Source organism: Pseudomonas mosselii, from assembly GCF_005796105.1.
In the GTDB taxonomy this organism is placed as follows: Bacteria; Pseudomonadota; Gammaproteobacteria; order Pseudomonadales; family Pseudomonadaceae; genus Aquipseudomonas; species Aquipseudomonas mosselii_C.
The window spans coordinates 1-51135 of sequence record NZ_VAUO01000018.1; the positions used below are offsets into that span (position 1 = coordinate 1).

Here is a 51135-nt window from a genome sequence, read left to right on the forward strand (position 1 = left end):
AAACAAAGCGGGGAGGCCTGTCGGCCTCCCCGCTTTATATAGAGAGAAGCGTCAGAGCACACCCGCCCCACGCAGCCGCTGCACAGCCTCGGCACTCAGCCCCAGCACTTCGCCGAGCACCGCCTCGGTGTGCTCGCCCAGTAACGGCGGCGCCTGCCGATACTCCACCGGCGTCTGCGATAGCCTGATCGGGCTAGCCACCTGCGGGACGCTCCCGGCGAGCGGGTGGGGAATATTCACCGCCAACCCACGGGCGAGCACCTGCGGATCCTGGAACATCTGCGCCAGATCGTTGATCGGACCACAAGGCACACCAGCCTGCTCCAACGCACTCACCCATTCGGCCGTGGTCTTGAACACTGTCGCCTGGCGAATCAATGGGATGAGCTCAGCACGGTGCGCCACTCGCTGCTTATTGGTCGCGAAGCGCGGATCATCCGCCCACTGCGGCTGACCGGCCACCTCGGCGAACTTTCGGAACTGCCCATCATTACCAACGGTGAGGATGAAATCCCCATCCGCCGTGGGAAAGTCCTGATAAGGCACGATGTTGGGATGCGCATTCCCCAGGCGACGAGGCGAGACTCCTGTGGTGAGGTAGTTCATCGCCTGATTGGCGAGGCATGCCACCTGAACATCCAGCAACGCCATGTCGATGTGTTGGCCAATCCCCGCCTGGTCACGGTGGGCGAGGGCAGCCAGTATCGCCACCGTGGAATAAAGGCCCGTCAGGATGTCGGTCAATGCGACACCTACCTTCACAGGTCCTGCACCGTCTTCACCCTCCGGGCGTCCAGTCAGGCTCATCAGCCCACCCAGCCCCTGGATCATGAAGTCGTACCCCGCCCGCTTGGCATATGGCCCGGTCTGACCGAAGCCGGTAATCGAGCAGTACACAAGCTTCGGGTTCATCGCCTTCAGGCTTTCATAGTCCAGCCCATAGCCCGCCAAGCCACCTACCTTGAAGTTCTCGATCACCACATCCGACTTGGCCGCTAGCTCACGCACAAGGCGCTGCCCCTCGGGCTGGGTGAAATCGATGGTCACCGAACGCTTGTTGCGATTGGCCGACAGGTAATAAGCCGCCTCACTGGTATTTTCCCCCGCGGCGTCCTTGAGGAAGGGCGGCCCCCAAGCGCGGGTATCATCCCCCGAGCCTGGACGCTCGACCTTGATCACGTCCGCCCCAAGATCAGCGAGGATCTGCCCCGACCACGGCCCGGCCAGCACCCGTGAAAGATCCAGCACCCGCAGATGGGAAAGCGCACCCATGGCCTGGCTCCTCTATTAATAGAACGCCTGGATGCCGGTCTGCGCACGCCCAAGGATCAGCGCATGCACGTCATGGGTGCCTTCATAAGTGTTGACCACTTCAAGGTTGACCAAGTGACGCGCCACGCCGAATTCGTCGGAGATGCCATTGCCACCGAGCATGTCACGCGCCATGCGAGCGATATCCAGGGCCTTGCCGCACGAATTGCGCTTCATGATGGAGGTGATCTCAACGGCAGCGGTGCCTTCATCCTTCATCCGCCCGAGGCGCAGGCAACCCTGCAAGCCCAAGGTGATTTCGGTCTGCATGTCAGCGAGCTTCTTCTGAATCAGCTGGTTGGCTGCCAACGGCCGGCCAAACTGCTGGCGATCCAACGTGTACTGGCGAGCCGTGTGCCAGCAGGCTTCGGCCGCCCCCAACGCACCCCAGGAAATGCCGTAGCGGGCGGAGTTGAGGCAAGTGAACGGCCCCTTGAGGCCACGCACCTGCGGGAAGATGTTCTCTTCGGGCACGAATACGTTGTCCATGACGATTTCGCCGGTGATCGAGGCGCGCAGGCCAACCTTGCCGTGAATCGCCGGGGCGCTGAGCCCTTGCCAGCCTTTTTCCAGGATGAAGCCGCGAATATCGCCTGCGTCATCCTTGGCCCAGACCACGAACACATCGGCGATCGGACTGTTGGTGATCCACATCTTGGCGCCCGTCAGGCGATAGCCACCCTCGACCTTGCGCGCACGGGTAATCATCGAACCTGGATCGGAACCGTGGTTGGGCTCGGTCAAGCCGAAGCAACCAATCCACTCCCCGGTGGCCAGCTTGGGCAGATACTTCTGCTTCTGTGCTTCGCTGCCGAATGTGTTGATCGGCACCATCACCAATGAAGACTGCACGCTCATCATCGAGCGGTAGCCCGAGTCGATGCGCTCCACCTCGCGCGCAATCAGCCCGTAGCACACATAGTTCAAGCCACTACCGCCGTACTGCTCGGGGATGGTCGCACCCAACAGACCCACTTCGCCCATTTCGCGGAAGATCGCAGGGTCGGTCTGCTCATGACGGAACGCCTCCAGCACACGCGGAGCCAGCTTGTCCTGGGCGAATTGGAAAGCGCTGTCACGCACCATGCGCTCCTCTTCAGTGAGCTGCTGGTCGAGCAGCAGGGGATCGATCCAGTTGAAGCTTGCTTTACCGGCCATGTGCAGAAACCTCGAAGTCGGGCAGGGAAGGGTGGCGTTGGATTGATCCTAGGCCCGAACCGTCGGCACGACAAACGAGGATTGCGCACGCTTTAGTGATATTTTCTCACTTCGTAATCAGCCAAACGCCAAGTCTGCTGACTAACTAGTGAGGTCGACGTACATGCGCCGTAAGATCCCGAGCACCACAGCCCTGGTTTGCTTCGAAGCGGCGGCACGCCACGAGAGCTTCACCAAGGCTGCCCATGAACTGGCCCTTACCCAAGGCGCGGTCTGTCGGCAGATCGGTGGCCTGGAAGCGTTCCTCAACGTGGAACTGTTCCGGCGCTCGCGCCGTGGCGTGAAGCTGACCGAAGCGGGCCTGTCCTATAGCCGCCAGGTCTCGGCGCAGCTCGATGCCGTGGAGCGCGACACGCTGTCGGTCATGCGCCAGCAGGGCGCGAACGTGATAGAGCTGGCGGTAGTGCCAACCTTCGGCACTCAATGGCTTTTGCCCAGGCTCAAGGACTTCCAGCGGCGCCACCCGGAGGTCACGGTCAACCTCACCAACCGCACGCGACCTTTCCTGTTCGCCGATACTCCGTTCGATGCCGCCATCTACTTCGGCGATGCCGACTGGTCGGGCACCCAGGCCCATCGCCTGATGGGCGAGAACCCGCTGCCGGTGTGCAGCCCAGCCTTGCTGGGCGGCCAAGATAGACTTGAGGCCAAGCGGATTGCCGAGTTGCCGTTACTGCAGCAGACCACACGCCCTTACGCCTGGCGACAATGGTTCGGCGGGCAGGGCATGAGCGTCGAGCGCGATTTGACCGGCCCTCGCTACGAACTGTTTTCAATGCTGGCCCAAGCGGCCATGCACGAGATGGGCATAGCACTGATCCCACCGTTCCTGATCCAGCGCGAGTTGGAAGAGGGCAGGCTGGTGGTCGCAAACAGGCATGCCCTGTCCAGCGACAAGGCCTACCATCTGATGATTCCCGAGCGGAAGGTGGAATCCGCCTCGCTGCGGGCCTTCCGAGACTGGCTGGTGGCACAGGCGCAACAGTACACGGCGCTTGAAAAACGACAGAGCTGACCCGGTAGTCAATTATTCTAAACACCTACAGATATACGTATTTGTCGCCAATTCGTAATCTGTACCAATGACACGAAAAACTCGATCAACCCTAGCAGCCGCGCGGTTTTGCAGCGTATTTTGCGACATTCACCACGCTACTAACGATCATCGGCAAAAAATTTTCAAAATTCCTCCTAACCTCGAAATAGCGCGTCCTTGAAGGGTTTCTAGCCGTCAGTTGCGACATACGGTCACAGGATGACTTGTAGTTTTGAGTTCGTATCGCTTCAGAACCGGTTGAAGGCCCTTGGGTTCGTCTGCAAAATGCCTCCCCCGGCCGGGATCCGGCGGGGTCGTGCTCTACGACCGCCCAGCTGCACCTTCCGAAGTGCGCGGGTTTTTATAAAGACAAAAGGTCACCGCAGGAGACAAAGTCGTGCACATTGGTGTTCCTCTCGAGACGCAGACCGGTGAGACAAGGGTCGCCGCGACCCCGGAAACCCTCAAGAAACTGATAGGCCAGGGCCATCAGGTCACCGTGCAACGGGGCGCTGGGCTCAATGCCAGCATCCCGGACACGGCCTTCGAAGCCGTTGGCGCGAAACTGGGCGAAGCGGCCGATGCCTTCGGCGCGCAGTTGGTGCTCAAGGTGGTCGCGCCCAACGATCAGGAGCTTGCCCTTATCAACCGCGGCAGCCTGCTGGTGGGCATGCTCAACCCGTTCAACAGCGAACTGATCGGCAAGATGGCCGAGCGAGGTATCACTGCCTTCGCCCTGGAGGCCGCGCCACGTACATCGCGGGCCCAAAGCCTCGACGTGCTGTCGTCCCAGGCCAACATTGCCGGCTATAAAGCCGTGCTGCTGGCGGCCCATCACTATCCGCGCTTCATGCCCATGCTGATGACCGCTGCCGGCACGGTGAAGGCAGCCCGCGTGCTGATTCTGGGCGCCGGTGTCGCTGGCCTGCAGGCCATCGCCACGGCGAAGCGCCTGGGCGCGGTGATCGAAGCGTCGGATGTACGCCCGGCGGTGAAGGAGCAGATCGAGTCCCTAGGCGCCAAGTTCATCGATGTGCCCTACGAGACCGATGAAGAACGCGCCTGCGCCGAAGGGGTGGGCGGCTATGCCCGGCCGATGCCGGCCAGCTGGATGCAGCGTCAAGCGCAGGCCGTGCACGAGCGCGCCAAGCAGGCCGACATTGTCATCACCACCGCACTGATCCCAGGACGCAAGGCCCCCACTTTGCTCAGCGCCGAAACCGTCGCACAGATGAAGCCCGGTTCGGTGGTCATCGATCTGGCTGCTGCCCAAGGCGGCAACTGCCCGCTGACCGTCGCCGACCAGGTGGTTCAAACCAATGGCGTGATCATCGTAGGACCGACCAACCTGCCCGCCCAGGTGAGTGCCGATGCATCGGCGCTGTACGCACGCAACCTGCTGGACTTCATGAAGCTGCTGTTCGACAAGGACGGCGCACTGACCATCAACCTCGAAGACGACATTGTCGCCGCGTGCCTGATGTGCCGCGACGGCCAAGTCGTGCGCAAAAACGGCTGAGGAGCACGACAATGGAAGACATGCTGATTTCCCACGGCATCTATAACCTGATCATCTTCGTGCTCGCCATCTATGTCGGCTACCACGTGGTATGGAACGTCACCCCGGCCCTGCACACCCCGCTGATGGCCGTGACCAACGCCATCTCGGCGATCGTCATCGTCGGCGCCATGCTGGCGGCCGCGCTGACCGTCACCCCGGCAGGCAAGCTGATGGGCACCCTGGCCGTGGCACTGGCCGCAGTCAATGTGTTCGGTGGCTTCCTGGTCACCCGCCGCATGCTTGAGATGTTCAAGAAGAAAACCAAGAACGAGGCGCAGAAGTCAGCATGAGCATGAATCTGGTAACACTTCTGTACCTGGTCGCTTCGGTCTGCTTCATCCAGGCGCTCAAGGGCCTGTCGCACCCGACCACCTCGCGGCGCGGCAACCTGTTCGGCATGCTTGGCATGGGGATCGCCATCCTCACCACGGTAGGCCTGATCTACAAACTCGGGGCTGAGCTGGCGACCGCCGGCATCGGCTACGTGATCGTCGGCCTGCTGGTCGGCGGTACTGCCGGCTCGATCATGGCCAAGCGTGTCGAGATGACCAAGATGCCCGAGCTGGTCGCATTCATGCACAGCATGATCGGCCTGGCGGCGGTATTCATCGCCATCGCGGCGGTGCTAGAGCCACAGTCGATGGGCATCGTGGCCACCATCAGCGATCCGATCCCGACCGGTAACCGTCTGGAGCTGTTCCTCGGCGCGGCGATTGGTGCCATTACCTTCTCCGGCTCGGTGATCGCGTTCGGCAAGCTGTCGGGCAAGTACAAGTTCCGCCTGTTCCAGGGCGCACCGGTACAGTTCGTCGGTCAGCACAAACTGAATCTGATCCTGGGCTTGGCCACCATCGCCCTGGGGCTGCTGTTCACCTTCACTGGCCACTACAGCGCGTTCACCCTGATGCTGGTGCTGGCCTTCATCATGGGCGTACTGATCATCATCCCAATCGGCGGCGCCGACATGCCGGTGGTGGTCTCCATGCTCAACAGCTACTCGGGCTGGGCAGCGGCCGGTATCGGCTTCTCGCTGAACAACTCGATGCTGATCATCGCAGGTTCGTTGGTCGGTTCGTCCGGTGCGATCCTCTCGTACATTATGTGCAAGGCGATGAACCGCTCGTTCTTCAACGTGATCCTCGGCGGCTTTGGTGGCGATACCGATACTGGCACAACACAAGGTACGAAAGAGCAGCGCCCAGTGAAGTCCGGCTCAGCCGACGATGCCACCTTCCTGTTGAGCAACGCCGACAGCGTAATCATCGTCCCCGGTTACGGCTTGGCGGTGGCACGCGCCCAGCATGCACTCAAGGAATTGACCGAGAAGCTGACCCACAACGGCGTGACCGTGAAGTACGCGATCCATCCGGTGGCGGGGCGCATGCCTGGGCACATGAACGTGCTGCTGGCCGAAGCCGAGGTGCCGTACGACCAGGTGTTCGAGATGGAAGACATCAACGCCGAGTTCGGCCAGGCCGATGTGGTACTGGTCCTGGGTGCCAACGACGTCGTCAACCCGGCAGCCAAGAACGATCCCAAATCGCCGATCGCCGGCATGCCGATCCTCGAAGCGTTCAAGGCCAAGACCATCATCGTCAACAAGCGCTCCATGGCCAGTGGCTATGCGGGCCTGGATAACGAGCTGTTCTACCTGGACAAGACCATGATGGTGTTCGGCGACGCGAAAAAAGTCATCGAAGACATGGTCAAGGCCGTGGAATAACACCACCCCTATATAAAGAAGCGCATAAGGCCCCCGAGGAGTTATTCCGCGGGGGCCTTTTGATTGGCTTGATCCAGATCAACGGCTCTACTTCCGGCCCTGGCATACGACCATGGTCGCGGGACGGCATCGGGCGAAATCTCTAGACTGCGCTCCCAGTAGCCTCAGTAGCCCGAGATAACAATCCATGTACCGTGATCGTATCCGCTTGTCCTCCCTGCACAGCAAGGTAATGAGTGCGGCTGATGCCGCTGGACTGATCCAGGACGGCATGACCGTCGGCATGAGCGGTTTCACCCGCGCCGGCGAAGCCAAGGCCGTGCCACACGCACTGGCCGAGCGTGCTAAACAGTCGCCGCTGAAGATCAGCCTGATGACCGGCGCCAGCCTGGGCAACGATCTGGACAAGCAACTGACCGAGGCCGGCGTACTGGCCCGCCGCATGCCGTTCCAGGTCGACAGCACCCTGCGCAAGGCCATCAACGATGGCCAGGTGATGTTCATCGACCAGCACCTGTCGGAAACCGTCGAGCAGTTGCGCAACAAACAGCTCACCCTGCCGGACATCGCGGTGATCGAAGCGGTGGCCATTACCGAGCAAGGCCATATCGTGCCGACCACCTCGGTCGGCAACTCGGCCAGTTTCGCGATCTTCGCCAAGCAGGTCATCGTCGAAATCAACCTGTCGCACAACACCAACCTCGAAGGCCTGCACGACATCTATATCCCGACCTACCGCCCGACCCGTACGCCAATCCCGCTGGTTAAGGTGGACGATCGCATCGGCAGCACTGCCATCCCGATCGATCCGGCCAAGATCGTCGGCATCGTCATCAGCGACCAGCCGGACTCGCCGTCCACCGTGCTGCCGCCTGACCACGAAACCCAAGGCATTGCCGACCACCTGATCGCCTTCTTCAAGCGCGAAGTGGAGGCCGGGCGCATGACCAACAAGCTCGGCCCACTGCAAGCCGGTATCGGCAGCATCGCCAACGCGGTGATGTGCGGTCTGATCGAGTCACCGTTCGAAGACCTGACCATGTACTCCGAAGTGCTGCAGGACTCGACCTTCGACCTGATTGACGCGGGCAAACTGAGCTTCGCCTCGGGCAGCTCGATCACCCTGTCGAGCCGGCGCAACGCCGATGTGTTCGGCAACCTGGAGCGCTACAAAGACAAGCTGGTACTGCGCCCGCAGGAAATCTCCAACCACCCTGAAGTGGTACGTCGCCTGGGTATCATCGGCATCAACACCGCACTGGAGTTCGACATTTATGGCAACGTCAACTCCACACACGTCTGCGGTACCAGGATGATGAACGGCATCGGCGGCTCGGGCGACTTCGCCCGCAACGCGCACTTGGCCATCTTCGTCACCAAGTCGATCGCCAAGGGCGGTGCGATTTCCAGCGTGGTGCCGATGGTCAGTCACGTGGACCACACCGAACACGATGTCGACATCCTGGTGACCGAGGTGGGCCTGGCCGACCTGCGCGGGCTGGCACCGCGGGAACGCGCGCGGGTAATCATCGACAACTGTGTACACCCGGACTATCGCGCGGCCCTCAACGACTACTTCGAGCGTGCCTGCCAGCGCGGCGGCCACACTCCGCACATCTTGCGCGAGGCCTTGAGCTGGCACGAGAACCTGGAAGAAAGCGGGCGCATGTTGGCCAGCTGATCCTTGTAAGCGACTCAATCGCGGGGCAGACCCGCTCCCACAAGACCCCTACCAGGTCATGTGAGAGCGGGTCTGCCCCGCGATGCGTTTGGACCGACACACCAAGATCAAATAACTGTTCTACTGTACTGGTAAGTCCTCGCCCTACCGAACAGGGCGAAGGAGCCTTCACGTCAAAATGCACACTATTGGTGCAGACCAGTACAGTTTAGCCAATTTTGAGTGCAACAGCGGCATTACACAGTTAACTGAGTGAGCGTATTACTGTTGAACTGTATCTACTGTTATGGACAGCGGAGGAGGAAGATGGGCACCAGTTAAATCACTACCTAATCCCGCCATAAGCGGAAGGATGTCAATCATGGAACGTACCCTCAGTTCCGGTCTGGTTTTCGAAAGCAACGCCCAAGCTTCCAACGCCTCGCTGCCGCTGCGCGCCCTGTCGACCCTGCTGCTGTGGCAGCGCCGCATGGCCAGCCGTCGTCAACTGGCCCGTCTGGACGCCCGCCTGCTGGCTGACGCCGGTATCAGCGAGTCGCAGCGTTACGAAGAGCTGAGCAAGCCTTTCTGGCGCTAAGCACCGGTCTGCGGCCCAGGCCGCAACCGCGAATTCACAAGAACCCGTCGCAGGTGACTGCGACGGGTTTTTTGTTTGTATGCCGCACAATAGAGCGGTCCAGGCCGCGACAATTACAGTTTTGTAAATCTATTAAATGACAGCAACAGTTACGTTTTGTCATCCCTGCTCACTGCAGAGGGGCGAACCGGCACGTGTTACGCTTGTCATACACGCCTGGCCACGCCCATCCGTACCGAGCCCGTAACACACAGACACAGACCTGCGCAGGAGTTCCAACCATGTCCCATAATCATCTGCTTGGCGCCGCGTTGCTGCTGTCGCTGACCGGCGCGGCTCACGCCACCAGCTTCGTGGTCACCACCGACGCCGTGGTCGGTGCGCTTGCCGCGACCACTGACGCCACCTCGGACGTGACCTCGTCGTTGCGCGACGACAAGATCGTCCAGGCCGCTCGCGACGATGCCGCCAGCTTCGTTGGCAGCGAAGGCGCCATTCGCGGTGCCAAACTGGAAAGTGCCTTCGTGCACATTCGCCAGCAACTGCCCGACCTGCAAGCCAGCGACACGCAACTGGCACGCGCTATCCTGACGCTCTAACACAAGCCTCGCGCCCGGATTCACTAGCCCTGGCCCGTGCATCCGGGGTAGCCTTCGCCGCCCGAAACCACGACCACCCGAGAGCCTATGCGTTATTTACCGCCTTTGCTGTTCGCCTTGGCCGGTGTTGGGAGCGCCCATGCCATGGATGTCACCACCCAGAGCCTCGTTGTCACTGGCTACGTCACCAGCCAGGTGACCACCGCGCCATTCGATCGCAAGGTCGTCGCCGCCGCCCGTGACGATGCTGCCGCGTTCGTCGCCACCGATGGCATGATTCGGGGTGCACGCCTGCAAGCGGCGCTGATTTCGCTGCGTGAACAGCGCGCCTGTCATGCTGTCGGCGATCTTGAACTGGCCGAGGCAATTCTCGTCCAATGAATACCTCTGACTCCTTCGTATCTTTTGGAGATGCTCCATGCGTAAACCGCTGATCGCCGCCACCCTCGGCATGTTGCTGTTGGCTGACTTGGCTCAGGCACACACCTTGGTGGCCACCAGCAACATCATCGTCCGTGCCTTTGGCCGTTCGATCGATTTCACCTCCGACACCACCACCTCGATCCGCGACTCGAAAGTGGTACGCGAGGCCCACGATGACGCCGCCAGCTTCGTTGCCAGCGACGGTGACATCCGTGGCGCGCAGCTCGAAGCCGCGTTCGACACCCTGCGCGCCCGCGTACCCGAGGCCCGTGACGCCAGCGACCAGGTGCTGGCCGAAGCCATTCTCGCTCTGTGAAGCGCGTGCGTGCCTGGCTGCTAGGCTGCGTCCTGACGCTGCTTGGCACGCCCGCCCTGGCCGACCTGCAGCTGACGCTGCAGGCCGACAGCCTCGACCCTGCGCAACGACAAGCCACCCAAGTATTGCTCGATGAAGCCATGGCCAAGCTGCCACCACGCTTCAAGCAGGCCCTCGACCGCCAGGTGCTGGTCAGCTGGTCCGCGCACATGCCCGAGGATGCCTACGGACAGGCGACCCCTGTCTCGACCCTGGACCTCAATCGCCGCTTGCTACCCAGCCTGGTCGATGGCAGTGCTGCCCGCGAAAAGACCGGCCGCCCCCACGGCACAGTGCGCGAGGAACTGCTGGCCACGGTCCTGCATGAACTGACCCATATCTACGACCGTGCCCGCCTGTGGCCGAGCGCCGAGCGCCAACTGATCAGCCGCTGCAAGCGCCAGCAGGACACCCTAGGCAAGGTAGGCCTGCCTCAGGACTGTCGAGGCGAGGCCGAGCGCCGCTTCACCCTGAGCGACGATCCGCGTCTGCTCGACCTTGCCGGCTGGCCGCAGTACGTGGGCCGCCGCGGCGAGCGCGAACAGCACAACGGCCAAAGGGTGCGCAGCCCCGACGCCTACGAGTTGAGCAGCCCGAAGGAATTCATCGCGGTCAACATGGAGTATTTCCTCCTCGACCCGAGCTACGCCTGCCGCCGACCGGCGCTCAATCAATACCTACGTGACCACTTCGGCTGGGCGCCGCAACAGGATACGTGCGCCAAGGGCTTGCCGTTTCTCAACGCCGGCAACGACTTCGCCCGCCAACCGCTGGGCGAAATCGACCCCGAGCGCGTCTACCAAGTTGACTACTTGCTGGCCGAAGCCAACCAGAACTGGGTCAGCCGCTGGGGCCACAGCATGCTGCGCCTGGTCATCTGCGCCCCCGGCCGCCCGCGGGGCCCAGACTGCCGCCTGGACCTGGACCAAAGCCTGGTGCTGTCGTACCGCGCCTTCGTCAACGACGTACAGCTGTCCAGCTGGGACGGCCTCACCGGCGCCTACCCATCGCGGCTGTTCGTGTTGCCACTGGGGCAGGTGATCGACGAATACACCAAGACCGAACTGCGTAGCCTGGCCTCGGTGCCCCTCAAGCTCAGCCGCAGCGAGATCGAGAACCTGGTACGCCAAGCAGCCGAGATGCACTGGAGCTACGACGGCAACTACTACTTCCTGTCCAACAACTGCGCGGTGGAATCGCTCAAGTTACTGCGCAGTGGCAGCGCTAACCCGCGCCTGAACGACCTCGACGCGATCATGCCCAATGGTCTGCTGGAAGTGCTCAAAGGTCGCGGCCTGGCCGACACCAGCGTGCTGGATGACCCGCGCGAAGCACTGCGCCTGGGCTATCGCTTCGACTCGTACCGCGACCGCTACCAAGCCATGTTCGAGGTGCTGAAAAAGCAGCTCCCGGTCAAGCAGAGCGCCGTTGAGGACTGGCTGGCCCAGGACGCCGAGGCGCGCCGCCCATGGTTCGAGCGCGCCGACCTGCGTACCAGCGCGGCGTTGTTGCTGCTCGAACAGGCCGCACTGCGCCGCCAGCTGCTGCTCGCCCAGGACGAGGTGAAACAGCGCTACCTGAATGAGCGGGCGCTCAAGGATGGCAGCTTCGACAAAGCCAACGAAACCTTGCAGGCGATGCTGGCCAACAGTGGCTTCCTCAGCCGTCCGGCTGAGCTGCTGGGGGCGGGTGGCTATGGCCTGCCGCAGCCGGATGAGCGCAAGCAACTGGAGCAGGTGAGCAGTGAGCGTCAGGCGCAGTTGCTGCAATTGAGCACCACCCTCGACCAGCAGGTGAGGGCGCTGCTGGGACCGGAGCGGGGCAGGGAGATCAAGGCGGTCGAGGCCAATATCAAGCAGGTGGGCGAACACCTGAGGGCGCTGCACAAGGCGGCGGGCGGATTGCAGTTGCCCTGACCACACGGTTCTAAACGCCATCCTGTAGAAGCGGCCTTGCCGGCGCGCCGGACCGGCCAGAACGGGCTGCGCTGGATTCGGGATTCACGCAACCCTGTGGAAGCGGGTTTACCCGCGAATGGCTCCGGCTACAGGCGTTCCTCATCCTCCTGCGGCAAGCCCTCGTCCACCCGCATCCACGGCAAACGGCTGCCGACCCAGATATGCCGCTTGGGCACCGCCCGCTGCGGCTGATCCAGCGTCGCCACTGTCACGTCGATGGTCTGCGGGCTGTGAGTGGTCACCAGCGCCACATGCGCCCCACAGCCGCCACAGAAATAGCGGCTGCAACTGTCCGGCGCCACGTACCGCTGGGGCGACCCGCAGAGCCATTCGAAATCGTTCAGCGCCAGCGTCACCCAGGTCACCAACGTGCCGCCGCTGACCCGCCGACAGATCGAGCAATGACAATGCGCGACGTCACCCAAATCGCCGCGCAACCTATACCGTAGAGCGCCGCAATGGCACCCACCCTCGACCACTTCAAGCATTGATACGACCTCCCGTCGCCTTGCGCAGGACGAAAGCTGGCTGAAAGCTTGCCCGCATAGGATAGCGCCACTACCGGCGTAAGACCGGTCGCCAGGGCATCTGGAATTTTCCGAGCCCGGCCCATCCAACAACAACAATGGTGATACCGATGTTTTCCTGTGCCCGTGTTTGCGTTATCCCCCTCCGCTTACTCCTCGTGCAGCGCTCGACGCGCTGACCCTCGCCCGAATACTTCTTCTTTTCGCCGCGCCACGCCTGGAGTACCGCCATGCTGACCTTCCTCGGCTTTGCCATGGTCATCACCTTCATGTACCTGATCATGACCAAGCGCCTGTCGGCCTTGATCGCGCTGATCCTGGTTCCAATCCTGTTCGCCCTGTTCGGGGGCTTCTACAGCGACATCGGTCCGATGATGCTGCAAGGCATCAGCAAGCTCGCGCCCACCGGCGTGATGCTGATGTTCGCCATTCTCTACTTCGCCCTGATGATCGACTCCGGCCTGTTCGACCCGGCCGTGCGCAAGATCCTCAAGCTGGTCAAGGGCGATCCGTTGAAAGTCTCGGTAGGCACCGCCGCGCTGGCCTTGGTAGTGTCCATGGACGGTGACGGCGCCACCACCTACATGATCTGCTGCGCGGCCATGCTGCCGCTGTACAGCCGCCTGGGTATGAGCCCACGGATCATGGCCGGCCTGATTATCCTGGCCGGCGGCGTCATGAACATGACCCCGTGGGGCGGTCCGACCGCACGCGCCGCCAGTGCCCTGCACGTGGACCCATCGGACATCTTCGTGCCGATGATTCCGGCCATGGCCTTCGGTGTGCTGGCGATCCTGGCCATCGCCTACTGGTATGGCAAGCGCGAACGCGCCCGTCTGGGCGAGCTGCACCTGCCCACCGACGACATCGACCACAGCGAAATCAGCGTCTCGCAGTTCCCCGAAGCGCGCCGTCCCAAGCTGATCTGGTTCAACGGCGCACTGACCGCCGCCCTGATGGTCGCGCTGATCGCCGGCGTGTTGCCGCTGCCGGTGCTGTTCATGATCGCCTTCAGTATCGCCATGATCGTCAACTACCCCTGCCTGCAACAGCAGAAGGATCGTATCGCGGCCCACGCGTCCAGCGTGCTGGCAGTAAGCGGGCTGATCTTCGCGGCGGGCATCTTCACCGGCATCCTGTCCGGCACCGGCATGGTCGAGGCCATGTCCAAAAGCCTGCTGGCGGTCATCCCTGAGGCGTTCGGCCCGTACATGGCCGTCATCACCGCCATCGTCAGCATGCCGTTCACCTTCTTCATGTCCAACGACGCCTTCTACTACGGCGTACTGCCGGTGCTATCGGACTTCGCCAGCCACTACGGCGTGACCCCGGTGGAAATGGCTCGAGCCTCGATCGTCGGCCAACCAGTACACCTGCTCAGCCCGCTGGTACCCTCCACCTACCTGCTGGTGGCGCTGGCCGGGATCGAGTTCGGCGATCACCAGCGCTTCACCCTCAAGTGGGCAGTGCTGGTATGCCTGTGCATAATGTTCGCCGCATTGGCGCTGGGCACCTTCCCGCTGTTCAGCAGTCTTTGATACAAGCGCATCACCCCAACCGCCCGACCCCCTCCACGTGGGTGTCGGGCCTTTACCGCTCGAAGGAATACACATGGAATGGCTGACCAGCCCGGAAATCTGGGTTGCCTTTTTCACCCTCACGGCCCTTGAGATCGTGCTCGGGATCGACAACATCATCATGATCTCGATCCTGGTCAGCCGCATGCCCAAGCACATGCAGCCTCGCACCCGGATCTTCGGCCTGGCCCTGGCCATGGTCACGCGGATCATGCTGTTGCTGTCGATCACCTGGGTCATGCGCCTGACCGACGACCTCTTTGAGGTGCTCGGCCAAGGTATCTCCGGCCGCGATCTGATCCTGTTCTTCGGCGGCCTGTTCCTGCTGTGGAAAAGCTCGCAAGAGATCTACCACGGCCTGGAAGGCGAAGACGAAAGCAGTGACGCGCCCAAGGGCGCAGGCGGCAAATTCCTCTACACCATCATCCAGATCGCGATCATCGACATCGTGTTCTCCCTGGACTCGGTGATCACCGCCGTGGGCATGGTGTCGCACGTACCGGTGATGATTGCCGCGATCATCGTCGCCGTCCTGGTGATGATGCTCTGCGCCGGCACCATCAGCGACTTCATCGACAAGCACCCTTCGCTGAAGATGCTCGCCCTTTCGTTCCTGATCGTGGTCGGTACGGTGCTGATCGCTGAATCCTTCGATGTCCATGTACCCAAGGGGTACGTCTATTTCGCAATGGCGTTCTCGCTGGCGGTCGAAGCGATCAACATCCGCATGCGCACCGCCAAGGCGCGCAAACAAGGGCAGGAGCCGGAGGCAGTGAAACTGCGCAAGGACATTCCCGGTCAGTAAACGCTGCAACCGCGGTTAAACACAGGGCCCTTCGGGGCCCTGTGTCGTTTCGGCCCGGCCTGCACCACCCCCGCAGCTGTTTCAAATAGATGTCAGCCATGCCAAGCTGGCGGCAGCTACGCAAAACAACTAAAGCTTGAATGAGCCCTGCACAAAACCGATGCCCACCCCCGGGCCAGGCTCACTGCATTGCCAATTGGCCCCGTGTGGGGCACAAGAACACAGGGGGCCCGACCATGCTGACCTTGCTCAACCTGCTCTCCGCCGTGGCCTTGCTGGTCTGGGGCACGCATATCGTGCGCACCGGCATCCTGCGCGTGTATGGCTCAAACCTGCGCCGGGTGCTGAGCCAGAACATGAACAAACGCCCACTGGCGTTCATCGCTGGCATCGTGGTCACTGCCGTTGTGCAGAGCAGCAACGCCACTGCCATGCTGGTCACCTCATTCGTCGGCCAAGGCCTGATGGCCATGACCCCGGCCTTGGCGATCATGCTCGGAGCGGACGTGGGGACCGCACTGATGGCGCGGGTGCTGACCTTCGACCTGTCCTGGCTGTCGCCACTGCTGGTGTTCGTGGGGGTGATCTTCTTTCTGTCGCGCAAACAGACCCGCCTGGGGCAGATGGGCCGCGTGGCCATCGGCCTGGGGCTGATCATCCTGGCTCTGGAGCTGATCGTGCAGGCCGCTGCCCCGATCACCCACGCACAAGGGGTGAAAGTGCTGTTCGCCTCGCTGACCGGCGACATTCTGCTCGACGCATTGGTCGGCGCACTGTTCGCCATGGTGTCCTATTCAAGCCTAGCCGCCGTGTTGCTCACCGCGACCCTGGCCGGCGCCGAGGTGATCAGCCTGCCAGTAGCCATTGGCCTGGTGGTGGGCGCCAACATCGGCAGCGGCCTGCTGGCGTTCATCAGCACCAGCATGCAGAATGCCGCCGGGCGCCGCGTGGCGCTGGGCAGCCTGCTGTACAAGCTGATCGGCCTGGTGCTGATCATCCCGGCGCTGCACCCGCTGGTGGAGTGGATGGACAGCCTGAGCTTCAGCCCGCAGGAGCTGGTGATCGGCTTCCACCTGCTCTACAACACCCTGCGCTGCCTGCTCATGCTGCCCACCGTGCCCCTCATGGGCCGGCTGTGCAACACACTGCTGCCCGAGCGCGACAACACCACTGGCCCGCTCAAGCCCCGACACCTCGATGCCACCGCCTTGGCAACCCCAAGCCTGGCACTGGCCAACGCCGCACGCGAGACCCTGCGCCTGGGCGATATCGTCGACAGCCTGCTCGAAGCGATGCTCAGCGCCCTGCGCGGCCACACCACGGCCATGCCGCAGCAAGTCCGTGCCCTGAGCGAGGACGCCGAAGCACTGTACAGCGCGATCAAGCTGTATCTGGCGCAGATGCCCCGGGAAGACCTCAGCGAGGCCGACAACCGGCGTTGGGCCGAGATCATCGAACTGGCCATCAATCTCAAGCTGGGCTGCGACCTGATCGAGCGCATGCTGCGCAAGGTGCAACAGCAGAAGACCTCGCAACGCCGAGAGTTCTCGCAGGTGGGCCTGGAGGAACTGACCGGCCTGCAAGAGCAACTGCTGTCCAACCTGCGCCTGGGCCTGACCGTCTTCCTCAGCGCCGACCCCGAGAGCGCACGCCTGCTGCTGCGGGAAAAACGTCGTTTCCGAGCGCATGAGCGGCGCCTGGCCCACGCCCATGTCAGCCGCCTGCAACGCAAAGTGGTGCAGAGCATCGAGACCAGTTCGCTACACTTGGAGCTCATTGCGGACATGAAACGGTTGAACTCTTTGTTCTGTAGCAGTGCCTATGTGGTACTGGGCGGAACCGACACCGGCGGGCTGATGCTCGACAGTGTGCCAGACGAAGCCCGCCAGCCCTGACCCACGCATCCCGGAGACCGTAGCTCGCTTATGCGTTGCCTGATGTTCGTTTGTCTGCTGATCTGCAGCCTGCCCAGCCTCGCCCTGGACCGTTCGCGGGTGGAAGGTTACCTGTTGCCCAATGGCCTGCAAGTGATCCTAAAATCCGGTTACGAGCGCGATCATGTGTCGATTCGCCTGGTCGTCGGCGTGGGCCTGGACGACTTCGACTGCAACCAGCGCGAGTTGCCGCACCTGCTCGAACACCTGCTATTCAGCGGTATCGACGAAACCGGCGAGGGTGGCCTGGAAGAACGCTTGCAAGCACTGGGCGGGGAGTGGAACGCCTTCACCAGCAGCGCCGACACCACCTTCGTAATCGAGGCGCCAGCACGTAACCAGCGCAAGGTCCTCGACCTGTTACTGGCGCTGCTGCGCGACACGCGTATCGATGACAAGGCCCTGGCCACCGCCAAGCGCATCATCGAGCGCGAGGACGGCGGCCACTACGGCCACCTGCAACGCTGGCTCGACCGCCAGCAAGTTGGCCACCCGGCCAGCGACCAGCTGGCGACCGAGCTGGGTCTGAAGTGCAAGGAGCGCTCCGACCTCGACGACATGACCCTTGAACAGGTCCAGCAGTTGCGCGAACGCTGGTATGCAGCCAACAACATGAGCCTGATCGTGGTCGGTGGGCTCGACCGCGTGCTGCCCGCCTACCTGGAGCGCACCTTCGGCACGCTGCCAGCCAGCGAGCCCGAGGAGCGCCGCAACCTCGAAAGCATTACCCAGCAAGCCGAGCACCGCCGTGACCTGACCCGTGGCTGGCTGGGCGACAGCGTCAAACTGCACTGGCTGTTCGTCGAACCCACCCCCGAGGATGGCCAGGAGCAGACCCTCGAGCTGTTGTCACGCTACCTGGATTGGGCCCTGTACGACCAACTGCGCCTGCGCCACGGCCTGTCGTATGGCCCTTCGGTGCAGCGCGAAAGCTTCGGCGACAGCGGCCTGCTGAGCCTCAACGCCGATCTTGAGCGCAACGACCTCGACGCCGCGCTCAACGTGCTCGACCAACTGTTCGAGCACCTGCGCACCCACGGCCTAGACCCGGACACCTTTGCCCGCATCAAGGAAGCAGCAATCGCGCGCGAAAGCTGGACCACACAGGGCAACAGCGCGCTGGCCGACTACTACTGGGGCGCGCTCAACGCCTACGACAATGGCCGCTTCAGCGACCCGGTCCGTCAAATGCGCCTAGTCAGCCTCACACAGGCCAACCAGGCGCTGCACGAACTGCTGAAGCAGCCCGGCTACCTACGCATCGAAAAGCCCTTGCTCAGCTATGACGAGCTGTACGGCTGGGTGGCGTTAGTGTTGGGGCTGATCCTGGCCGCCGCGCTGATCCGCTGGCGGCGCCCAAAGGCCGCCAAGCCCAGCGATGCTACACGGGAGCGGTGAATCGGCGGTATCCTGTACAGCCCTCTTCGCGGGTAAACCCGCTCCCACAGGTATTGCGTGTGCCTCAAGGACTGCGCTAGACCTGTGGGAGCGGGTTTACCCGCGAAGAGGCCGGCACAGCCACCTCATTTTCCTTGTCGTAGACCCATGCCCCCAATCCCCAATTTCGTCCTGCGCGTGATCGAACTGCTCAAGCGCTACCCCGGCATCATCGCGCTCGGCGGTTTCCTCTCTGGTATCGGTAGCTTCATCCTGGTCGACCGCCAGGCCGGACTTGCCAGCTGGATCGCCATCCTCATGCTGGTCAGCTGGGTCTGGCTGATGCTGGAAAACACCCTTACTGGCCTGTTCACGCGTACGTTCAAGCGCGAGATCCCACAGCCGCTGTTGCGCTACGCGACACAGATGATCCACCAGGAAAGCCTGTTCTTCGTCCTACCGTTCTTCTTCATCACCACCACCTGGAACAGCGGCCAACTGGTGTTCACCGGCCTGCTCGGCGCGGCGGGCCTGATCTCGATCATCGACCCGCTGTACTACAAATGGCTGGCCCCCCGGCGCTGGCTATTCCTGGCCCTGCACACCCTGACGCTGTTCGCGGCGATGCTCACCGCGCTGCCGATCATCTTGCACCTGACCACCGCGCAGAGCTTCAAGCTGGCGCTGATCGCGGCCATGGTGCTGTCATTCCCCAGCCTTGCCAGCAGTTTCCCGATCCGCACCTGGCGCCGTGGCGTGGCGCTGGTACTGGTGACCCTGGCGGTCGGCGCTGGTGGCTGGTGGCTGCGCTCGTGGGTGCCGCCCGCTACGTTGTGGCTGACGGATGTGGCGGTCAGTACCGAGGTAATCAACCGTCAGCCAGGCGCGTCGCTGGACGAGGTTCCCGCCAGCCGTGTCCGCAATGGCGGCTTGTACGCCTACACCGCGATCAATGCCCCACGCGGCCTGGACGAGCGCATTTACCACGTGTGGCAGCTGGACGGCAAAGAAGTCGACCGCATCGCCCTGGACATCCACGGTGGGCGTAAAGAAGGCTACCGCGCCTGGACCCGCAAGCAGAACTTCCCGCCCAATCCGGTGGGCAAGTGGCAGGTGCGGGTACTGACCGAGGACGGGCAGGTCATCGGGGTGCTGCGATTCGAGGTGGTGGACGACGCACCGGCGGGTTGAGGCCATTGTCCTGCGCCCAGCGCCCGCTCAGTACGCACGCACCTGAACAGCCTGCGCTTGCCCGGTCCGATACCCGGCTCAGGCAAAGAACCAGTAGCAGACGAAGATCGCCGCGATTACTCCGCACAGCTCGGCCAGCAGGGCGCAACCGACGGCGTGGCGCACCCGCTGGATACCCACCGCGCCGAAGTACACCGCAAGCACGTAGAAGGTAGTTTCGGTACTGCCTTGGATGGTCGCGGCCACCAATGCGGGGAAGCTGTCCACGCCATGGGTCTGCATGGTCTCGATCAACATGGCCCGTGCAGCGCTGCCGGAGAACGGCTTGACCAGCGCCGTGGGCAGGCCTTCAACGAAGCGGGCGTCCAGACCCAGCGCATTCACCGCATGGCGGATGCCGTCCAACGCCAGCTCCAGAGCGCCCGAGGCACGCAGCACGCCCACGGCGACCAGCATCGCCACCAGGTAGGGCAACAGGCCCTTGGCCACATCAAAACCTTCCTTGGCCCCCTCGACGAACGCCTCATACACTTTCACGCGCTTCAAGGCGCCGATCACCAGGAACAGCATGATCACCCCGAACAACGTCAGGTTACCGAGGATCGACGACAGGCTCGCCAACGCGGCAGCCGACAAGGTGCCGAGAAACGCCATGAAACCGCCCAGCAGCAAAGCACCGGGGATTAGATAGGCCAGCACCACCGGGTCCCACAGGCGCAGACGCTGCATCACCGCTACCGACAGCAGGCCGACCAAGGTCGACGCACTGGTAGCCAGCAGGATCGGCAGGAACACCAAGGTCGGGTCGGTGGCTCCTTGCTGGGCGCGGTACATGAAGATGGTCACCGGCAGCAGGGTCAGCGACGAGGCATTGAGTACCAGGAACAGAATCTGCGCGTTGCTGGCCGTAGTGCTGCTGGGGTTGAGTTCCTGCAGGGCACGCATGGCCTTGAGCCCGATGGGTGTGGCGGCGTTGTCCAGGCCCAGGCCGTTGGCGGCGAAGTTCATGGTGATCAGGCCCAAGGCAGGGTGGCCAGGCGGCACTTCGGGCATCAAGCGGGCGAACAGCGGGCCGAGCACCTTGGCCAACCATTCGACGATACCGGCCTTCTCGGCGATCTTCAGAAAACCCAGCCACAGCGTCAGGGTGCCGAACAGCAGGACCATGACCTCCACCGATAGCTTGGCCATGGCGAAGATGCTCTCGACCATCGCGGCGAAGATACCGGCATTACCGCCCACCAGCCATTGGAGCAGGGCGGAGATGGCCGCCACCAGGAAAAAGCCGAGCCACAGACCGTTGAGCATCCGTGAGTTCCCCTGTGAAAAATGCCCGAATGATAGCGCAAGATCGCCTCGAATCATTCGCCTACCGTGGGAGCGCATGGCACTGCAAATGCAGAAAGCCCCGACGAGTCGGGGCTTTCTATTTTCAGCGCAGCCGTCTTATTGGTTGGCGGTCTGGCCGGCGACCGCAGCCGCCTTGTTGCTTTTTGCCAGCGCCAGCGACGCGTAGTAAGCCTCGCCCTTGGCGCTGTCGTACATGCCTTGCCACTTGGCGATGACCACCGCGGCCAAGGCGTTGCCAACCACGTTCAGTGCGGTACGGGCCATGTCCATGATGCGGTCGACACCGGCGATGAACGCCAGGCCTTCCAACGGGATGCCCACGCTGCCCAGGGTAGCCAGCAGGACCACGAACGATACGCCCGGAACCCCGGCGATGCCCTTGGAAGTAACCATCAGGGTCAGTACCAGCATCAACTGCTGGCCAATCGACAGGTCGATGCCGTAAAGCTGGGCAATGAAGATCGCCGCGATGCTCTGGTACAGGGTCGAGCCATCAAGGTTGAACGAGTAACCGGTCGGCACCACGAACGAGCAGATCGACTTCGGCGCGCCGTACTTCTCCATCTTCTCGATCACGCGCGGCAGCACGGTCTCGGAGCTGGAGGTGGAGTAGGCGAGGATCAGCTCGTCCTTCATGATGCGCATGATCTTGATGATCGAGAAGCCGAACACACGTGCCACCAAGCCCAGCACCATGAAGGCGAAGAAGGCGATGGCGAAGTACACCAGCAGCACCAGCTTGGCCAGCGGCAGCAGCGAAGCGAAGCCAAAGTTGGCGACGGTGGCGGCGATCAGGGCGAACACGCCGATTGGGGCGTAGTTCATGATCATGTGGGTGACCTTGAACATGGTCTCCGACACGCCCTGGAAGGTACGCACCAGCGGCTCGCGCAGCTCGGCGTTGAGGCTCGACAAGCCCATGCCGAACATCACCGAGAAGAAGATGATCGGCAGCATCTCGCCACGCATCAGCGCTGCGAAGATATTCGACGGAATCAGGTTGAGCAGGGTTTCGATGAACGCATGCTCATGCTGCACCTCGGCCGCAGTGGCCTGGTACTTGGAGATGTCGACGGTGCCCAGAGTGCTCATGTCGATGCCAGCGCCTGGGTGGAACACGTTGGCCAGCACCAGACCAACGACGATGGCGATGGTGGTCACCACTTCGAAGTAAACAATCGTCTTCAGGCCGATACTGCCCAGTTTCTTCGCGTCGCCTACCCCGGCGATGCCCACGATCAGCGACGAGATCACGATCGGGACGACGATCATCTTGATCAGGCGAATGAAGATGTCGCCAGCGGGCTGGAGGACGTTGCTGATCCACCATGCCTTTTCTGCACTGAAATGATTCAGTAGCGCGCCGACTGCAACGCCCAGTACCAGACCGATGACGATCTGCCAGGCGAGGCTCAGTTTTGCCTTCTTCATGTCATTACCCTTTGTTGTAGTGGTCACAGTCACCCACCGCAAAGCCTCGTCCCAGAGCCTTTAGTAGGCAGTTGGAGAAGGGCTGTGCAGGCATGGTGGCCCCATGTAGGTTTACCGCGAGCTCGCCTTGAAGGGGCTCGGGCCAGGTAAAAAAGGCGGCAACTATTGCGATGGGAGAGGGGCCAGTCTAATGCCTGAAACGACTACCCTATGCAGAATCGGCATGAGACTCAGCGCTGAAATCGGGCATCGTCAAACCCTTGATTTTAAGCGTTCGGATTTCCGAACAGGGCCGAACCGCCATTTTTCGGCAGATTTGACGGTATGAACTGGAAGGGGAAAATGGCGTGTTCGACAATCCGAATGGCCGAAATACCGCCTGAGCTGACCGCTCGGACAGCCGAAAAAAATTAGATGTACGGTCGCGACAAAATGTTTCTTCGAGGACAGGCGCACACCTGTAAGTCGGTTTTCACCGACAGGCGCTTCGGAAGCCAGATCGGCCCCTGCACCACGCAGGCCCTGGCCGATCTGCAGCTCCCGATGCCACCCTCTCCTGACCCGGCCCATCAAGGAGGTACTCCCTGTACCCCTAGGCCACTCCGATCCTGCATCGATCAGAACAGCCCGGCCCCCTGGTCATACGCCACCTCTCTTCGAGGCGGCGCATCATAGAAGCCAGAAAGATAGAAAGGTTCGGCTTCTATTTCGTGACAATGCGTGGCCCGCTTCAGTACCAGTTCGGATCACGCTTGAGTTGCTCCTTGAGCAACGCCTTCATGCCGTCATCGGGCTTGCCCAGCCAGCGGTAATCCGCGTGACGGGTGGGCGACTTATCCGATGGCAAGCCTTCGGGAACCTCCACGAGCATCCCGTAGGCCGCATCCTTGTCCCAGCTGAAAGCCACGATCAAGCGCTTGTAGGTGCAGTTGTCAGCGGACTCGCACAACGGGCCGACCAAGTAACGGTCGCCGTCCTCGGTGACCGCCGACATCTGCAAGGGCGCACTGCCACTGAGGTTGATCACCCACTCGGGCAGGCGCTCCTCGCCCTTGATCGCGCCTTGCCAGGCTGTCCGGTACTGGGCGTCCTGACCCAGCAACTCATCGACACGGGCCTGGCCGTCGTTGGCTGCCATGGCCGTGCTGACGGCGCCCAACAGCAGGGCGCCGGCCAGGATCCTCTTCATGGTTCAGCCCCTGCGACGTCCGAAGAAGAAGGAAGCGACGAACAGCACCAGGAAGATGATGAACAGAATCTTCGCGATACCGGTCGCAGCACCGGCGATACCACCGAAGCCCAGCACAGCAGCAATGATGGCGATGATCAGGAAAGTGATGGCCCAACTCAGCATGATGTTTCTCCTTTCTTGCGTGTGCGAAATCGGTCGTCGTTGGGTTAGAACACCCAGCGCTCCTGCGGTACGACGGTTTCAAGGACAGCCGGGGCGGTGTCGGCAGCCGGCAGCGGCTCGGCTGCCCTGACCAAGGTGTTGGCACGGGTCGCGCGCAACTCAGTCAACAGCGCGGTCTGCGCCGCGACCTGCTCGGCCAGCCGAGCAGTCTGCACGCTGTAGTAGAACTGACCGGCCGCCAAGGTGAGCAGCACCGCCATGCCGAGGAACAGCATCTGGCGAATGGGCAATACGGCGGACTGCGTGCGGTTGGCGGTTGGGCGGTTCATGCCGGCTCCTCCTGCTGTACTTGTTGTGTAAACCTGAGTACGTCACTGCAGCCTGCATGCCAGTCTTGTTTTCTAAATAAAATCCTTATTAATCAATAAGTTAAAAACATTACCAAATAGCTCGGGGACGTATCTTGCACGATGCCCCTTCGGCGAGCCGTGCGTTTTGCACGATTCAGCCCTCGACCTTGGTCGCCACCTTGAGCAGATCCGCGTCAACGCCGCGTACACCCACGACCTGTCGCGCCACCTCCACGGCGATAGTGCGCTGCTCGCTGCTGACCACCTCACCAGACAAACGCACCATGCCCTGCTCGCTGACGACCTTGATGTTCAAACCATCGAGGTTGCGGCTGAAGCGGTAGCTGGTCTGGATCTTGTCGACGATCCAGCTGTCGGCAGGCTGCGGCCCGGCCGGGGCATCCACGGGCTTCTCGCGGGCCTTGGCCAAAGCAGTGCTGTCCAAGCTGACCAGGTTGTTGACCAGGTAGACTCCGTCGGTGGTACGCGCCAGCACTCCGGCCAGTTCCTTGGCCTCGGTGCTGTCGACCTTGCCGCGCAAGGTCACCACACCCTCGCGGCTTTGCACCTCGATCGGCGCCTGCTCGGTGACCCGGCTCCACAACAGGCGTGCGCGGATCACCGCACCAAGCGTGGCGTCCTCCACGCGCTGGGCATAGGCGCGAGGTTCCAAGGAGCGCTCGCTCAGCGCCGGGTTGACGCGCAATTGGTTATCGACCTGTTCAATGCCGCGGGTGGCCATCGCCACCCGCTCGGCAAGGTCGCGCTCGACCGGGTTCTCCACTTCACCGGTCAAGCGCGCCTGGCTGCCATCGACTTCTACCTTTATCGGAAAGGGGTTGAGCAGGCGATTGAGCGACAGCGCGGTCTGCAAGGCGCCCTCCAGGCGCGCATCCTGCACCGGGTCGGCGCTGGCCATGACACTCAGCGGCAAGAGGCAGCACGCCAAGACGATTGAGCGAGGGGAAAAGAACATGAATGATCTCCTGTCGAACACTTCGAATCGGGGCCTTTACAACCTTCAGGCCCTCCAAAAAAATCAAAAAAATTAATATAAACAGCCACTTAGCCATCACCACTGCATCCGGGTAGCATGCGTGCCGCAGAATCAATCAGAATTGACCATGCAACTTGCCCGATTTTTCCGACACTAATTGAGATCTTTCCCAAAGGAGCGTAGGAAATGGATTCATCCCAGGACAAACAAGGCCGCATTCTGTTGGTGGATGACGAGTCCGCGATCCTGCGCACCTTCCGCTACTGCCTCGAAGATGAGGGGTACAGCGTGGCCACCGCCAACAGCGCTGCCCAAGCTGAGACCTTGTTGCAGCGCCAGGTGTTCGACCTGTGTTTCCTCGACCTGCGCCTTGGCGAGGACAATGGCCTGGATGTATTGGCGCAGATGCGCGTACAAGCGCCTTGGATGCGGGTCGTGATCGTCACGGCCCACTCGGCGATCGATACCGCCGTGGACGCTATCCAGGCTGGCGCCGCCGATTACCTGGTCAAGCCATGCAGCCCAGATCAATTGCGTTTGGCGACCTCCAAACAATTGGAAATGCGCCACCTTTCGGCGCGCCTGGAAGCGCTCGAAGGCGAAGTGCGCAAGCCCAAGGACGGCTTGGACTCGCACAGCCCGGCGATGATGGCGGTGCTTGAAACCGCCCGACAGGTGGCGACCACCGATGCCAATATCCTCATCCTGGGCGAGTCGGGAACCGGTAAAGGGGAACTGGCCAGGGCCATCCACGGTTGGAGCAAGCGTGCACGCAAGGCCTGCGTGACCATCAACTGTCCATCGCTCAATGCCGAGTTAATGGAGAGCGAACTGTTCGGCCACACCCGTGGCGCTTTCACCGGTGCCAGCGAGAGCACCCTCGGGCGGGTTAGCCAGGCCGATGGCGGTACGCTGTTTCTCGACGAGATCGGCGATTTTCCCCTCACGCTTCAACCCAAGCTGCTGCGGTTCATCCAGGACAAGGAGTACGAACGTGTCGGCGACCCAGTGACCCGCCGTGCCGACGTGCGCATCCTCGCGGCGACCAACCTCAACCTTGAAGAAATGGTCCGCGAAAGCCGTTTCCGTGAAGACCTGCTGTACCGCCTGAATGTGATCACCCTGCACCTGCCGCCACTGCGCGAGCGCAGCGAGGACATCCTGACCCTGGCTGACCGCTTTCTCGCCCGCTTCGTCAAGGAGTATTCGCGCCCGGCCCGGGGCTTCAGCGAAGAAGCGCGCAGTGCGCTGCTCAACTACCGCTGGCCGGGTAACATCCGCGAGCTGCGCAACGTGATCGAGCGTGCCAGCATCATCTGCCCGCAGGAGCGCGTTGAAGTCAGCCACCTGGGCATGGGCGAGCAACCAGCCAATAACGCGCCTAAAGTCGGCGCCGCGATGAGCCTGGACGAACTTGAGCGGGCCCACATCGGCGCGGTGCTGGCCGCCAGCGACACCCTCGACCAGGCCGCCAAGACCCTGGGTATCGACGCCTCCACGCTGTACCGCAAACGCAAGCAGTACAACCTATGAAATGGCAGATGAAGCTGCGTACGCGGCTGTTTCTCAGCACCTCGGTCTTGGTCACGGTGGCCCTGCTAGGGTTGCTGCTGGGGCTGGTCAGCGTGCTGCAGATGGCCAGCGTGCAGCAACGCCTGGTGCAGGACACCAACCATACGCTGTCGCTTGGCCTGCAACTGCGACAGAACCTGGGTGAACAGCTCACCCTTATCCTCGACGACGATGCCAATCCGCAAAACCTGAGCGCCCTTCAGGAGCGCTTCCAGAGCCTGCTTGAGCAAGGCCTTGAAGAGGGCGGCGAACGTGCAGCTTTCAGCCAGGCCAGCAGCAACTACCAAGCGTTTCTACAGGCCTATCGGCAAAGCGCGGCGCCAGCCCACAGCATGGGCTTGGATCAACCGCTGGGCGCCGCGTTCAACCAGGTCCGCACCGACCTGCTCGACTCGCACCGCCAAGCCCTGGAACACATCACCCGTAGCGAAGAGCACGCACGCGACCGGGCACTGCTTGTCAGTGGCGTACTGGGGCTGATGGGGTTGACCGTGCTGGTGCTAGGCTTTATCACCGCGCACAACATCGCACGCCGCTTCGGCGCGCCTATCGAGGCCTTAGCCAAGGCCGCCGACCAAGTGGGGCAAGGCAATTTCGAAGTGACCCTGCCGATAACCCAGGCCGCCGAGCTGAACCAGCTCACCCGCCGTTTCGGCTTGATGGCCGAAGCGCTGCGTAAACACCAGGCAACTAACGTCGATGAGTTGCTGGCCGGCCAGCAACGCCTGCAAGCGGTACTCGACAGTATCGACGACGGCTTGCTGATCATCGACCGCAAAGGCTGCCTGGAACACCTCAATCCGGTCGCGCAGCGCCAGCTTGGCTGGGACTCTAGCCGCCTGGGGGTGAGCCTTGCCCAAGCGCTGCAACGCCCTGAGCTGGAGCAGCAAATGCGCCAGGTACTGCGTGGCGGCAGCCTGGATCGCCCGCCGGAAGACTTGAGCCTTGAGGTGGATGATGAAAGCCGCCTGCTGACCTACAGCCTGACCCCGGTCAGCCACCCACAAGGACCGATCCTCGGCGCGGTGATGGTGCTACACGACGTCACCGAGCAGCGCGCGTTCGAACGCGTACGCAGCGAGTTCGTGCTGCGCGCCTCTCACGAATTGCGCACCCCGGTCACCGGTATGCACATGGCCTTCGGCCTGCTGCGCGAGCGCCTGCGCTTCGCCCCGCAAACCCGCGAGTACGACCTGTTGGAAACCATCGGCGAAGAAATGCAGCGCCTGACCCAGTTGATCCACGATCTGCTCAACTTCTCCCGCTACCAGAGTGGCCTGCAGAAGCTGGACCTGGCGCCCTGCGTCCTCGACGAGCTGTTCGAGCGTGCCGAGGCGCGCTTCGCCGCACAAGCGGCGGAGAAACAGATCGAACTGATCCGCGAGCTTGAACCACCATTGCCACGCATCCAAGCCGATATCGCCCAGCTCGACCGGGTGCTGGACAACCTGCTGAACAACGCCATCCGCCATACCCCCAACGGTGGACACATCCGCCTGCATGCGCGCCGGCACGCCGAGCGGGTGATCATCAGCGTCGAGGACAATGGCGAGGGCATCGCCTACGGGCAGCAGGGCCGCATATTCGAGCCATTCGTACAGGTGGGGCGCAAGAAAGGCGGCGCCGGACTCGGGCTGGCACTGTGCAAGGAGATCGTGCAGTTGCACGGCGGGCGCATGGGGGTGTTTTCACGACCGGGGCAGGGTACCCAGTTCTACATGGCCCTGCCGGTCTGATCAGGGTTCATCATCGAGCCTGCGCCCCAGCACTCGCCGACCACGGGTGATCAGTTCGATGAACTGCCGGGCGCTGAGCGGATGGGCGAACAGCCAGCCCTGGCCATAGCGGACCCCTTCGCCGCTGAGCAATGCCGCTTGCTCCTCGCTCTCGATACCTTCGGCAATTACCCGCAGGTGCAGGTCATGCGCCATGCGGATGATGTGCGGCGCCACACCGCTGCTCGCCGCATCGTGACCCAGGGCGTCGATGAACGCCTTGTCGATCTTCAGGCAATCCACCGGCAGGGTCTGCAAATACGCCAGGCTGCAATAGCCGGTGCCGAAATCGTCGATCAACACCTGATGCCCGGATGCGCGCAACGCTTGCAGGTTGTCGCGGGCTACCACCACATCGATCAGCCCACGCTCAGTCACCTCGAAGGCGATCTGGCGCGCAGCTACCCGATGCTGGGCCAACAGCTTGGCCGCGACCCGACCGATGCGCGGTGCCATCACATCGCAGGCAGCCAGGTTGACCGAGATGTACAGCTGGCAGTTGGCGCGCAATAGCTGGCCCAGTTGTTCGAGCACCCGTTGCAGCACGAAATCGGTGATTTGGCGGATCTGCCCGGTGTTCTCCGCCAGCGGGATGAACAAGTCCGGGCTGGTCAGGCTGCCATCCGGGCGGCGCCAGCGCACCAGTGCCTCTGCACCCACGCAACGCCGGCTGTCGAGTTCGAAGATCGGCTGATAGAGCACCTGTAACTCGCTACGGCGCAGCGCGTTCTGTAGCTCCGAACTCATCGAGCGGCGCTGCTGGATCACTTGCAGCACCAGCCAGCCAATGCAGCAAGCCAGCACCAGGCTGCCGGGGAACAGCAACCACAGCATGCCATTGAGCCTGAGCGGCAGGCCGGCCCGAGGGGCGATCAGCACCAGTTGGTAATCCGGCGACTTGGTGGCCATCCGGTAAACCAGCCGGTCATTGAGCTCGAACAACGACTTGTGCGAGGGCGGCGGCCAGTCGGCGGTAGGAGGCCAGGTTTGTGCCGGGCCCAGTACCGGAATCGCCCGGCTCCCTCGGTCGAGCACCACCAGCAGGCTGCCGCCTGGCGGCAGGTCGACCACGTCGGTCAGGTGCCCGCGCGAGGTGGACACCAGGAAGTTTCCCCGCCCCAGCATCAAGGCCGCGAGGTTTTCGTTGGGTTCGGTGGTGGTATTGAGCCAGTAGCTATAGGTGGGGCCTTGGATATCCGGGCCGCGCAATGGCTCGACCAGTCGCTCCCCGCGGTTGGAACAGGCGACCTGCGAGTCAACGTAGGCGGTCTCGTAAATGAAGCGGGACGCCAATGCCACCTGCTGCAACTGGCGCAACATCGCCTGGCTGCAACCGCGCAGCGGCTGGGCCTGCAATTGATCGACCCCTTCGCGCAACTGGCCGAATACCTGTTCGAGCCGGTCGAGAAAGCGCTCGCCACGCGCGTTCATTTGGGCGATTTCGCTCTGGCGCATCTGCTGCAACGTCACCCCCACGCTGGCAGCCAACAGCAGCGCGGCACTGGCCGAGGCCGCGAGCACCGCCAACGGCCAGGGACGGTGAAAAAATTGGCGCACTGCGGCAGTGAGGGCGAGCATGCACGGCATCCAGTTGAATACCAAAGGTATAGCAACGGAACGGCAGGCTGGCTCAGCCGTTGGGCGGGCTGAATTGCCCGTACAAAGTCAGCCAGCCCTGCCAGGCTGCGTGATCGCCTACAGATTACCGCTGGCGGTTGAGCACCTGCAGCATGGCGGCGGTCTGGGCGTCGGGCATACCATCGAAGCGTTGCGGGCGGAAGCGCATCTGGAACGCGGCAATCACGTGGCGGGTGGCCACGTCCAGCTCGCCGGTCTGGTCGATGGCGTAGCCAAAGCGCGCCAATTGCTGCTGATACCAGCCAACCGTCGGCGGGTTGGCCTCGAAGTACACCTGCTGGCGAGCCACCGCGCTGGCGTCGGGCCAGATCCCCAGCCCCGCATCGGCCAGGCGCTTCCACGGGAACATCGGGCCCGGGTCGAGCTTGCGCAGGGGCGCGATATCGCTGTGTCCGATGATGTGTCTTGGGCTGATGCCGTTGCGTTTGACAATGTCCTTGAGCAAGGCGATCAACGCTTGCACCTGCGCTTCGCTGTATGGGTGCCAGACCCTGCCGTTCGGGGTGTCGGTGTAGCCCGGGTTGACGATCTCGATGCCAATCGAGGTGGAGTTGAGCCAGGTACGGCCTTCCCACTGGCTTTCACCGGCGTGCCAGGCGCGACGGCTTTCATCCACCAGTTGATAGACCGTGGCAGGTCCGTCGCCAATCAGGTAGTGACTGCTCACCTCACCGTGGGTCAACAAGGCCAGCGAACGCTCAAGCGATGCGTTGGTGTAGTGCAGGACGACGAACTGGATCCGGCTGTCCTGGTTGACCGAAGGGTGGCTGCGGTCGATGCGCAGGCCACTGGCGCAACCGGCCAGGGCAAGCAAAAGCAGGGCGGTGAGAAGTGTTTTCATTGCAAGGAGCACGTCATGGTCAGCGGACAACAGCGCTACAGTATAACGTGCTCTTGATCCACTGCCTCAACGAACACACATGAGCTGAAACTGCATCGCCCCGTCACCGGGCGCCTCCAGCCCCACCAAGCGAGTCGCGACCCTCACCATCCCCGCCGAGGCCGCTCCGATGACCTTGCCCTGGCCATGAATCAGCCGTTCATAAGTACCTACATCGATAGGGGACATGCTGCAGAAGGTCGGATCGCCTTGCGTGACACCCTCATCCAGCAGCAGGGTGTATTCGGTAATGTCTTGCCGCGTATAACGTTTGACCTCAGTGATCCAGTCTGGTGACTGCTTCACTACATAGCCACGTGCACTGATGTGCGCCGTGAATATTTGCGGGGCCGCCTGGACGACACACTGCAATCCCATCGTCAGCAGCAGCGCGCTGAGCAAACGCTTGAGCGTCATGTTTTTCACCTTCTACCTGAATCACCGCGCAGGCCTGATGCTTCAGCCAGGCCCAGTGCGGTGATGTTCGATGAATCCAGGTAGGTCGCTGCGGTAACTACATACAGCCGGGTAAGGGCAGCTTCATGCCTGCTCCACCCGGTTACGCCCACTGTCCTTGGCCCGGTACAACGCCTCGTCGGCGCGCTTGAGCACCTGGTCGCCGCGCTCGCCGGAACGGAACGCACTCACGCCAATCGACGTGGTGATCACCACCCGCTCGCCCTTGAAGTGGAACGGGCACGCCTCGACCGCCGCACGCAACGCTTCAGCGACCTGCGCAGCAGCCGGCGGCGATGTCTGTGGCAGCAGCAGGACGAACTCCTCGCCGCCAAAACGCGCGATGAAGTCACGTCCGCGCAGGCGTTTGCGCAACTGCTCGGCGACGATCTTCAGTACCTTGTCACCGGCCAGGTGGCCATATCCGTCGTTGATTCGCTTGAAATGATCGAGGTCGAGGATAGCCATGGCCAAATGGCCACCGTTTTCCTGCCAGTCGAGTACCTCACGCTCAAGCTGCTCGGACCAGGCTGCACGGTTGGGCAGGCCAGTCAGCGGATCGACCATCGCCTTCTGCCGCTGCTCTTCGAGGTGCTCGCGGTAACCCAGTGCCTCCTGCTCCATACTCGCAACCCGCTCGACCAACCCTTGCAGGCGACCGGCCAGTTCCTGCTCGCGGCGGTCGCGTTCGAGCTGGTGCTGGTCCATGGTCCCGAGCAAGCCTTCAAGACGGTTTTCCAGAATGTGCTTGAGGCTGTCCACATCCGCTGCATCCTGCACGCTGCTCTGCAGGCCGTCGACCTGCTCGCGAAGCTGGCTGTCCAGCTCGCGGGCAACGAAGCTGTTGTCAGCGTGACCGGCACTGGCTTCGTGCAGGTGGCTCTGGAAACTGTCCAGACGCTCGTTGAGCTGCTGCAGATAGGCTTCGAATTCATGCTGACCGCTGTCTGTGATCGCCAGCATGAGTACCGCCAGATCATCCAGCACCGGGATCAGCTCGTACCAGTTCAGCCCACGCGCAACGCGCTCGCGCATCTCCAAGGCTTGGGCCTTATGGCGCTCAGGCAAGCTGAGGTCATCGAGCAAACCGATAAGGGTCTGCTCGATATGCGCGGCCACCTGACTGTAAGGCGGCTCGACAGCGTCAGGCAGGGCGTAGGGGCCGTCCTCGCCCTCGATGATGTCCTCGCCATCCGGTGCAGCGCTAGGTGGCAGCACTGATACGATTTCGGCTGGCGCCTGGTTCGGGGATTCGCTCGCAGCTTGCGCGCTTTCAGATTCGGGCTCAGCCATCGTCGCAGGTTCATCGGCACCGCCCGACGCAGTGTTTTGCAGAACCTCGAGCGCTGACGCTGGCTCAGCCGTGATCGGTGCCGGGCCAGGCACCTCGACATGAGCGAGCGAAGCCTGCCCAGTTGCCTCAACCACCACCTGCGCGCCAGCCGCAGGGGCAGGCGTGGGCAGGGGATGCAGTTCATCGGCATCCTGTGGCATTTCCTGCACTTCCTGCGCTTGCTCCGCCGCCGGCGTGGGCGTTTGTGGCAGCACGCTCGGCAAGCCAGGCATATCGCGGGGCACGTCGGTATCCCCTGAAACTTGCGGGTTCTGCTCGCGACCACCGAACAGGCGCTGAAGCAGGCCAGGGCGTGCCTCCTCATCAGGTTTGCTCAGCGCATTCAGAGCCTTGCCCTGCAGGCCACTGAGTTCGCCGAGCAAGGGCGGCAAGTCGCGGGACTGAGCGACCCCGCCGTCGAGCTTTTTCGCGAGTTTCTTCAAGGAGCGCGACACATCGCCGGGCAGCGGCAGGGTCTGCAACTGGGTGACCAGCGCGTTCAACGCATCGCTGACTTGGTTCATGCGGGTTTCGCGGCGCTGCTCGGAGTCGAGCACGGCTTGTTCCAGACGCGGAATCAGCCCGGCAAGGCCTGCGTCCATGTTGTCGCTGCGGATCACCTCGCGCATTTCCTTCATGCACTGGTCGACGATCTTGTCACTCCCCTCCGCCGCCAGGGTGCTGCGCACCAGGCCGCGACGCAGCAAGTCGAGACGCGCTTCCCAGCGCCGTTCGAGCTTCTCCTGCTGCTCGATGCTCTTGAGGTACTTTTCTTTCCAGCGCTCGGCTTCTTGGGTCATGCCTGGATCCGCATCCGGTGAGGGCTTCTCGCCCAGTGATGACTCCGTTTCGGCGCCAATGCCAAACGCTTGAGTCCTCCTGACGCTAATGATCTGTGCGGGAAACACCGGCGCGGGCCGCGGCAGGGCCCGGGAGGGTTGCCCGACACGACGCCGCAACCCTTCACGGCAGCGCTACGCCAACGTGAACAGCTGATTTCCGACACAAGGCACTAGGTCAGGACCGGCAGCGTATCCACAGTCAATGCATCAGGCAATCGGATCTCGACGGCAACCGGAAGGTGATCGGAAATCGGCTGTGCCAGTACCTCGACGCGCTCGAGGGTAAGGCTTGGGCTGAGCAGGATATGGTCCAGGCAGCGCTGCGGTCGCCAACTGGGGAAAGTGGCTTCGACGTGCGGCGCGATCAGACCCAGGTCGCGCAGGGGCGAATGCTCGAGCAGGTCATTGGCATGGGTGTTCATGTCACCCATGAGAATCTGGTGGCGGTAGCCGCCGATCAGCTCACGTATATAGGCCAACTGCCGCACGCGGGTCTTGGCGCCCAGGGCCAAGTGCATCATCACCACGATCAGCGCGTCCTCGCCCTCGCCAAAACGCACCAGAATCGCACCACGACCCGCCGGGCCGGGAAGTGGATGGTCTTCGAGATGTTGCGGCTTTAGGCGGCTGAGCACACCGTTGCTGTGCTGGGCAAAACGCCCGAGGTTGCGGTTGAGCTGTTGATACCAGTAGGGGAACGCGCCCAGCTGCGCGAGGTGTTCCACCTGATTGACGTAGCCCGAGCGCAGGCTGCCGCCATCGGCTTCCTGCAACGCCACCAGGTCGAAGTCAGCCAGCAGGTCGCCGATCTTCTGCAAGTTGCCGGCGCGGCCGTTGTGCGGCAGCACGTGTTGCCAGCTGCGGGTCAGGTAGTGGCGATAGCGCTCGGTGCTGATACCGACCTGGATATTGAAACTGAGCAGCCGCAGACGACCATCCTCCGGCAGGCCCGAGGCCTGTAGGTGATGCTCGTTGACCTGCGGCTGGTGCAAACCGACGACGCGTGAGGTGCGAAAGCGGCCCATGCTGGCGCCGCTTACTTAGCGGCGCGCTCCTTGGCGATCAGTTGGTCAGCGACGTTCAGCACGCCTTCCGGCCCTTGGGCGGTACCCAGGTCGAAGCGGTACTTGCCGTTGACTACCATGCTCGGCACGCCGGTGATTTCGTACTTCTTGGCCAGCTCTTTGGCTTGGTTGACCTGGCCCTTGATGGCGAAGGAATTGAAAGTGGCGAGGAACTTGTCCTTGTCGACGCCCTGGGTGGCCAGGAAGTCCGCCATGTCTTGCGGGTCGGTCAGGCGCTTGCGCTGGTTCTGGATGGCATCGAACACCGCAGCATGCACCTTCTGCTCGACGCCCATGGCTTCGAGGGTCAGGAACATCTGGCCGTGGGCATCCCATGGGCCACCGAACATGGCCGGTACGCGCTTGAAGTTGACGTCCTTGGGCAACTTGTCGATCCACGGGTTGAGGGTCGGCTCGAAGTGGTAGCAGTGCGGGCAGCCGTACCAGAACAGTTCGACGACCTCGATCTTGCCGGGCTGGGACACAGGCACCGGGTTGCTCAGCTCGATGTACTGCTTGCCAGCGGTTGCAGGCTCTGCGGCCTGCACGGTGGCCATACCGAATGCGCTGGCGGCGACCAGTGCAGCGCTGAGAATCAGTTTACGCATGCTTTACTCCTGAGCAGTCTTTGGTCGCCTCGACGCGACCTGTGCTCAGACAGGCCGGGAAGGGCGCGAGTTCTGTAGTGTACGGCCATGAACAGCAAAAAGGGCAGCCCAAGCTGCCCTTTCATCTTTGCCCGACATCATTAACCGAATGTTAATGCAGGCCCTGGATATAGCTGGCGATAGCCTCGATATCCTTGTTGCTGAGCTTGCCGGCGATGGTGCGCATGGTCATGGCATCGCCATCGTTGGTACGATTGCCTTCGCGGAAGTCAGTGAGCTGCTTGGCCACGTACTGCGCGTGCTGGCCACCCAAGTGCGGGAAGCCGGCCAAGGCTAGGCCTGCGCCATTGGGTGAGTGGCAACCGGTGCAGGCAGGCATGCCTTTTTCGAGGTCCCCGCCGTTGAACAGCGCGCGGCCGCGCTCCACCAGTTTAGGGTCGGCGGCGCCGACGCTACCTTTCTGGCTGGAGAAGTAGGCGGCGATATCGGCCAAGTCCTGGTCGTTGAAGTTGGCCAGCATGCCCGTCATTTCCAGAACCGTACGCTTGCCGGACTGGATGTCGTGCAGCTGTTTTTCGAGGTAGCGCTGGCCCTGGCCTGCAAGTTTGGGGAAGTTCGGTGCCAGGCTGTTGCCGTCAGGGTTGTGACAGGCCCCACAGACAGCGGTTTTGGCCTGACCGGCAGTGGCATCGCCTTTAATGGGATCGGCAGCACTTGCCGCACCTGCGACCCCCATGGTCAACAGCAGACTCACGAATAGTTTGTTCATCAGCTAATCCAACACGGCTAAGGGTGAAATGTTATGTATCGGGACTGCCGCTCATCCAAAGGATGACCAATCGGTAGTCCTCGGCACTGCAGTCCATGCACAATCCACGCGGCGGCATAGCCTTGAAACCCTGTGTAACATGCACCACCAGCTGTGCCATGCCTTGCGCCAGTCTCGGCTCCCAAGCTGCCCGGTCACCCCGTTGGGGGGCCTGTGGCAACTGTCCGGCGTGACAGGCCGCACACGTGCGGTTGTACAACGCCTCGGGATCCTGTGTAGCCTGTGCGCTGAAAATCGGCAGGAACACACCGACAGCAAGCAGCCATTTCGCCATGCGCAACGACCTGACAGGGTTGGGGGCCGCGCTGCGTTCTGTCGCGCGAGCTATTGTTCGACACCCCATGCCCAATCTCCTTCGCTGGGAGAAAGAGCACACAAAAACTGGGGCATTATATACTTCCGCCATCCAAACGGAAACGACACTGCTTGCCGGCCCTGGCCTTGGCAACACCCACATCGGATATCCCATGCAAGTCAAGAACCCCATCCTCGGCCTCTGCCAGAAAGCCAAATTCGCCCTCAGCGCCGCCAAGGTCGAACAATGCCCTGAAGACCAGGGTTACGAGGTGGCCTTTGCCGGCCGTTCCAACGCTGGCAAATCCAGTGCCCTCAATACCCTGACCCATGCCAGCCTGGCGCGGACGTCCAAGACCCCGGGCCGCACCCAGCTGTTGAATTTCTTCAGTCTGGACGATGAACGGCGATTGGTCGACCTGCCGGGCTACGGATATGCAAAAGTGCCGATTCCGCTCAAGCAGCACTGGCAAAAGCACCTGGAGGCCTACTTGGGCGGACGTGAGTGCCTGCGCGGGGTGATCCTGATGATGGACGTGCGCCACCCGATGACCGATTTCGACAAGATGATGCTCGATTGGGCCAAGGCCAGCGGCATGCCGATGCACATCCTGTTGACCAAAGCCGACAAGCTGACCCACGGTGCGGGCAAGAACACGCTGCTCAAGGTGCAGTCGGAGATCCGCAAGGGCTGGGGCGACGCGGCGACCATCCAGCTATTCTCGGCACCCAAGCGCCAGGGGCTGGAAGAGGCCTATCGGGTGCTGGCGGACTGGATGGAGTTGGAAGACAAGCCGGCGGCTTGACCGCTTGTGTGGGGCGGCACAAGGCCGCTCCTACACGGTTGCGCAGTACCTGGAGGTCAAATTCCAGGCAAAAAAAACCCCGGACTTCATATGGGGAGGGGGAAGTTCGGGGTTCAAGTCCGGACCGCTAGGGCGGGGTCCAGATATCTGCCAACACTTAACACAACATAGGAGCATCGAAGGGCTTCACCAGCCATTCAGGTACTCTGAGTGGCGGTTCACCGGTTTAGTTCCGGGGCTCTGAAAACTATTTGCGATAGTTTCATGAAACACCGGATCTAAGGGAGGGGAGGCCAGCCGGATCCGCGACACTACGCCGCAGATCCTACACCGCTTCACGGCGCCATTCAGTGAGCTTCGTCCCAATTCGAGCCAACGCCCACTTCCACCAGCAGCGGAACGTCCAGTTGCGCAGCGCCGCTCATGTACCCGCGAATTTCATCTTTCACCTGCGCCACCAGGTCCTCACGCACCTCCAGCACCAGTTCGTCGTGCACCTGCAAGATCACCCGTGCATCCAGGCCGCTGTCAGTCAGCCAGTTATCCACAGCCACCATGGCGCGTTTGACGATGTCCGCGGCGGTGCCTTGCATCGGCGCGTTGATCGCGGTGCGTTCGGCGCCTTTGCGCAGCGCAGGGTTCTTGGCGTTGATATCCGGCAGGTACAGCCTGCGGCCGAACAGCGTTTCGACGAAACCTTGTTCAGCGGCCTGGGCGCGGGTGCGCTCCATATAGGCGAGCACGCCCGGGTAGCGCGCGAAATAGCGGTCGATGTAGTCCTGGGACTGTTTGCGATCGACGCCGATCTGCTTGGCCAGGCCGAACGCGCTCATGCCGTAGATCAGGCCGAAGTTGATGGCCTTGGCGCTGCGCCGCTGGTCGAGGGTGACGTCCTCCAGGGCCACGCCGAACACTTCGGCAGCCGTTGCCCGGTGCACGTCCAGGTTATTGCGAAACGCGTGCAACAACCCCTCGTCCTTGGCCAGGTGGGCCATGATGCGCAACTCGATCTGCGAGTAGTCCGCCGCCAGCAGCTTGTAGCCGGGGCTGGCGACGAAGGCCTGACGGATGCGCCGGCCCTCGGCGGTGCGAATCGGGATGTTCTGCAGGTTCGGGTCGTTGGAAGACAAGCGCCCGGTGGCTGCCACAGCCTGCTGGTAGGAGGTGTGGATGCGCCCGGTACGCGGATTGATCTGCTCGGGGAGCTTGTCGGTGTAGGTGTTCTTGAGCTTGCTCAGGCTGCGGTATTGCATCAGCACCTTGGGCAGCGGGTAGCCTTGCTCGGCCAGTTCATCGAGCACCGCCTCGGCCGTGGACGGCTGACCCTTGGCCGTCTTGCTCAGTACCGGCATGCCCAGCTTGTCATAGAGGATCCCCCCCAGCTGCTTGGGCGAGCCAAGGTTGAACTCCTCGCCGGCCAACACGAACGCCTCACGCTCAAGCTCAACCATCTTTGCCCCCAGCTCACCGCTCTGCACCTTGAGCAGCGCGGCATCCACCAGCGCACCCTGGCGCTCGATACGAGCCAGCACCGGCACCAGCGGCATCTCGATGTCCATCAGCACCGGCTGCACGCTCGGCGTCTCCGCCAGGCGTGCCTGCAAGGCGTGGTGCAGGCGCAGGGTAATGTCGGCGTCCTCGGCCGCATAAGGGCCCGCCTTGTCCAGCGCAATCTGGTTGAACGTCAGCTGCTTCGCGCCCTTGCCGGCGATTTCTTCGAAGGTAATCGTGGTGTGGTCGAGGTAGCGCTGCGCCAGGCTGTCCATGTCGTGGCGGGTGGCGGTGGAGTTGAACACATACGACTCAAGCATGGTGTCGTAGGCCACGCCGCGCACCTGGATGGCTGGGCTGCCATTGGCCAGGATGTTGATGTCGTACTTGGCGTTCTGGCCGACCTTGGCCTTGGCCGGATCTTCAAGCAAAGGCTTGAGCGCCAGCAGCACGGCTTCGCGCTCCAGCTGCGCGGGTGCGCCTTCGTAGTCATGGGCCAGCGGCACATAGGCAGCCTCGAAGGGCGAGACGGCGAACGACACGCCCACCAGCTGTGCCTTCTGCGCATCCAGCCCGGTGGTCTCGGTGTCGAAGGCGAACAGCGTTGCCGCACGCAGCTTCTCAAGCCAGGCGTCGAAACGCGCCTGTTCGAGGATTGTTTCGTACTTAGGCTCGACCTTTTCCGCCGGTGCCTGGGCAACGGCGGTCATCGCATTGCCAGCCTGTGCGGCGTCACGCTGCACATCGGCGATCCAGCTCTTGAACTCCATCTCGGTGTACAACGCCAGCAGGGCGTCGCGATCAGGCTCGCCGCACACCAACGCGTCCACCGCCACGTCCAGTTCGACATCGCACTTGATGGTGGCCAACTCATAGGAGAGGAACGCGGCATCACGGTGCTCGGCGAGCTTGGCCGGCAGAGTCTTGGCGCCGCGAATGGCCAGCGCCGGAACCTTGTCGAGATTCTCGTAAAGGGCGTGCAGACCGCCACCGATACCGGTCAGCAGCCCCACGGCGGTTTTTTCGCCAACGCCCGGCACGCCGGGGATGTTGTCGACCTTGTCGCCCATCAGGGCGAGGAAATCGATGATGTGCTCGGGACCCACGCCAAATTTTTCGTGCACGCCAGCAACGTCCAGCACACTGCCGGTCATGGTGTTGACCAGCGTAACGTGGCCGTCCACCAGTTGGGCCATGTCCTTGTCACCGGTCGAGATGATCACCGGGCGCCCGGCTGCGGCGCTGCTACGTGCCAGGGTGCCGATCACGTCATCGGCCTCGACGCCTTCGACGCACAGCAGCGGATAACCCAATGCGCGCACGCTGGCGTGCAACGGCTCGACCTGCACACGCAGGTCATCGGGCATGCTCGGGCGATTGGCTTTGTATTCGGCGAACATGGCATCGCGGAAGGTTCCGCCCTTGGCGTCGAACACCACCGCGAACAGGCTGTCCGGATACTGTCGGCGCAAGCTCTTGAGCATGTTCAGCACGCCCTTGACCGCGCCGGTAGGCATGCCTTTGGAGGTGGTCAGCGGCGGCAGCGCGTGGAAGGCGCGGTAGAGGTAGGACGAACCGTCCACCAGGACGAGGGGCGCTTGGCTCATGAGGAGAATCAACCTTTTCGGCAGGTCCGGCGCTAGAATAGCCAGAACATTTGACGACAAAGGGACTAGGTTATCATGCGTACACTCAATCGCCTGTTACTGCTCGGTCTGCTGGCCACCATGCCAGTCGTCACCCTGGCGGCGGAAGACGCGCCATCGGCAGATCCCGATGTCACCATTCGCACGGAAGGCGATAGAACCATCCAGGAGTACCGTCAAAACGGCTTCCTGTATGCGATCAAGGTCACGCCCAAGGGCGGCAAGCCTTATTTCCTGGTACGCGCCGATGGCACCGATGCCAATTTCATTCGTTCCGACCAGCCGGACATGCTGATTCCGGCCTGGAAAATTTTCGAGTGGAAGTAACCGCGGGTACCGTTCATATCAACCCGGCACTTCCCGGCGGAAGTGCCCGTATGGGCAATTTTTCGACATGTCAGTCTTCACCCCCGTGACCCGGCCTGAGCTGGAAACCTTTCTGGCGCAATACGAGCTGGGCCGTCTGCTCGACTTCCAGGGCATCGCCGCCGGCACAGAGAACAGCAACTTCTTCGTCAGCCTGGAACAGGGGGAGTTCGTCCTGACGCTGGTCGAACGTGGGCCGGTCGAGGACATGCCGTTCTTCATCGAACTGCTCGACGTCCTGCATGAGGCCGACATGCCGGTGCCCTACGCCGTGCGTGCGCGCGACGGCAAAGGCCTGCGCGAGCTGTGCGGCAAGCCTGCCCTGTTGCAGCCACGGCTGTCGGGCAAGCACGTCAAGCAGCCGAACAACCAGCATTGCGCCCAGGTCGGTGAATTGCTGGCGCACATCCACCTGGCCACCCGCGAGCGCCCCCTCGAACGCCGCACCGACCGTGGCCTGGACTGGATGCTGCAATCGGGCGCCGAATTGCTGCCGGGCCTGAACGCCGAACAGGCCGCGCTGCTGACCCCGGCCCTGGCCGAAATCACCGCGCACAAGGCGCAGATCATGGCCCTGCCCAAGGCTAACCTGCACGCTGACCTGTTCCGCGACAACGTGATGTTCGAAGGCACCCACCTGAGCGGGCTGATCGACTTCTACAACGCCTGCTCCGGGCCAATGCTGTACGACATCGCAATCACTGTGAACGACTGGTGCCTGGACGCACACAGCGGTATCGACCTGGCCCGCGCCCAAGCGCTGTTGGGCGCCTATGCGGCGCTACGGCCGTTCACGGCGGCCGAGGCCGAACTGTGGCCGGTGATGCTGCGGGTAGCGTGCGTGCGCTTCTGGCTGTCGCGGCTGATCGCCGCCAGGGAGTTCGCTGGCATGGACGTGACCATCCATGACCCACGGGATTTCGAAGTGCGCTTGGCGCAACGCCAGCAGGTGGCGTTGCACCTGCCGTTCGCCTTGTAATCGCACTGACCAACACCAACACCGCCGCTCCCTGTAGGAGATTACCCAGCCCTTTGGGCTGCGCTGTCGCGCAGAGAACTGATTTCGCAAGCGCGCCGCGTACCCTGTGGGAGCGGCGGTTCGGCGCCCCGACTTGCCCGCGAAGCAGGCGACTCGGTGTATGGCACCGGCTTCGCCGGTGTTCGCGGGCAAGCCCGCTCCCACAGGTCCCTGCTAAANTTTAGCCGCGAACACCGGCGCAGCCTGATGGGCTGCGCAGCAGCCCTGGCGATCTTGCATGGCCCCGAGATCTTGAGCCGCGTCTAACGGCCCATGCCGAAGCTCAAAGCTGCTCCAGGCACCCCGCCAGATCCCCGCCCAGCTTCTCCAGCAAACGCTCGTAGCCCTTGCCGTCCACCGGATCCGTTCCGCCCAGTGCATCCAGCTCAGCCAGCCTCACCGGCAGGCCCGTCGTCAACGTTTCGGCCAGGCGCGGACGCAGCGGCGGCTCGCTGAATACGCAGGTCTTGCCCACTTCCTGCAAGCGCTTGCGCATGGCCGCAACATGCTGCGCGCCCGGCTGCACCTCGGAGGCAACGCTGAACACGCCGGTGTGCTTCAGACCATAGGCAGCTTCGAAATAATCGAAGGCTTCGTGGAACACGAAGTAAGGCTTGTCGGCAATGCCTGCCACCCGCTGCTTGATGCGCACATCCAACGCATCCAGACGCTCGACGAACTGTTTAAGGTTCGCCTGGTAGCGCGCCGCATTGGCTGGGTCCGCTGCCGCCAGGTCAGCGGCCATCTTCGTCGCAATCACCCGCGCGTTGACCGACGACAGCCACAGGTGTGCGTCGAGACTGCCTGGGCGGTGGTCGTGATCATGGTCGTCGTGGTCAGCTTCATCGTGGGAGTGGCTGTCCTCGCCAAAATGGCGCAGCTGCATGCCAGGGAGCGACTGCACAGCCACGCTTGGCTTGCTACGCCCGCCCAGCACACGGGGCAGGAAGTTCTCCATGTCCGGGCCGATCCAGTACAAAAGGTCCGCGTCGCCGACCTTGCGCACATCGGAAGGGCGCAACGCGTAATGATGCGGCGACGCCCCCGGCGGCAGCAACACGTCGGGGCTACCGACACCGTCCTGTACCGCGGCAGCAATCTGTTGCAAGGGCTTGATGCTGGTCAGCACACGCACCTCGGCGTGGGCCGAAAAGGCGATGAAAGCGACAAAGAGAGCAAGGAATCGGGACACGGTGGATACTCGGCTCGTCAGAAACAGGTAACATAATAACGTCTCCATCCAGAACCGTCGCTGCCCATGTCCATCACGCCGCTGGCCCACCGTCCCCACGATCATTCCCATTGCGTTCATAGCGCGCTGGCCGAGGCCGATGCGCTGTGCAATCGCCAGGGCTTGCGTCTGACCGCCCTGCGCCGTCGCGTGCTGGAGCTGGTGTGGCAGAGCCACAAGCCATTGGGCGCCTACGACATCCTCGCCGTGCTCAGCGAGCAGGACGGGCGCCGCGCCGCGCCACCCACGGTGTACCGGGCCCTGGATTTTCTCCTCGACAACGGCCTGGTACACCGCATCGCCTCGCTCAACGCCTTCATCGGCTGTAGCCACCCCGAGCATGCGCACCAGGGTCAGTTCCTGATCTGCCGCGAATGCCACGTGGCCATCGAACTCGAACAAGACAGCATCAGCAACGCCATCGTCGACAGCGCCAAAACCGTTGGTTTCAGCGTCGAAACCCAGACCGTGGAAATCGTCGGCCTGTGCGGTAACTGCCGAGGCAAGGCATGAGCGACGCCCTGATCCGCCTCGAACAGGTCGGCGTTAGCTTTGGCGGCGAGGCGGTGCTCGACAGCATCGACCTGGCCGTGGCCCCGCGCCAGATCGTCACGCTCATCGGCCCCAATGGCGCCGGCAAGACGACCCTGGTGCGCGCCGTGCTCGGGCTACTCAAGCCGCACCGTGGCAAGGTGTGGCGCAAACCGAAGCTGCGCATCGGCTACATGCCGCAAAAGATCCAGGTCGACGCCACGCTACCGTTGTCAGTGCTGCGTTTTTTGCGCCTGGTGCCCGGGGTAGACCGCGCGGCAGCCTTGTCGGCGTTGCAGGAGGTGGGCGCCGAACAGGTGATCGACAGCCCGATCCAGACCATCTCTGGCGGCGAAATGCAGCGCGTGCTGCTGGCCCGCGCGCTGCTGCGCGAACCCGAGCTGCTGGTGCTCGACGAGCCGGTGCAGGGCGTCGACGTGGTCGGCCAGACCGAGCTGTACAACCTCATCACGCGCCTGCGCGACCGCCACGGCTGCGGCGTGCTGATGGTCAGCCACGACCTGCACCTGGTCATGAGCGCTACCGACCAGGTGGTCTGCCTAAACCGCCACGTGTGCTGCTCGGGCCACCCCGAACAGGTCAGCAACGACCCGGCCTTCGTCGAGCTTTTCGGCCAGAACGCACCGAGCCTGGCCATCTACCACCACCATCACGACCACAGCCACGACCTGCACGGCTCGGTCGTAGCCCCCGGCGCCCACGTTCACGGAGAGCACTGCAAGCATGGCTGATTTTCTTCTCTACGCCCTGCTTGCCGGCCTGTCGCTGGCGCTGGTGGCCGGTCCGCTGGGTTCGTTCGTGGTATGGCGGCGCATGGCCTATTTCGGCGACACGCTATCCCACGCCGCGTTACTCGGTGTCGCACTGGGCTTCGCCCTGGATGTCAGCCCGGCCCTGGCGGTCACCGTTGGCTGCCTGCTGCTGGCGATCCTGCTGGTGACGCTGCAACAACGCCAGCCACTGGCATCGGACACCCTGCTCGGCATCCTCGCCCCCAGCACCCTGTCGCTGGGCCTGGTGGTGCTGAGTTTCATGCACGATGTACGCATCGACCTGATGGCCTACCTGTTTGGCGATTTGCTGGCGATCAGCACCACGGACCTGGCCTGGATCCTGGGCGGCAGCGCGTTGGTGCTGACGCTGCTGGCCCTGTTCTGGCGGCCACTGCTGGCCGTTACCGTGCACGAAGAACTGGCGATGGTCGAAGGCCTGCCAGTGGCAGGCCTGCGCCTGGCACTGATGCTGCTGATCGCCGTGGTGATCGCGGTTGCCATGAAGATCGTCGGGGTGCTGTTGATCACCTCGCTGCTGATCATCCCGGCAGCCGCGGCACAACGTCACGCTCGTTCGCCTGAACAGATGGCACTGGGCGCCAGCCTGCTGGGTATCACTGCCGTATGCGGCGGTCTGGCCATGTCGTGGTTCAAGGACACCCCGGCAGGGCCATCGATCGTGGTCTGCGCGGCAGTGCTATTCTTGCTGAGCCTGGCGTTGCCAAAACGCTGAAAAATCCCAGCCACACGCAACCTTTTCGCTGGTAAAGGGTCTGTAAGACCGGTTTTCGAGCGTGCGCACCTGGGTGTAGACTTGCTCGCTTTTTGCGCAAATAGAGAGTCGCAGGAATGAAGCTGTTCGCCTCCCGTTATCTGCTTGTTGCCACGTTTTCCCTGTTCCTGGCCGCTTGCTCCAGCGCACCGGTCGAGCAGCCGGTCGTGCCTGCCCAGCCAGATGCCTGGCAGCAACTGGAACAGAGCATCGCCACCAACGAGCTGGCCACCGCCGAAGATCAGCTGGCCGCCTTGCAAACCCAGACGCCGGACGATGCGCGTCTCGAACCGCACCAGCGGCAGTTGGCCGAGGCCTACCTGAAACGCAGTCAAATCGTCCTGCAAAAGGGTGATGTCAACGCCGCCGCGACCGCCTTGGCCCGCGCCCGCGCGCTGATGCCACAGGCACCGGCGGTGACCGGCGGCGACACCATGGCCCATGCCCGCAAGGCCGAGCTGGAAAAAGCCGAAGCCGCACTCAAGGCTGCCGAAGCCAAGCCCAGCGCCCGGATCATCGACCCCGCCGCGCCACACACAGTCATCGCCCTGAAGACCACTGACAGCCGCGCGCTGCGGCGCCAGTTGGACGACATCGCCGCCGACGTGGTGAGCTATCGCTGCGAGGTGGTATTCCAGGTGCCGCGTACGCATGATGCGCCGTGGCTCAAGACCCTGCTGCAAAAGCGCGTGCACATGCTCGACAGCAGCTTCGTGCTCAAGCAGAGCCACGAAATTCAGCGCGCGCTGCCAGCACAGGTTGTGCTGATACCGCATCAGCCCTGACGGATTGGCATCAAGGGCCAAGTCGGCGCCATGCGCCGACGTGCCCCCATCGGTCAGGCCGGCACCGACTCGGCAACCGCCTCGCGCGCCCACACCCGATGCTCCGCCAACGCCTTGAAGAACGCCTCGAAGGTCTTTTGCTCATCGCCCAGCAATAGCCCTGCATCCTCCTGTAGCCCCAGCTTGTTCAGCAACAGCTTGCCGTCCAGGCTCAGGCCCATGGGCTTGAGGTGCTTGTAGGTCTCCAACAGGAAGTGCTTGGCCACCCCACTGCCTTCCAGCGCCTGGAGCGAAGCCTTGCCCGCCGGCACCCAGACGCCATCAAACATCACCGAAGGCATCCCTTCGATCGAGGCATCCACCGGCAAGGCCTTGCCGTCGGCGGTCTTCACCGGCGCCGACGTCGGCCCCAGCAGCATCGGCCGGGCACGCTGCGCCTGCAGGGCCTTGACCACCTTGTCGACACTCGCCACCTCCACCCCATCGGCCACCAGCACGCCGATCTTGCGCCCGCTGATGCCAATCTCGCCTTGCTTGCCGAGCTGGCTCAGGGCCTTGGATTGTTTGAGCTTGCTGCCTTTGACCTTGACCGTCGCGGCCTTCGGCGCGGGCAGACCCAGGTTGGCCGACACTGCCGCCGCCAGCGTGAGATCGATGTTGGCAAGGATTTCGTTGACCACGCGGGCCCGGATCGCTTCGCGCTCCACCTTACCCAGCTCGAAGCTGTACGCCTTGATGATGTGCTGTTGCTCGTGCGCGCTCATGCTCTGAAAGAACAAACGGGCCTGGGAAAAGTGGTCGCCGAAGGAATCGCTGCGCTGGCGAATCTTGTGCGCATCGATGCGCTCCTGGTAACTCTCGAAGCCGCCAGCCTGAGGCGCTGGCGGGGTCTCTTTGGGCCAGCCGCCATCGATGGAATTAGGCTCGTACGAGGCGCGGCCCTTGTCGAGGGTCATGCGGTGCATGGCATCCCGCTGGCCGCTGTGGTTGGGCGCCAGCGGGCGGTTGATCGGGATTTCGTGGAAGTTCGGCCCGCCAAGCCGGCTGATCTGCGTGTCGGTGTAGGAAAACAACCGGCCTTGCAGCAGCGGGTCGTTGGTGAAATCGATGCCCGGCACGATATGCCCTGGGCAGAACGCCACCTGTTCCACTTCGGCGAAAAAGTTGTCCGGGTTGCGGTCGAGCACCATCTTGCCCAACGGCGTCACCGGCACCAGTTCCTCGGGAATCAGCTTGGTCGGGTCCAGCAGGTCGAAGTCGAACATATGCTCATCGGCTTCAGGCACGATCTGTACACCCAGCTCCCATTGCGGGTAGTGCCCGGTTTCGATGGCTTCCCACAGGTCACGGCGATGATAGTCGGTGTCCTTGCCCGCAAGCTTCTGCGCCTCGTCCCACAGCACCGAATGCACGCCCTGGCGTGGCTTCCAGTGGAATTTGACGAAACTGGCCACGCCTTGGGCGTTGATCAGGCGGAACGTATGCACGCCAAACCCTTCCATCATCCGCAGGCTGCGCGGAATGGCACGGTCGGACATGGCCCAGATGACCATGTGCGCCGTCTCCGGGACCAGCGACACGAAATCCCAGAAGGTGTCATGCGCCGAACCGCCGGTGGGCATCTCGTTGTGCGGTTCAGGCTTCACGGCATGCACGAAATCGGGGAACTTGATCGCGTCCTGAATGAAAAATACTGGCATGTTGTTACCAACCAGATCGAAATTGCCCTCATCGGTGTAGAACTTCACTGCGAAACCGCGCACGTCGCGCACCGTGTCGCCGGAGCCACGCGGGCCCTGCACGGTGGAGAAACGCACGAACACCGGGGTGATCTTCTCTGGGTCTTGCAGAAAGCCCGCCTTGGTCAACTCGGCGTGGCAGCCATAGCTCTGGAAATAGCCATGAGCCCCGGTGCCGCGGGCATGCACGATGCGCTCAGGAATGCGCTCGTGGTCGAAGTGGGTGATCTTCTCGCGCATGATGAAGTCTTCGAGCAGCGATGGCCCACGCGCACCGGCTTTGAGGCTGTTCTGGTTGTCAGCGATCTTCACGCCCTGATTGGTGCGCAGTGCCTGGCCGGTAGCATCGCTACGGAACGCCTCGAGGCTCTGCAACTTGGCATTGGTGTTGGCGCGGTCCGGCGTGTCGGTGCCCGCCACCTGGCTCTGGCGGGACTCGGGGGTCTTCTTGCTGGCCATGTTCGCTTCTCCTCAGTCTTCAGGCTGCCCGTGCGGGCTTGTTCAAGTAGTGACTGAGGGGCGTTGGCGAGCGTTCAATCAGGATTACCGGTTGTCGCGTTATGCCCGCTGGGTTGGACGGTGACGAAATAAATGCTAAGAACAGCGAGTGGAAAAGGCTAAAATGCGCGACCCCGGCTCACCGCTGGCCCACATTCCATGCGCCCCACAAGGTTCGCTCAGTGATCGAGTTTCAAAACGTCCATAAGACCTACCGCGTCAATGGTAGGGACATCCCGGCCCTGAACCCGACCAGCCTGACCATCGAAGATGGCCAGGTGTTCGGCCTGATCGGCCACTCCGGCGCCGGCAAAAGTACGCTGCTGCGCCTGATCAACCGCCTCGAAAACCCCACCGGTGGCCAGATCATCGTCGACGGCGAGGAGGTCACCGCCTTCGACGCCAATCAGTTGCGCGGCTTCCGCCAACAGGTCGGGATGATCTTCCAGCACTTCAACCTGCTGGCCTCCAAGACGGTTGCCGATAACGTCGCACTGCCGCTGGTGCTGGCTGGCGAGCTGTCGCGCGACGCGATCAACGAGCGCGTCATGCAGCTGCTGCAACGTGTCGGCCTGCAAGACCATGCCAAGAAATACCCGGCCCAGCTCTCGGGCGGTCAGAAACAGCGCGTCGGCATCGCCCGCGCCCTGTCGACCAACCCCAAGATCCTGCTCTGCGACGAAGCCACCAGCGCCCTCGACCCGCAAACCACCGCATCGGTGCTGCAACTGCTGGCCGAGATCAACCGCGAGCTGAAGCTGACCATCGTGCTGATCACCCATGAAATGGACGTGATCCGCCGAGTCTGCGACCGCGTGGCGGTAATGGACGCCGGCAAGATCGTCGAGCAAGGCCCGGTGGCCGAGGTGTTCCTGCACCCAAAACACCCAACCACCAAGCGCTTCGTCCAGGAAGACGAGCAGGTCGACGAAGGCGAGCAACGCGACGACTTCGCCCACGTCCCTGGGCGCATCGTGCGCCTGACGTTCCAGGGCGATGCCACCTACGCACCGCTGCTGGGCACCGTGGCCCGCGAGACCGGCGTGGACTACAGCATCCTCGCCGGGCGTATCGACCGCATCAAGGATGTCCCCTATGGCCAGCTGACCCTTGCCCTGATCGGCGGGGACATGGACGCGGCGTTCGCACGCTTCACGGCAGCTGACGTACATATGGAGGTACTGCGTTGATGGACGCTCTGAATTTCTTCGCCAACGTCGACTGGGCCGAAATCTGGCTGGCTACCCTCGACACCATGATCATGCTGTTCGGCTCGCTGTTCTTCACCGTGCTGCTGGGCCTACCGCTGGGCGTGCTGCTGTTCCTCTGCGGGCCACGCCAGATGTTCGAACAGAAGGGCGTGTACGCGCTGCTGTCGCTGATCGTCAACATCCTGCGCTCGCTGCCGTTCATCATCCTGTTGATCGTGATGATCCCGGTCACCGTGCTGATCACCGGCACCTCGCTGGGCGTGGCCGGCGCCATCCCGCCGCTGGTGGTGGGCGCCACGCCGTTCTTCGCGCGGTTGGTCGAAACCGCCCTGCGTGAGGTGGATCGGGGGATCATCGAGGCGACCCAGTCGATGGGCGCCACGACCCGCCAGATCATCACCAACGCGCTGCTGCCCGAGGCACGCCCGGGTATCTTCGCCGCCATCACCGTCACCGCCATCACCCTGGTGTCCTATACCGCAATGGCCGGTGTGGTGGGTGCCGGTGGCCTCGGCGACCTGGCCATCCGCTTCGGCTACCAGCGTTTCCAGACCGACGTGATGGTGGTCACCGTGGTGTTGTTGCTGGTACTGGTTCAAGTTCTGCAGAGCGTCGGCGACAAACTGGTCGTGCATTTCTCCCGTAAATAACCCCAATGGGGTCGGCCCGGCCGACCCGTTCGGGGGCCGTCGCGGCCCTCACAAGGAGTGATCAATGAAGAAGCTGCTTGCTGTCGTCGCCGCTGTCGCGGCCTTCTCGGCCCACGCCGAAACCCTGACCGTCGCGGCCACCCCGGTGCCGCACGCCGAGATCCTCAACTTCGTCAAACCACAGCTGGCGAAAGAGGGCGTGGAGCTGAAGGTCAAGGAATTCACCGACTACATCCAGCCGAACGTGCAAGTGGCCGAAAAGCGCCTGGACGCCAACTTCTTCCAGCACCAGCCGTACCTGGATGAGTTCAACAAGGCCAAGGGCACCCAGCTGGTGAGCGTTGCCGGCGTGCACATCGAACCACTGGGCGTGTACTCGACCAAGTTCAAGAAGCTCGACGAGCTGCCAACCGGCGCCACCGTGGTCATTCCCAACGATGCCACCAATGGCGGCCGCGCCCTGTTGCTGCTGGATAAGTCCGGCGTGATCAAGCTCAAGGACAACAAGAACATCCTGTCCACCGTGAAGGATGTTGCCGAAAACCCCAAAGGCGTGAAATTCCGTGAGCTGGAAGCGGCCACCATCCCGCGCGTGCTGACACAGGTCGATGCTGCCCTGATCAACACCAACTACGCGCTGGAAGCCAAGCTGAACCCAGAAACCGACGCCCTGGCCATCGAAGGCAGCGACTCGCCGTACGTGAACATCCTGGTTGCCCGCCCGGACAACAAGGACAGCGATGCCATGCAAAAGCTGGCAGCAGCACTGCACTCGCCTGAGGTGAAGCAGTTCATCAACGAGAAGTACAAAGGCGCTGTGGTTCCAGCGTTCTAAGCTGACCTACCTCGCTGGAATCGCAGGCCGTCCAGGCTACCGCGATTCTATGTAGGAGCGGCCGGTCCGGCGCCCCGGCTAGGCCGCTCCTACAAAGTGGACTGCCCCCCAAAAGTTGGACAGTTTTAAGCAGCAG

Annotated in this window: 47 protein-coding genes; 27 read left to right on the forward strand and 20 right to left on the reverse strand. The window is 62.6% G+C overall.

Annotated elements, in window-relative coordinates; translation table 11 throughout:
• Nucleotides 1-51 precede the first annotated feature (51 nt).
• Nucleotides 52-1272, reverse strand: coding sequence for a CaiB/BaiF CoA transferase family protein (locus FEM01_RS22170; protein WP_138221597.1), 1221 nt, complete (start codon nucleotides 1270-1272; stop codon nucleotides 52-54).
• 15 nt (nucleotides 1273-1287) lie between these two features.
• Nucleotides 1288-2469, reverse strand: a complete 1182-nt coding sequence (locus tag FEM01_RS22175) for an acyl-CoA dehydrogenase (RefSeq protein WP_138221598.1) — start codon at nucleotides 2467-2469, stop codon at nucleotides 1288-1290.
• Nucleotides 2470-2632: 163 nt separating this feature from the next.
• Between FEM01_RS22175 and FEM01_RS22180 the strand changes: the two genes are divergently transcribed.
• From FEM01_RS22180 to FEM01_RS22225, 10 genes are all read left to right on the forward strand, one after another.
• A complete protein-coding gene (locus FEM01_RS22180; RefSeq protein WP_138221599.1) occupies nucleotides 2633-3544 on the forward strand; it encodes a LysR family transcriptional regulator in 912 nt (303 codons plus the stop codon).
• A 418-nt stretch (nucleotides 3545-3962) separates the two neighbouring features.
• On the forward strand, nucleotides 3963-5084 hold the full coding sequence (locus FEM01_RS22185; protein ID WP_138221600.1) for a Re/Si-specific NAD(P)(+) transhydrogenase subunit alpha: 1122 nt from the start codon (nucleotides 3963-3965) through the stop codon (nucleotides 5082-5084).
• Between the two features lie 11 nt (nucleotides 5085-5095).
• Nucleotides 5096-5416: an NAD(P) transhydrogenase subunit alpha gene (locus tag FEM01_RS22190; protein WP_138221601.1), complete on the forward strand. Its 321-nt coding sequence runs from the start codon at nucleotides 5096-5098 to the stop codon at nucleotides 5414-5416.
• Nucleotides 5413-6849 (forward strand): NAD(P)(+) transhydrogenase (Re/Si-specific) subunit beta, encoded by a 1437-nt coding sequence (locus FEM01_RS22195; RefSeq protein ID WP_138221602.1) that lies wholly within the window; start codon nucleotides 5413-5415, stop codon nucleotides 6847-6849. Before FEM01_RS22190 ends, FEM01_RS22195 begins: the two co-directional genes overlap by 4 nt.
• Nucleotides 6850-7036: 187 nt before the next feature.
• Nucleotides 7037-8530, forward strand: a complete 1494-nt coding sequence (locus FEM01_RS22200; protein ID WP_138221603.1) for an acetyl-CoA hydrolase/transferase family protein — start codon at nucleotides 7037-7039, stop codon at nucleotides 8528-8530.
• A 361-nt stretch (nucleotides 8531-8891) separates the two neighbouring features.
• Entirely contained in the window at nucleotides 8892-9107 is a 216-nt protein-coding gene (locus tag FEM01_RS22205; protein WP_138221604.1) for a DUF1127 domain-containing protein, read from the forward strand.
• A 281-nt stretch (nucleotides 9108-9388) separates the two neighbouring features.
• Entirely contained in the window at nucleotides 9389-9706 is a 318-nt protein-coding gene (locus tag FEM01_RS22210) for a DUF2388 domain-containing protein (RefSeq protein WP_138221605.1), read from the forward strand.
• 87 nt (nucleotides 9707-9793) lie between these two features.
• Entirely contained in the window at nucleotides 9794-10087 is a 294-nt protein-coding gene (locus FEM01_RS22215; RefSeq protein ID WP_138221606.1) for a DUF2388 domain-containing protein, read from the forward strand.
• A 37-nt stretch (nucleotides 10088-10124) separates the two neighbouring features.
• Entirely contained in the window at nucleotides 10125-10445 is a 321-nt protein-coding gene (locus FEM01_RS22220; RefSeq protein ID WP_138221607.1) for a DUF2388 domain-containing protein, read from the forward strand.
• A complete protein-coding gene (locus FEM01_RS22225) occupies nucleotides 10442-12400 on the forward strand; it encodes a DUF4105 domain-containing protein (protein ID WP_138221608.1) in 1959 nt (652 codons plus the stop codon). The genes FEM01_RS22220 and FEM01_RS22225 overlap by 4 nt, the downstream gene beginning before the upstream one ends.
• A 128-nt stretch (nucleotides 12401-12528) precedes the next feature.
• Here FEM01_RS22225 and FEM01_RS22230 read toward each other — a convergent pair whose 3' ends face one another.
• A complete protein-coding gene (locus FEM01_RS22230; protein WP_138221609.1) occupies nucleotides 12529-12930 on the reverse strand; it encodes a GFA family protein in 402 nt (133 codons plus the stop codon).
• Nucleotides 12931-13199: 269 nt separating this feature from the next.
• Here FEM01_RS22230 and FEM01_RS22235 point away from each other — a divergent pair, with 269 nt between their 5' ends.
• The 5 genes from FEM01_RS22235 (at nucleotide 13200) to FEM01_RS22260 (ending at nucleotide 19853) form a co-directional block, all read left to right on the forward strand.
• The gene (locus FEM01_RS22235) at nucleotides 13200-14507 is read left to right on the forward strand and encodes a CitMHS family transporter (RefSeq protein WP_138221610.1); all 1308 of its coding nucleotides are present in this window, start codon (nucleotides 13200-13202) and stop codon (nucleotides 14505-14507) included.
• Between the two features lie 73 nt (nucleotides 14508-14580).
• Nucleotides 14581-15351 (forward strand): TerC family protein, encoded by a 771-nt coding sequence (locus tag FEM01_RS22240; protein ID WP_138221611.1) that lies wholly within the window; start codon nucleotides 14581-14583, stop codon nucleotides 15349-15351.
• A gap of 236 nt (nucleotides 15352-15587) precedes the next feature.
• Nucleotides 15588-17246, forward strand: coding sequence for a Na/Pi cotransporter family protein (locus FEM01_RS22245; protein WP_138221612.1), 1659 nt, complete (start codon nucleotides 15588-15590; stop codon nucleotides 17244-17246).
• Nucleotides 17247-17276: 30 nt separating this feature from the next.
• On the forward strand, nucleotides 17277-18683 hold the full coding sequence (locus tag FEM01_RS22250; RefSeq protein WP_138221613.1) for a M16 family metallopeptidase: 1407 nt from the start codon (nucleotides 17277-17279) through the stop codon (nucleotides 18681-18683).
• A 147-nt stretch (nucleotides 18684-18830) separates the two neighbouring features.
• Nucleotides 18831-19853: a DUF5924 family protein gene (locus FEM01_RS22260; protein WP_138221614.1), complete on the forward strand. Its 1023-nt coding sequence runs from the start codon at nucleotides 18831-18833 to the stop codon at nucleotides 19851-19853.
• Nucleotides 19854-19931: 78 nt separating this feature from the next.
• Here FEM01_RS22260 and FEM01_RS22265 read toward each other — a convergent pair whose 3' ends face one another.
• From FEM01_RS22265 to FEM01_RS22290, 6 genes are all read right to left on the reverse strand, one after another.
• A complete protein-coding gene (locus FEM01_RS22265; RefSeq protein WP_138221615.1) occupies nucleotides 19932-21161 on the reverse strand; it encodes a nucleoside recognition domain-containing protein in 1230 nt (409 codons plus the stop codon).
• Between the two features lie 138 nt (nucleotides 21162-21299).
• Entirely contained in the window at nucleotides 21300-22634 is a 1335-nt protein-coding gene (gene gltP / locus FEM01_RS22270) for a glutamate/aspartate:proton symporter GltP (protein WP_138221616.1), read from the reverse strand.
• A 730-nt stretch (nucleotides 22635-23364) separates the two neighbouring features.
• A complete protein-coding gene (locus tag FEM01_RS22275; protein WP_138221617.1) occupies nucleotides 23365-23823 on the reverse strand; it encodes an inhibitor of vertebrate lysozyme family protein in 459 nt (152 codons plus the stop codon).
• A 3-nt stretch (nucleotides 23824-23826) separates the two neighbouring features.
• The gene (locus FEM01_RS22280; RefSeq protein ID WP_138221618.1) at nucleotides 23827-23988 is read right to left on the reverse strand and encodes a DUF1328 domain-containing protein; all 162 of its coding nucleotides are present in this window, start codon (nucleotides 23986-23988) and stop codon (nucleotides 23827-23829) included.
• 44 nt (nucleotides 23989-24032) lie between these two features.
• Entirely contained in the window at nucleotides 24033-24317 is a 285-nt protein-coding gene (locus FEM01_RS22285) for a hypothetical protein (protein WP_138221619.1), read from the reverse strand.
• A gap of 175 nt (nucleotides 24318-24492) precedes the next feature.
• Nucleotides 24493-25314, reverse strand: coding sequence for a BON domain-containing protein (locus FEM01_RS22290; protein ID WP_138221620.1), 822 nt, complete (start codon nucleotides 25312-25314; stop codon nucleotides 24493-24495).
• Between the two features lie 207 nt (nucleotides 25315-25521).
• Here FEM01_RS22290 and algB point away from each other — a divergent pair, with 207 nt between their 5' ends.
• Together algB and FEM01_RS22300 are read left to right on the forward strand one after the other, a co-directional pair.
• Complete coding sequence (gene algB / locus FEM01_RS22295) at nucleotides 25522-26868, forward strand: sigma-54-dependent response regulator transcription factor AlgB (protein WP_138221621.1); 1347 nt, start codon at nucleotides 25522-25524, stop codon at nucleotides 26866-26868.
• On the forward strand, nucleotides 26865-28643 hold the full coding sequence (locus tag FEM01_RS22300; RefSeq protein ID WP_138221622.1) for a KinB sensor domain-containing domain: 1779 nt from the start codon (nucleotides 26865-26867) through the stop codon (nucleotides 28641-28643). The genes algB and FEM01_RS22300 overlap by 4 nt, the downstream gene beginning before the upstream one ends.
• Here the strand turns inward: FEM01_RS22300 and FEM01_RS22305 are convergent, their stop codons facing one another.
• From FEM01_RS22305 to FEM01_RS22340, 8 genes are all read right to left on the reverse strand, one after another.
• The gene (locus FEM01_RS22305; RefSeq protein ID WP_138221623.1) at nucleotides 28644-30260 is read right to left on the reverse strand and encodes an EAL domain-containing protein; all 1617 of its coding nucleotides are present in this window, start codon (nucleotides 30258-30260) and stop codon (nucleotides 28644-28646) included. It lies immediately after the preceding gene.
• Between the two features lie 124 nt (nucleotides 30261-30384).
• Nucleotides 30385-31161: an N-acetylmuramoyl-L-alanine amidase gene (locus tag FEM01_RS22310; RefSeq protein ID WP_205884558.1), complete on the reverse strand. Its 777-nt coding sequence runs from the start codon at nucleotides 31159-31161 to the stop codon at nucleotides 30385-30387.
• Between the two features lie 66 nt (nucleotides 31162-31227).
• A complete protein-coding gene (locus FEM01_RS22315) occupies nucleotides 31228-31617 on the reverse strand; it encodes a hypothetical protein (protein WP_138221625.1) in 390 nt (129 codons plus the stop codon).
• Nucleotides 31618-31740: 123 nt separating this feature from the next.
• Nucleotides 31741-33789: a diguanylate cyclase gene (locus tag FEM01_RS22320; protein ID WP_138221626.1), complete on the reverse strand. Its 2049-nt coding sequence runs from the start codon at nucleotides 33787-33789 to the stop codon at nucleotides 31741-31743.
• 212 nt (nucleotides 33790-34001) lie between these two features.
• Nucleotides 34002-34856, reverse strand: coding sequence for an endonuclease/exonuclease/phosphatase family protein (locus FEM01_RS22325; protein WP_138221627.1), 855 nt, complete (start codon nucleotides 34854-34856; stop codon nucleotides 34002-34004).
• A gap of 11 nt (nucleotides 34857-34867) precedes the next feature.
• Complete coding sequence (dsbA, locus tag FEM01_RS22330; protein ID WP_138221628.1) at nucleotides 34868-35503, reverse strand: thiol:disulfide interchange protein DsbA; 636 nt, start codon at nucleotides 35501-35503, stop codon at nucleotides 34868-34870.
• A gap of 151 nt (nucleotides 35504-35654) precedes the next feature.
• A complete protein-coding gene (locus tag FEM01_RS22335) occupies nucleotides 35655-36272 on the reverse strand; it encodes a c-type cytochrome (protein WP_138221629.1) in 618 nt (205 codons plus the stop codon).
• A 31-nt stretch (nucleotides 36273-36303) separates the two neighbouring features.
• Entirely contained in the window at nucleotides 36304-36606 is a 303-nt protein-coding gene (locus FEM01_RS22340) for a c-type cytochrome (RefSeq protein WP_138221630.1), read from the reverse strand.
• A gap of 193 nt (nucleotides 36607-36799) precedes the next feature.
• Between FEM01_RS22340 and yihA the strand changes: the two genes are divergently transcribed.
• Entirely contained in the window at nucleotides 36800-37432 is a 633-nt protein-coding gene (gene yihA / locus FEM01_RS22345; protein WP_138221631.1) for a ribosome biogenesis GTP-binding protein YihA/YsxC, read from the forward strand.
• A 347-nt stretch (nucleotides 37433-37779) separates the two neighbouring features.
• Here the strand turns inward: yihA and polA are convergent, their stop codons facing one another.
• Nucleotides 37780-40530, reverse strand: a complete 2751-nt coding sequence (polA, locus tag FEM01_RS22350) for a DNA polymerase I (protein ID WP_138221632.1) — start codon at nucleotides 40528-40530, stop codon at nucleotides 37780-37782.
• 75 nt (nucleotides 40531-40605) lie between these two features.
• On the opposite strand from polA, the gene FEM01_RS22355 reads away from it, so the two are divergent.
• Entirely contained in the window at nucleotides 40606-40896 is a 291-nt protein-coding gene (locus FEM01_RS22355) for a DUF2782 domain-containing protein (protein WP_138221633.1), read from the forward strand.
• Between the two features lie 67 nt (nucleotides 40897-40963).
• Nucleotides 40964-41914, forward strand: coding sequence for a homoserine kinase (locus tag FEM01_RS22360; RefSeq protein WP_138221634.1), 951 nt, complete (start codon nucleotides 40964-40966; stop codon nucleotides 41912-41914).
• Nucleotides 41915-42236: 322 nt separating this feature from the next.
• On the opposite strand, the gene FEM01_RS22370 is transcribed toward FEM01_RS22360, so the two are convergent.
• Complete coding sequence (locus tag FEM01_RS22370; RefSeq protein WP_138221635.1) at nucleotides 42237-43193, reverse strand: zinc ABC transporter substrate-binding protein; 957 nt, start codon at nucleotides 43191-43193, stop codon at nucleotides 42237-42239.
• Between the two features lie 18 nt (nucleotides 43194-43211).
• Here FEM01_RS22370 and zur point away from each other — a divergent pair, with 18 nt between their 5' ends.
• The 4 genes from zur (at nucleotide 43212) to FEM01_RS22390 (ending at nucleotide 46066) form a co-directional block, all read left to right on the forward strand.
• Nucleotides 43212-43697: a zinc uptake transcriptional repressor Zur gene (zur, locus tag FEM01_RS22375; RefSeq protein ID WP_138221636.1), complete on the forward strand. Its 486-nt coding sequence runs from the start codon at nucleotides 43212-43214 to the stop codon at nucleotides 43695-43697.
• The gene (gene znuC / locus FEM01_RS22380) at nucleotides 43694-44467 is read left to right on the forward strand and encodes a zinc ABC transporter ATP-binding protein ZnuC (protein ID WP_138221637.1); all 774 of its coding nucleotides are present in this window, start codon (nucleotides 43694-43696) and stop codon (nucleotides 44465-44467) included. Before zur ends, znuC begins: the two co-directional genes overlap by 4 nt.
• Nucleotides 44460-45242 carry a zinc ABC transporter permease subunit ZnuB gene (gene znuB, locus FEM01_RS22385; RefSeq protein ID WP_138221638.1) on the forward strand — a complete coding sequence of 261 codons (783 nt, stop codon included), beginning with the start codon at nucleotides 44460-44462 and terminating at the stop codon, nucleotides 45240-45242. The genes znuC and znuB overlap by 8 nt, the downstream gene beginning before the upstream one ends.
• A gap of 116 nt (nucleotides 45243-45358) precedes the next feature.
• Nucleotides 45359-46066, forward strand: a complete 708-nt coding sequence (locus tag FEM01_RS22390) for a PA5502 family lipoprotein (protein WP_138221639.1) — start codon at nucleotides 45359-45361, stop codon at nucleotides 46064-46066.
• Between the two features lie 53 nt (nucleotides 46067-46119).
• On the opposite strand, the gene katE is transcribed toward FEM01_RS22390, so the two are convergent.
• Nucleotides 46120-48264 (reverse strand): catalase HPII, encoded by a 2145-nt coding sequence (gene katE, locus FEM01_RS22395; protein ID WP_138221640.1) that lies wholly within the window; start codon nucleotides 48262-48264, stop codon nucleotides 46120-46122.
• Between the two features lie 221 nt (nucleotides 48265-48485).
• Between katE and FEM01_RS22400 the strand changes: the two genes are divergently transcribed.
• The 3 genes from FEM01_RS22400 (at nucleotide 48486) to FEM01_RS22410 (ending at nucleotide 50999) form a co-directional block, all read left to right on the forward strand.
• The gene (locus tag FEM01_RS22400; RefSeq protein ID WP_138221641.1) at nucleotides 48486-49493 is read left to right on the forward strand and encodes a methionine ABC transporter ATP-binding protein; all 1008 of its coding nucleotides are present in this window, start codon (nucleotides 48486-48488) and stop codon (nucleotides 49491-49493) included.
• Nucleotides 49493-50164, forward strand: a complete 672-nt coding sequence (locus FEM01_RS22405; protein ID WP_138221642.1) for a methionine ABC transporter permease — start codon at nucleotides 49493-49495, stop codon at nucleotides 50162-50164. Before FEM01_RS22400 ends, FEM01_RS22405 begins: the two co-directional genes overlap by 1 nt.
• A 64-nt stretch (nucleotides 50165-50228) precedes the next feature.
• Nucleotides 50229-50999, forward strand: coding sequence for a MetQ/NlpA family ABC transporter substrate-binding protein (locus FEM01_RS22410; protein ID WP_138221643.1), 771 nt, complete (start codon nucleotides 50229-50231; stop codon nucleotides 50997-50999).
• Nucleotides 51000-51135: the final 136 nt, after the last annotated feature.

Coding starts and splice junctions, on each gene's coding strand:
- FEM01_RS22170 (WP_138221597.1), bottom strand. CDS start 1,272: ATGGGTGCGCTTTCCCATCTGCGGGTGCTGGATCTTTCACGGGTGCTG.
- FEM01_RS22175 (WP_138221598.1), bottom strand. CDS start 2,469: ATGGCCGGTAAAGCAAGCTTCAACTGGATCGATCCCCTGCTGCTCGAC.
- FEM01_RS22180 (WP_138221599.1), top strand. CDS start 2,633: ATGCGCCGTAAGATCCCGAGCACCACAGCCCTGGTTTGCTTCGAAGCG.
- FEM01_RS22190 (WP_138221601.1), top strand. CDS start 5,096: ATGGAAGACATGCTGATTTCCCACGGCATCTATAACCTGATCATCTTC.
- FEM01_RS22195 (WP_138221602.1), top strand. CDS start 5,413: ATGAGCATGAATCTGGTAACACTTCTGTACCTGGTCGCTTCGGTCTGC.
- FEM01_RS22200 (WP_138221603.1), top strand. CDS start 7,037: ATGTACCGTGATCGTATCCGCTTGTCCTCCCTGCACAGCAAGGTAATG.
- FEM01_RS22205 (WP_138221604.1), top strand. CDS start 8,892: ATGGAACGTACCCTCAGTTCCGGTCTGGTTTTCGAAAGCAACGCCCAA.
- FEM01_RS22210 (WP_138221605.1), top strand. CDS start 9,389: ATGTCCCATAATCATCTGCTTGGCGCCGCGTTGCTGCTGTCGCTGACC.
- FEM01_RS22215 (WP_138221606.1), top strand. CDS start 9,794: ATGCGTTATTTACCGCCTTTGCTGTTCGCCTTGGCCGGTGTTGGGAGC.
- FEM01_RS22220 (WP_138221607.1), top strand. CDS start 10,125: ATGCGTAAACCGCTGATCGCCGCCACCCTCGGCATGTTGCTGTTGGCT.
- FEM01_RS22230 (WP_138221609.1), bottom strand. CDS start 12,930: ATGCTTGAAGTGGTCGAGGGTGGGTGCCATTGCGGCGCTCTACGGTAT.
- FEM01_RS22235 (WP_138221610.1), top strand. CDS start 13,200: ATGCTGACCTTCCTCGGCTTTGCCATGGTCATCACCTTCATGTACCTG.
- FEM01_RS22240 (WP_138221611.1), top strand. CDS start 14,581: ATGGAATGGCTGACCAGCCCGGAAATCTGGGTTGCCTTTTTCACCCTC.
- FEM01_RS22245 (WP_138221612.1), top strand. CDS start 15,588: ATGCTGACCTTGCTCAACCTGCTCTCCGCCGTGGCCTTGCTGGTCTGG.
- FEM01_RS22250 (WP_138221613.1), top strand. CDS start 17,277: ATGCGTTGCCTGATGTTCGTTTGTCTGCTGATCTGCAGCCTGCCCAGC.
- FEM01_RS22260 (WP_138221614.1), top strand. CDS start 18,831: ATGCCCCCAATCCCCAATTTCGTCCTGCGCGTGATCGAACTGCTCAAG.
- FEM01_RS22265 (WP_138221615.1), bottom strand. CDS start 21,161: ATGCTCAACGGTCTGTGGCTCGGCTTTTTCCTGGTGGCGGCCATCTCC.
- gltP (WP_138221616.1), bottom strand. CDS start 22,634: ATGAAGAAGGCAAAACTGAGCCTCGCCTGGCAGATCGTCATCGGTCTG.
- FEM01_RS22275 (WP_138221617.1), bottom strand. CDS start 23,823: ATGAAGAGGATCCTGGCCGGCGCCCTGCTGTTGGGCGCCGTCAGCACG.
- FEM01_RS22280 (WP_138221618.1), bottom strand. CDS start 23,988: ATGCTGAGTTGGGCCATCACTTTCCTGATCATCGCCATCATTGCTGCT.
- FEM01_RS22285 (WP_138221619.1), bottom strand. CDS start 24,317: ATGAACCGCCCAACCGCCAACCGCACGCAGTCCGCCGTATTGCCCATT.
- FEM01_RS22290 (WP_138221620.1), bottom strand. CDS start 25,314: ATGTTCTTTTCCCCTCGCTCAATCGTCTTGGCGTGCTGCCTCTTGCCG.
- algB (WP_138221621.1), top strand. CDS start 25,522: ATGGATTCATCCCAGGACAAACAAGGCCGCATTCTGTTGGTGGATGAC.
- FEM01_RS22300 (WP_138221622.1), top strand. CDS start 26,865: ATGAAATGGCAGATGAAGCTGCGTACGCGGCTGTTTCTCAGCACCTCG.
- FEM01_RS22305 (WP_138221623.1), bottom strand. CDS start 30,260: ATGCTCGCCCTCACTGCCGCAGTGCGCCAATTTTTTCACCGTCCCTGG.
- FEM01_RS22310 (WP_205884558.1), bottom strand. CDS start 31,161: ATGAAAACACTTCTCACCGCCCTGCTTTTGCTTGCCCTGGCCGGTTGC.
- FEM01_RS22315 (WP_138221625.1), bottom strand. CDS start 31,617: ATGACGCTCAAGCGTTTGCTCAGCGCGCTGCTGCTGACGATGGGATTG.
- FEM01_RS22320 (WP_138221626.1), bottom strand. CDS start 33,789: ATGACCCAAGAAGCCGAGCGCTGGAAAGAAAAGTACCTCAAGAGCATC.
- FEM01_RS22325 (WP_138221627.1), bottom strand. CDS start 34,856: ATGGGCCGCTTTCGCACCTCACGCGTCGTCGGTTTGCACCAGCCGCAG.
- dsbA (WP_138221628.1), bottom strand. CDS start 35,503: ATGCGTAAACTGATTCTCAGCGCTGCACTGGTCGCCGCCAGCGCATTC.
- FEM01_RS22335 (WP_138221629.1), bottom strand. CDS start 36,272: ATGAACAAACTATTCGTGAGTCTGCTGTTGACCATGGGGGTCGCAGGT.
- FEM01_RS22340 (WP_138221630.1), bottom strand. CDS start 36,606: ATGGCGAAATGGCTGCTTGCTGTCGGTGTGTTCCTGCCGATTTTCAGC.
- yihA (WP_138221631.1), top strand. CDS start 36,800: ATGCAAGTCAAGAACCCCATCCTCGGCCTCTGCCAGAAAGCCAAATTC.
- polA (WP_138221632.1), bottom strand. CDS start 40,530: ATGAGCCAAGCGCCCCTCGTCCTGGTGGACGGTTCGTCCTACCTCTAC.
- FEM01_RS22355 (WP_138221633.1), top strand. CDS start 40,606: ATGCGTACACTCAATCGCCTGTTACTGCTCGGTCTGCTGGCCACCATG.
- FEM01_RS22360 (WP_138221634.1), top strand. CDS start 40,964: ATGTCAGTCTTCACCCCCGTGACCCGGCCTGAGCTGGAAACCTTTCTG.
- FEM01_RS22370 (WP_138221635.1), bottom strand. CDS start 43,193: ATGGAGACGTTATTATGTTACCTGTTTCTGACGAGCCGAGTATCCACC.
- zur (WP_138221636.1), top strand. CDS start 43,212: ATGTCCATCACGCCGCTGGCCCACCGTCCCCACGATCATTCCCATTGC.
- znuC (WP_138221637.1), top strand. CDS start 43,694: ATGAGCGACGCCCTGATCCGCCTCGAACAGGTCGGCGTTAGCTTTGGC.
- znuB (WP_138221638.1), top strand. CDS start 44,460: ATGGCTGATTTTCTTCTCTACGCCCTGCTTGCCGGCCTGTCGCTGGCG.
- FEM01_RS22390 (WP_138221639.1), top strand. CDS start 45,359: ATGAAGCTGTTCGCCTCCCGTTATCTGCTTGTTGCCACGTTTTCCCTG.
- katE (WP_138221640.1), bottom strand. CDS start 48,264: ATGGCCAGCAAGAAGACCCCCGAGTCCCGCCAGAGCCAGGTGGCGGGC.
- FEM01_RS22405 (WP_138221642.1), top strand. CDS start 49,493: ATGGACGCTCTGAATTTCTTCGCCAACGTCGACTGGGCCGAAATCTGG.
- FEM01_RS22410 (WP_138221643.1), top strand. CDS start 50,229: ATGAAGAAGCTGCTTGCTGTCGTCGCCGCTGTCGCGGCCTTCTCGGCC.